The organism is Candidatus Planktophila sp. (assembly GCF_040402275.1).
Taxonomy (GTDB): domain Bacteria; phylum Actinomycetota; class Actinomycetes; order Nanopelagicales; family Nanopelagicaceae; genus Planktophila.
Genome location: NZ_JBBAMW010000004.1, coordinates 1 through 57671 on the forward strand (window position 1 = coordinate 1; position 57671 = coordinate 57671).

Genomic DNA, 57671 nt, shown 5'->3' on the forward strand with positions numbered 1-57671 from the left:
AATCAAAGACAATGTCAAAGCTTCGTCACCCATCACGTAGTCAGGTACTGCGCGACTATCTAGATTAACCCCAGATTAAATTAATGTGGAGAAACAAAAAAGCCCTTACGCGTTTATCGCATAAGGGCTTTTTTGATATACAACTAGTTTTTAGATTCAATCAACTTTTCTGATTCATCCTGAATCTTTGCGGCAATTGGCCTTAGCTTTTCAGCATATTCCTTGCCGTGATGAGCGCAGAACATGAGTTCCCCACCGTTTAGAAGCACTGCACGGACATAAGCCTGGGCACCGCAACGATCGCAACGATCTAGGGCGTTAAGAGGTACTGATTCAAGCAAAAACTGTTCCGACATATCTCTCTCCGTTTCCGTGTTCTTCTCTACGAGTAGGATTCCACATATATTTATTCTCCGCTTGTTGTTTTTAATCTTTTTTGCATAATTAACACTTAATTAACGCTGAGAGTCGACAATTTCCACTATCTGAGATGTGTTCGGCGCGCTTACGCACAAAAAAGGGGTGAGGAAGATAATCTTTCGCCCCATGGCCGAGAAAGATGCAATTGCGACCCCTTCGCAAGATAGCTATACCGCAAAAGATTTAGCGGTTCTTGAAGGTCTAGATGCAGTTCGCAAACGCCCCGGAATGTATATCGGATCAACCGATTCACGCGGGCTCATGCACTGCCTATGGGAAATTATTGATAACTCTGTCGATGAAGCACTTGCTGGTCATTGCAAGAAAATTGAAATTAATCTTGAATCAGATGGTTCCGTTGAAGTCCATGATGATGGTCGCGGTATTCCTGTGGATAAGGAACAAAAGACTGGTTTAACTGGTGTTGAAGTTGTTCTTACAAAATTACACGCTGGTGGAAAATTTGGTGGCGGGTCATACGCCGCCTCAGGTGGACTGCACGGTGTGGGTGCATCTGTTGTGAACGCACTTGCTTCACGCCTTGATGCTGAAGTTGATCGCGATGGCAAGATTTACTGGATGTCATTCCAACGTGGAACTGCAGGTATTTTTGATGGCGATGGCCCCAAGGCACCCTTTGAACCAAAATCAGGTTTGCGAGTTATTGGAAAGATTTCATCTAAGGTAACTGGAACACGTATTAAATGGTGGAGTGATCGCCAGATCTTTTTGAAAGAAGCAGAGCTAGACCTAGAAGAAATCTACGCACGTGCTCGTCAAACATCATATTTAGTGCCTGGATTAACGCTGATTGTTAATGACAATCGCACTAAAACAAAGACAACTGAAACCTTCTTCCACAAGAGCGGCATTACTGAATACTGTAATTATTTGCAGCCAGATGAGGCTGTTGGCGATGTCATTCGTATCTACGGCACCGGTCACTACCAGGAAACAGTTCCTGTGTTAGATGACAAGGGCCATATGGTTTCTACTGAGGTAGAGCGCGATATGGAAGTTGATATCGCGATGAAGTGGGGCAATGGCTTTGAGACGACTCAGCGCTCATTTGTAAACATTATTGCTACACCTAAGGGTGGAACTCACGTACTGGGCTTTGAACGCTCACTTGTTAAGGTGATCAATGAAGCGTTGAGATCGACTAAAACTTTGGCTAACAAAGAGGCGGATGTCATCAAAGATGACATTCTTGAAGGTTTAACCGTCGTGATTACAGTTCGTATGTCTGAGCCACAGTTTGAAGGACAGACAAAGGAAGTTCTAGGAACTGCAGCAGCCACACGAATTGTTTCAGCCGTTGTTGCAGACAGGATGAAGGAGTACTTCAACACCACAAAGCGCATTGATAAGGCAAATGGTCGCCTTGTTCTTGAAAAGATTGCAGCAGCATCTCGCACACGTATTAGTGCTCGTGCTCACAAGGATCTGCAGCGTCGCAAGAACGCACTGGAATCTTCATCTCTTCCTACAAAGCTCTCAGATTGCCGCTCAGAGGATGTAACACGTACAGAGTTATTCATCGTAGAAGGTGACTCAGCACTTGGCACAACCAAGGCTGCGCGTAACAGCGAGTTCCAAGCGATCTTGCCTATTCGAGGCAAAATTCTTAATGTGCAAAAGGCATCGCTATCGCAGATGCTTGAAGATAAAGAGTGTGGATCAATTATTCAGGTAATTGGCGCAGGTTCTGGAAAGTCTTTTGAATTAGATGAAGCACGCTATGGCCGCATTATTTTGATGTCAGATGCTGACGTTGATGGCGCGCACATTCGTTGTTTGTTATTGACCCTGATGTATCGCTACATGCGCCCACTAATTGATTCAGGCCGGGTATTTGCTGCAATTCCACCTCTCCACCGCATTGAAGTAATGGGCGGGGGAGGCAAGAAGGGCGAATACATCTACACATATAGTGATGATGAGATGAAGAAGGTAACAGCAGATCTTAAAAAGACAGGCAAGCGCTGGAAGGAACCAATTCAGCGTTACAAAGGCCTGGGCGAGATGGATGCAGATCAGCTGCGGGAAACAACTATGGATCCAGATGCCCGTACGTTGCGTCGAATTACCGTTTCAGATGGCGCAGCGTCGGAGGCAATGTTTGAACTATTAATGGGTAGTGATGTTGCACCGCGCAAGGAATTTATTGCCAACGCTGAGATAGATCGTGAGCATATCGACGCTTAGTCAATAGAGACTAAGTCGAAGTACTCCTCTTTCCACAAATCCTCATCACCATCTGGTAACAAGATAACGCGCTCTGGTTTTAGCGCTTGCACAGCGCCTTCATCGTGAGAAACCATGATGACTGAACCTTGATACTCAGCAAGTGCGCCCAAAATTTCGGCGCGTGATGCTGGATCTAAGTTGTTCGTTGGCTCATCAAGAAGTAAAACATTGGCAGCAGAAACAACCAGAACAGCTAACGCTAAACGTGTTCGCTCTCCACCTGATAAAACTTTGACAGGTTTGTGAACATCATCGCCAACAAAAAGGAATGAACCCAATGTGTTACGGGCTTCTGGTTCACCAATATCAGGAGTTGCAGACATCATGTTCTCTAAGATCGTGCGTTCAAAATCAAGTGATTCATGCTCCTGGGCGTAGTAGCCGATCTTTAAACCGTGACCGTGTTCAACTTTTCCAGTATCTGATTCCAGTTCACCAGCCAAAATACGAAGCAGCGTTGTTTTGCCCGCACCGTTAAGTCCAAGAATTACAACACGAGAACCCTTATCAATCACACATGAAACATCGGTAAAGATTTCAAGTGAGCCATAGTTCTTTGATAACTCTTCGCCAGATAGTGGAGTCTTGCCACATGGGGCAGGGGTTGGGAAGCGAAGCCTTGCAACCTTGTCTGCGACTCGAACATCATCAAGGCCGCTTCTAAGTTTTTCAGCGCGACGTAACATGCCTTGGGCTGCAGTTGCCTTAGATGCCTTTGCGCGCATCTTCTCGCCCTGCTTCTGCAAAATCTCTGCGCGCTTTTCTGCGTTGGCGCGCTCTTTCTTACGGCGGTGTTCATCCTGCTCACGCTGTAGTAGGTAGGCCTTCCACCCCAAGTTATATACATCGATGCAGTTACGGTTGGCATCTAGGTAGAAAACCTTGTTAACAACTGTTTCAATCAAGTTCACATCGTGGGAGATAATTACTAATCCGCCAGAGTACTTAGAGAGAAATTCGCGCAGCCACACAATCGAGTCAGCATCTAAGTGGTTAGTTGGCTCATCCAGTAGCAAAGTCTCTGCGCCACTAAAGAGAATACGAGCTAGCTCAATACGGCGGCGCTGACCACCAGAAAGAGTTGAAAGTTCATGACCAAAGACAGCCTCTGACACACCAAGGGAGGTTGCAATTGCTTCTGCCTCTGCAGTTGCTGCGTATCCTCCGGCAGCAGAGAACTCTGATTCAACGCGGCCATAGCGCTCCATCGCCTTTTCAAGTGCTTCACCTTGGGCAGTTGCCATTTCCTCTTCAACTGCGCGCATACGCGAAGCAATTTGATCAAGATCTCTAGCAGAGAGAATGCGATCGATTACTGAGCCAGGTGCATCACCGGTTCGTGGATCTTGGGGGAGGTAACCGATTTTTCCTGTGCGATTTACGGCCCCACCTGCTGGCATGTTTTCACCAGCTAATACTTTGGCAAGAGTTGATTTACCAGCACCGTTTCTACCCACAAAACCAATGCGGTCGCCACTATTAATACGCACAGTTACGCCTTTAACTAAAAGGCGCGCTCCTGCACGTAATTCGAGGGCTTGGGTTGAAATCACACCCAAGTCTATCGGCTGGGTTTAAGCAGCACCAATTCGAGTGCGTCGGGCTGTAGCAAATGACTTACCAACAGCAGTTAATTCATCAGAAACCTGAGTTTTGATTGCATCTTCGCTCTTGAGTAACTTTGTGAGCACTGCAATAACAGCCTTTAACTCCTTTTGTTCAGTTTCAAGTTCAATCTTGCTCATCTTTGTTAAACGACGAAGAGGCATATCCAAGATATATGTTGCTTGCTCATCATTTAACTTGAAGTCTTTTATCAACTTATCTTTAGCTTGGGCTGCATCATCGCTACCGCGAATGATTTTGATGACCTTATCGATATCGATAATCGCCTTGAGCAATCCATCAACAAGACCCAGTCTGTTTTCAGCTTTTGCCTTGCGGAACTCAGAGCGGCGACGAACAACTTCGATGCGGTGATCAATAAAGACTCGGAGAAGCTCTTTGAGGCCAAGTGTTTGTGGCTTGCCTTTGACCAATGCAACTGCGTTGATAGCAAATGCATCCTCCATTGGGGTGAGTGCATACAACTTCTCTAGAACCTTTTCAGGCTCAAAACCATTTTTTATCTCAATAACAACGTTGGTGCCAGTCTGACCATCAGAAAGATCAATGATGTCGCTGATTCCTTGAATCTTTTTAGCTTTAACAAGAGCTGCGATGCGCTCAACAACCTTTTCAGGCCCGATTGTGTAGGGCAACTCCTTGATGACAATACCCATCTTGCGAGATGAGACCTTTTCAATTTCAACAGATGCGCGGACCTTGAAAGATCCTTTACCTGTTGAGTACGCCTCACGCACACCATCTAGTCCAACAATTTCACCACCAGTTGGAAAATCTGGGCCAGGAATAAACTTCATTAACTGCTTAATAGTTGCAGTTGGATTTTCAATCAAAAACTTAGTTGCAGCAATTACTTCGCCAAGGTTGTGTGGTGCCATGTTTGTTGCCATACCAACGGCAATACCTGAACCACCATTAACAAGCAGGTTTGGATATGCAGCAGGCAAAACAACTGGCTCTGATAGCTGACCGTCATAATTTGGACCAAAATCAACTGTGTCTTCATCTGCTTCTGCAACCATTGACATTGCAGCAGGTGCCAAGCGTGCTTCGGTATAACGCATGGCGGCAGGGCCAGCATCTAATGAACCAAAGTTTCCGTGACCATCAATGAGCGGTAATCCCATAGAAAAACTTTGTGCCATGCGAACAAGTGCGTCATAGATTGCACCATCACCGTGAGGGTGCAACTTACCCATTACTTCGCCAACAACACGTGCGCTCTTTACATGTCCGCGCTCTGGACGAAGACCCATATCTGCCATCTGATGCAAGATGCGACGGTGAACAGGCTTTAAACCATCTCGTGCATCAGGCAGTGCGCGTGAATAAATTACAGAGTATGCATATTCAAGAAAGGAATCAGAAACTTCCTTGGAAACATCGATGTCAACGATCTTTCCTGGATATTCACCGGGCTTTGGGCCAGCGGGTTTCTTACCTTTAGCCGCAGATTTCGCGGGAGTTTTTGCAGTTGCCATTGGGGCATTCTGCCAAGAGTAAGCGTTAATTTAGGGGAGGGCGCGCCCCAACTGATGAAACACACTTTGCAGCAAGGGCTGCACCTGCCGTGAGGGCTTGAGTTAAATCACTAGTTTCTAGCCACTTTGGAATAAAGCCAGCGGCAAATGAATCTCCAGCACCCGTTGTGTCGACAACATTGGTTGTTACCGCCGGAACCTTTGCAGAATCATTTCCATTGACCGCCATCGCACCCTTTGAACCGAGTTTGATAACTACAAGTGGTGTGTACTTTTGAAGATTTCTTTCTGCTTCTACAAGATCCTTTGTGTTTCCAAGGTATAAAGCCTCTTCTGAATTAAGCAAGATGCCATCCACCATCGCTACCCATGAGAGAGCCTCTTCCAATGAAACTATCTTCATCGCACCAGTTGTTGTTGGATCAAAAAAGATTGGCTTTCCTGCAGCTTTAATTATCGTGATCATGTCAATAACCGCTTCTCGGCTACGGAAATCAAGGAGGGCGTACCCTGAAATATAAACACCATCAATGTCATCTAGTGGTGGCAAATCACTCACTTCAAGATCAGCATTGGCTCCATTGTCCGGAAACATTGTGCGCTCACCATTGGCATCAACCAAGATGACAACAACACCTGTTGGGCGACCACTATGCATCAAATTCAGGTGTTCCACACCGTATTTATCAAGATCTGAAATCAGTGCAAAACCCACTGGATCATTGCCTGTTCTGGCAACTAGGTGAGATTGTGAATTTGTGCGGGTAATCCAGGTTGCAACATTTGCTGCTTGTCCGCCAGGGTGGCTAGAGATCTTGCTGGCGGTGTCATTGCCGTAGTTGATGGGCTCTTTGAGTTGTGAAATAACATCGAGAGCTAAATCGCCAATGCACAGAATCTTTTTCATCGAAGCGCCATCGCAATCTGGGCAGCTAACAAACAGTTTGACTTAATAATTTCAGTATTAATAGCAAGTGATTCACCCTTTGAGGCGGTATGAAAATGCTCCAGCAAGAAAGGCGTGACTAGCTTTCCATCAATTCCTTCACTCTTTGCTCGTGCTAATCCACTTGCCAAAATTTCATCATGGCGAGCCTTAGCCATCTCTTTGAGGACAGGGTTTGCAACAACTAATGCTTTGAAGTGAGTTGAAACAGCTGTGCGAGCTCGGATGATTGCTGCGATTTCTTCAGGTGAATCAACACGGTGTTCAAGTGTGTATCCAGAATCTGTCAGGTAAAAGCCAGGAAATGCGTTGGTCTTATAGCCCACAACTCCAATTGCAAGAGTTTCAAGGCGCTCTAGCGTTGCATGAACATCTAAAATTGATTTAACTCCAGCACAGACAATGGTCATATCAAGTTGAGATAGCGCTGTTAGATCTGCAGATTCATCAAATGATTCATTGGCACCGCGGTGCACGCCACCAAGGCCACCTGTTGCAAAAATGTTAATTCCAGAAATGGCTGCGATATGAGATGTTGCTGCAACTGTTGTTGCTGCAGATTTTCCTTGAGCCACAATGATTGCTAAGTCGCGAATAGATGCTTTTGAAATGTCATCACGATTTGCGATCGCCTCTAGCTCTGGGCGTTCAAGGCCAACTAAGACCTTGCCATCTAGCAATGCGATCGTTGCCGGAACCGCTCCTGCTTCTCTGACGATTCGTTCGCATTCAAGAGCAACTTCAAGGTTTGAAGGACGTGGCAAACCATGGCTAATAATTGTTGATTCCAGTGCAACGACAGGCTTTTTGGCCTTGAGTGCATCAGCAACTTCAGCTGAGAACTTAATAGCCTTTTCCATAGCCAAACTCTAGTGCACAGTCGTGGGAAGATATCCCCGTGCATTTGTCCCAGGTAACGCCATCGATCTTTTCTTCCCTTGGCCTTGAAAGTGCAGTTGATCACTTAGCTGTGGGGCAATCGCCAATGGGCCGCGAACTTCTTTTTCTCATTGATGGTTTTGGCTTTGACACACTTGCTACGTATGCCGATGTAATGCCAACGATGTCACGTATGTTTAACCACGGACGCATACAAACAGCCTTTCCTTCAACGACTGCAACATCCCTTGCAACGCTAACAACCGGAGAATTACCTGGCGCTCACGGAATGTTGGGATACACCGTGCAAGTTCCGCGCAGTGGTGGACGATTGCTCAATGCACTCAAGTGGGATGAGCGCGTTGATCCTGAAAATTGGCAACCGATAGAGACCTTGTTTCAGCGAGCAACGGCTGCTGGGATCAATGTGACACATGTTGCAGCAAAGCGATATGAAAACTCTGGATTTACACGAGCTGTTTTCCGTGGAGCACAGTACAAAGGTGCAAACCTTGTTGCTGATTTAATCAGCGAAACAAAGTTAGCTTTGCATAAGTCGCCATCATTTGTTTACTTATATGTCAATGATTTAGATACCGCTGGCCACTCCGATGGCGTGAGTAGCGAGAAGTGGATAGCAGCGCTGACGATGATCGATCAGATGGTGTCGCAGTTGATGAAAGAGGTTCCTAAGGGCACACGCATCTGGGTTACATCTGATCACGGCATGATTAATGTTGAAGAAAAGATTGTTATTGGGGTTGATAATCCATTGATGCAAGGTGTCAGCGTTGTTGCAGGTGAACCTCGTGCTCGACACATTTATTTAGATTCTGATTCACCTACAGCACGCGCAGAGACAGCCTCACTGTGGCAGGAGTACTTACAGGACAAAGCACTTGTGCTAACCCGCGAACAAGCTATTTCTAACAACTTATTTGGGGCAGAGGTAAGTGCAGATGCCTTTGATCGCATGGGTGAGGTAATTGCAATTGCACGTGGGGGGTTAGTTCTACTTGATGCTGATCGCGTGGATAAAGAAGGCGCAATGGTGGGCCACCATGGAGCAGACAGCGATATTGAATCGCAGGTTGGATTACTAACAACTACTTTGAGTTAAGAGTTACTTATCCTCTGGCTTAATGCCGAACATGATTTCATCCCAGCTTGGGACCTTTGCGCGTGCAGTAATTCCATCACGAGATGCCTCATCATCTGGCTCTTCGCGGATAACTGCTAAGCGTGGAACTTCGCGAATTTCTTCGACGATGTCTTCAATTTCTTCTTCGGTTACCTCTTTGCGGAACTCGCTATAGACATCAATGATGCGACGCTCGGAGGGGTGAGAAGCCTCAGTTGGCACTAACCCTGGTGTTGGAAGCTGACGGGGAGCAGGCTCATCACCCATCATCCAACGTGCATTCTCATCCATGGATACGACGGTGCGAAGGGTCGCATCAAAGTTCCATTGTGCAATACCAACGCCTGTGTTGTTGGGATAGTGAAGTTCGATTGTCCATGTGCCATCTTCTAAGCGCCATGAGTCCCAAGAAAGTTCTGATGAATCAATATTGCGTGGTGCAAGACGAGAGATGACAACACCAAGAAGTGTTACTGCTTCGCGCCCACCTTCTTTGCGAATTGCGATCTGTTGGGCTTGATCAATGATGTAGATGCGCTCTGAAAGAATTGGACCTGCGAAACGTTCAATCTTTTCAATTGAAATATTATTATCACGAGCAATTTGTTCTGCAGTTTGTCCGGCACGCAGCAATCGCTGAACCTCTTTGATGGAAACTATTGGTTCATTTGTTGTTGGAACTGACATGAGTCGTTGCTGATTAACTGTTGCACGCAATGTATCGCTCACGCGGACGGTGAACTCATTACCGTCATTGTCATGTAATGAAAGATGCAGACCATCATCGGTCTTTCCATTTAGTCGTAACTCAGTCACGAGCACGAGGGTAGTCGATGAGGGCCTTATAAGTGCTGAAGTAAGGCAGCGTGGCTGCACATGCCGCGATCATGAATCCCAGGGGTACCCAAAACGCAATCTCTGCACCAAAGCGATCGATGATTTGACCCGACAGTGCGCTAGAGATCGCACCGCCCAACGGCATTCCAGCAACGACCCAGGTCAATGTTTCAGTAATTTGATCTGCAGGAACTGCGCCCTCTGCAACTCCGTATGCGTTAATAACCAGGGGTGCTACTGCAAATCCATTAAAGAATAAAGCAACGGATAGCCACACCAAGGAGTGTGTAAATAACATTGGAACTGAAAGTAAGGTCAAGGCAAATAAGAAGATTAGGAATCTAGAAGCACTTGAAAGCTTCCACTTAATCGTTCCATTGATAATGGCGGCAATGCCACTTCCAAACGCCCACACTGCCAAAAGAATTCCCGACATGCTCTCTTGCCCTCTTTGATCGGCAAATGCAACGGTGACAATTGCAATCGAACCAAAGAATCCACCAAGAAGAGTTGTAACAAGAACAACGGCCTGAACCCGCTTATTTCTAATAACTGCTGGGTGAGGATCAATAATGCGCTTAGGCGTGGCAGGAGGCTCTGTGGATTTTTGCATCACAAATAGTGGGACACCGATGAGAACAAAGATGATGCCGGAGATAATTCCGGCAGCAGGTGCAATTGTTGTCGCACACGCGGTAACAATGATCGGCCCAAGAATAAAGACAACTTCATCCATGATGGCTTCAAAGGAGTAAGCGGTATTTACTAGGTGGCGATCTTGTTCATCGTCGGCGGTACTTGTTTTATCTGGGCTAAGGATGTGTAGCCAGCGCCGGCGAACTAATCCACCAGTATTAACTGACATTGATTCGGCAATAATGATTGTTACAAACCAGGTCCAAATTGGAGCGTCGTTTAAAACTAAAACCGTAAATAGGGAAAGACCTAAAACCTTTATGGGAATAACACGCACCAGCATTGCACTTTGGCCAATACGATCTGCTACGCGCGACCAATGAGGTGTTGCAATAGCCATAAAAACTGATGCTGTTGCACTGAGCGCCCCAGCTAATGCATAGGAATCGCTAACTGCTACAACGATGAAAATAAGTGCAAGTGAATCCATTGAGATGGGCATACGAGCGATTACCCCAGGAATTGAAAATCTCATCGCCCCAGGCGTGCTGATTAAAGTTTTATATCCTGAGAACATAGGCAGGAGTCTATCTCGCGGTTAGACTGCAGCTATGACTGATACTCAGCAATTACTTGATCTAGCCCTAAAGATTGCGCGTCAAGCCGGTGATTTGCTAATGGATCGTCCTGCATCGTGGGATCTGACAATGAAATCAACTGCAATAGATATTGCAACACAAATGGATCTGGCATCAGAGAAGTTAATTGTTGAAAGTATTTTGGCAGCTCGTCCTGATGATGGGATTATTGGAGAAGAAGGTGCATCACGTGAAAGTAAAAGTGGTGTTACTTGGGTGATTGATCCAGTCGATGGCACCGTTAATTACTTCTATGGATTACCAGGTTGGGCTATTAGCATTGCGGCAAAGGATGAAAGCGGAACCTTGGTTGGCGTCGTGCACTCACCAACAGTTAATGCCACCTGGCACGCCTCAAAGGGTGGGGGAGCCTTCCTTAATAATGTGACAATTGCATGTAATGACCCCATTGAACTAAACCGCGCGCTACTGTCTTCAGGTTTTGCATATGATGTTAATAATCGCATTGAACAGTTAAAGATTGTTAATGCTTTGTTGCCACAGATTCGAGATCTTCGCCGTATTGGATCTGCAGCAGCAGATATTTGTCATGTGGCCACGGGAATGGTTGATGGGTATTTTGAAACAGGGTTGTATGAATGGGATCTAGCTGCCGCAGAGCTCATCGCTCGAGAAGCAGGAGCAACGGTGACCACCCGCCCATGGCATGGTTTGAATCTGACTGTGGCAGCTGGGCCTCACCTATTTGCCGCCCTTAACGCTCAGATCCCCGAGTGATCTAAGCCGTTTTCACCGATTTACGCTCAAGCCATCCTCTGTGGCACAATACGCAGTCTGCACCGCCAAAGCGTGTGCTTAATAGAAATGACAAAAGGATCCGAATATGAACATTCTTGACGCCGTAGATGCAGTATCCCTGCGCAAAGACATCCCACAGTTTCGTGCCGGTGATGAGCTCAAGGTCCATGTTCGTGTTATCGAAGGTAACAAGAGCCGTCTTCAGGTTTTCCAAGGAATCGTTATCCGTCGTCAAGGCGATGGCGTTCGCGAAACTTTCACAATTCGTAAGGTTTCTTACGGTGTTGGTGTTGAGCGTACTTTCCCAGTTCACACTCCAGTTATTGAAAAGATTGAGCTAGTAAAGAAGGGCGAAGTACGTCGCGCCAAGCTGTACTACCTACGCGATCTTCGCGGTAAGGCTGCAAAGATTCGCGAAAAGCGCGATGGCGTTGAAGGTTACGGCGATGGAATTCTTTCTACACCAGAACCAGTAGTAGTTGTCGCGCCAGTTGTCGAAGCACCAGTTGTCGAAGCAGTTGTCGAAGTACCAGTTGTTGAAGCAGTTGTTGAAACTCCAGCTGAAGCAGTTGTAGAGACACCAGTTGTTGAAGCTGTTGCTGAAGAAGCAACTGAAGCCCCAAAAGCTGAATAATCTCTTCAATGCGCAAAAAGGGATCGCTCCTTAGGGAGCTCCCAATCCTTGTTGTTGTAGCACTGGTTGTTTCGCTATTCATAAAAACCTTTGCTGTTCAGTTTTTCTATATTCCTTCTGGTTCAATGGAAAACACACTTCAGATCAAAGATCGAGTTGCGGTGAATAAAGTTCCATTTATTTCCAAAAACATTAGCCGTGGTGATGTCGTTGTATTCCGCGATCCTGATAATTGGCTCCCTGAAATCGTCGATTACGACACCAACAAGTATGTAGCTAAAGCAAAGAGCGCATTAGTGGCAGTTGGAGTACTTCCAAACCCTACAAAGCAGTACTTGGTTAAGCGTGTTGTAGGTGTAGCAGGTGATCACATCGTGTGTTGTACAAAGGGTGGCAACTTAACTATTAACGATGTCGAAGTCACTGAGCCATATATTTATGCGGGCAATAAGCCATCTGAAATGAAATTTGATGTGACCGTTCCTGAAGGAAAGATCTGGGTCATGGGCGATCACCGCGGTGCAAGTGCGGACTCTCGCTATCACCAAGAAGATATCAATAAAGGGTTTGTTCCTCTTTCAAGGGTGACAGGACGCGTAGTTGCAGTCATCTGGCCATTTAAAAACATTACATATCTGCCAAAAGTGGATGTATTAAAGAAGTAACCTGGTGAAGGTTATAGAGCAGATATTAGCAAACGCTGGAATTTCACCGATTGCAGGTGTTGATGAAGCTGGTCGCGGAGCATGTGCTGGTCCATTAGTTATTGCATCCGTTGTCTTGCATGATCCATTCGCTCCTGAGTTAGCTATGGTGCGTGATTCAAAAGAAATTCCTGAAAACAAGCGAGATGCTGTTTTTGAATTGATTCAAAGTATTGCAGCATCTGTGAGTGTTGTAATCGTTCCGGCAGCAGAAGTTGATTCACGTGGTGTGCATGCAGCAAATCTTGATGGAATGCGAAGATCGGTCCAAGGATTGGGCGTGGAACCTGCATATGTATTAACAGATGGCTATGCGATCGAAGGCTTAGGAGTTCCAAATTTGGCTGTGTGGAAGGGCGATCAAGTTGTAGTTTCGATTAGCGCCGCATCTGTGATTGCAAAGGTAACTCGTGACCAAATCATGCGCGAGCTAGATAAAGAGTTTCCACTCTATGGATTTGCTGGGCACAAGGGATACATCACCGCCGCTCACACTAAAGCCCTGAATGAACATGGGCCATGCGCCGAGCACCGCACCTCTTTTGCCAATGTTGCAGCACTCATCCACAAGTAAGTTGTAACAAGGAGTTTGCTGCCAGGGGATCTGCATTAATTGGACCCATGAGCATTCACAGTAAAGTAATAATTGATGAGTATGAAGCGCGCTTAACTCTTTTTTCAGCAATTGAACCAGGACATACGGGCTGGAGCCAAGAGATTCAGCGCGTTGGCGCGGTTATGGTTCTGCAGGGATTACTTTGCGGACAATACAACTCTCAATCCTGTTCGAAACTGCTTCAAAAAATTGAGCAGACAAACTTTGAAACGCTCCAAACTGCATTACAGGTGAGTGATTCTGAGTTCATCTATCCAGGACATGCACTGTGGCCACACCAGGTAGATCAACTAGCAAATCCACCCATCGGATTAATTGTTAAAGGTGATCTTTCACAGCTGAGCCAGAAATCAATTGCGATAGTTGGCACACGAGAGCCCAGTGGCTACGGACAAGAAATGGCAGCTGATTTTGCAACAGCTTTTGTCAATCAGGGCTGGAATGTTGTCAGCGGGGGAGCTCTAGGAATTGATACCTGCGCACACGTTGCAGCACTTCAAGCATCAGGCAAAACAATTGCTGTTATTGCATCAGGAGTTTTAGTTGATTATCCATCCTCGAATTCACGGTTATTCCAAGCAATTAGTAAAAATGGAGCGATTGTCAGTGAAGTCATGCCCTATGTTCATGCTGCGCAAAATCGATTCTTAACTCGTAATCGATTAATTGCTGCTCTATCTTGTGCCACTCTTGTTGTTGAAGCCGCGCATAGAAGTGGCTCTCTGCGCACTGCGCGCGATGCCGCCGATCTCATGCGACCAGTGATGGCTATCCCAGGACAGCTGAACTCATTAACTAGCCAGGGTTGCCATCGCTTAATCGCAGAACGTGCTGCAGAGATAGTGACTTCGGTCCACGATGCCGTGGAGTTTGTCGGAGTTAATCAATGAGAGAATAAGCCCATGAGTGATTTCCGTTCGGGCTTTGTGGCCATTGTTGGCCGCCCAAACGTTGGTAAATCAACTCTGATTAATGCTTTAGTAGGTAGCAAGATTGCAATTACCTCACACCACCCCAACACCACTCGCACAGCAATCCGTGGAATCGTTCACGGTGATAGTTTTCAAGCAGTCCTTGTTGATACCCCAGGAGTACACAAACCAAAGACATTGTTGGGCCAACGGCTTAATCAGGTAGTTGATCAAAGTATGGATTCAGTCGATATTGTCATTATGTGCATTCCAGCTGATGAAACATCAGGTGCTGGCGACACATTTATTGCCCAAGAAATAGCAAAACACCGAGGTGCTAAAAAGTTTGCAGTAATTACCAAAACAGATCTCATTGCAAAGGAAAAGCTTGCAATTAGATTATTAGGCATCATGAAGATTGCTGAAGGATTTGTCTGGGATGAAATCATTCCTGTTTCTGCTGCAATCCATGATCAAGTTGATTTACTCAATGAATTAATTGGTAAGAACCTGCCTTCTGGTCCTGAGTACTACCCAGCTGGCACAACAAGTGACCAAGCGATTGATCAGATCATCTGTGAATATATTCGTGAAGCAGCCCTCCAAGATGTGCGGGAAGAGTTGCCCCACAGCATCGTTGTTACTATCGATGAGTTTGGTGAGCGCGAAGAAAAGGGCTCACGCCCCTTTTATGATGTTCATGCAACTATCCACGTAGAGCGAGACACACAACGAGCAATTTTGTTAGGACATCAAGGCGCACGATTGAAGGAAATTGGTATTCGTGCGCGCGCAGATATCGAGCGTGTGTTAGGTGCCAAGATATTTCTTGGACTACACATTAAGGTTTCAAAGGAGTGGCAGAAAGATCCCAAGCTGCTTGCAAAGTTAGGCTTTGGCGAAAAGTCCTAAGCTGTTTTTTTACTTGCCAAGTAAGAACCAACAAGCACCAAAGGCAATCCCACAATAATTCCAACTGTTAGTGGTTCACGCAGAATAATCACACCTAATAGAACTGCGATTGCGGTATTTAAGTAGGTAACAAGCGAGCCGCGTGCAGGCCCGATTTCAGCCATCACCTTAAAGAATAAGATAAAGGCGATGGCGGTGCTAAACACGCCAAGTGCGATTAGAGAGAGCGCCGAATTCATAGAAATACTCGATGGCCATTGGGCGATAGCAACAGGTGCCCAGAAGACAGTCGTAATCGCCATGGCTAAGCCATTAATTGCTATTCCATCAACTAGTGGCAAATTGCTAGTGACCATGATGACGGCGTAGGCGTAACCCATTGATGCCACAATCACCATGGCAATTGATAGAGGATCGCTGTTGCCTGACAAACTTTCAATTCCAACAACCAGGATTAAACCGATAAACCCAACAACAATTCCAAAGACTCTCTTGAACTGCCAGACTGAATGATCACCACGAAGAGAGGTGATGATGGTGGCAAAGATCGGAACAGTTGAAACAAGCAATCCCGCTAGCCCTGAATTAATCTTTTGTTCTGCTGTAGTAATTAGGATCCAAGGACCGATCATCTCCATTAGCGCGTAGAAGGCAACGTATTTGAACCCTAGGACCGCCCCACCAAATTTCTTGCGGTAGATAGCGATAGGAATCAAGATTGATGCACCGATTAATGTGCGACCTGCAACGACAGCTGCAGGAGGGAAATCTTCAACGGCAACCTTCATCAATAGATATGGGATTCCCCAGAGCAGGCCAACTAAGGCAAAGTGAAACAAGGATTTACGTGTCATTACGGCTTAATCACCAGTTCTGCGTATTATTTTTTAATTCGCGGTATCTCATCATGACTTCGGGTGTTGCTTCACTGTTGTGATGTGAAACTTCACCTAAATCCCAAGATGGCATACTACCAAGAAGTGCCCACGCTGCTTGCTTGGCAGCACCATCAGCAACATATTCATTGGCAGGTGGGACCAAAACTTCGCGACCAAATAAAGCACTGGCAATAACTGGAACTGCTGGATTTTTTGCAGCGCCACCAATGAGCAGAATTCGATTCACTCCAACACCCAATGCGACAAGTGCATCAACAGCATCTGCCAGGCCAGCCAACATGCCTTCCACCATTGCACGGGCAAAATCTTCAGGATTTGAATTATTAAGGTTCATGCCAGCAAAGACGCCGGTTGCCGTGGGACGGTTTGGTGTTCGCTCGCCTTCAAAGTACGGCAAGAGTGTTAATCCATTGGCACCAGGCTTTGCTGAAAGAGCAAGTTGTGCAACTTCATCATGGGTTTTGCCAAGGATGCGACATGCCGCATCTAATATTCGCGCAGCATTTAATGTGCAGACAAGTGGAAGATAGCGCCCCGTTGCATCTGCAAATCCAGCAACGGCGCCACTTGCATCATGGGTTGGTGTGTCAGAGACAGCAAATGCAGTTCCACTTGTCCCGAGTGAAACAACCACATCCCCGGGTTGTGCCTGCAGACCAAGGGCAGCGCCAGCATTGTCACCAGCACCTGCTGCGATCGGAGTTCCAGATGTTGTTGTGCCACCAAATTTATCAGGGCCAATGATTTGAGGAAGTGAAAGTTCTTGATCATGCTTGAGTGCTAAACGAATAATGTCTTCGCGGTAGTGAGAGGTGCTGGGATCGAAGTAGCCAGTACCTGATGCATCACTTCGATCTGTAAACAAAGTGTCAAAGTTTTTGCCACCTTGTAACTGCCAAGACAACCAATCGTGGGGGAGTGCAATGGATGCAACCTTGGCTGCATTATCTGGTTCATGATCTGCCATCCAACGAAGCTTTGAGGCGGTAAATGATGCAAGTAACTTTGATCCAACCTTGCGCGCCATTTCGGCGTCGCCACCTACTTCAGTATTTAAATCGTTGGCTTCTTTTGCAGAGCGTGTGTCATTCCACAACAGTGCTGGGCGAATAACTTCGCCATTAATATCTAGTGCGACCATTCCGTGCTGTTGACCTGCAATTGAAATCGCTTGAACATCATCTAAATTGCCAGCTTCAGCGATCGCGGTATGTAATGCACTCAGCCAATGCTTGGGATCGACCTCAGTACCGTCTGGGTGGGATGCGCGCCCCTGGCGCACAAGTTCGCCTGTATTGGCGTCACGAATAACGACCTTCACAGATTGAGTCGAAGAGTCCACGCCGGCGATGAGTTGTCGATTAGCCATGGGGGAAGGCTAGACTGTTCCAGTCAGCGTTGACCACAGGTGGCGGAAAATTTAAGCCACCTAATCAAACAATAAAATTGTTGGAGTAAATCATGCGTATTGGTGTCCTCACTGGCGGCGGCGATTGCCCTGGTCTTAATGCAGTTATTCGCGCGGTAGTTCGCAAGGGTGTTAAAGAGTACGGCCACGAGTTTGTTGGATTCCGTGATGGATGGAAGGGACCTTTAGAGGGTCTGACCATGCCTTTAAATATTGAAACAACCCGCGGCATCTTGCCTCGAGGAGGAACGATTCTTGGTTCATCACGTACTAACCCATTTAAGATCGAGGGCGGCGTAGAAAAGATTAAGGAAAACCTCGAAAAAGCTGGCATTGATGCGTTGATCGCAATCGGCGGCGAAGACACTTTGGGTGTTGCAACAAAGCTTCACGCTCTTGGCGTCAAGGTGATTGGTGTTCCAAAGACCATCGATAATGATCTGAACAACACTGATTATACATTTGGTTTTGATACCGCAGTCAATATCGCAGTTGAAGCGATCGATCGTCTTCACACAACCGCTGAATCACATCACCGTGCATTAATCGTTGAAGTAATGGGACGTCACGCAGGTTGGATTGCTTTGCATTCAGGTCTTGCAGGCGGTGCGGCATGTATTTTGATTCCAGAGCAGAAGTTCTCTGTAGAGAAAGTGTGTGAATGGGTTGAATCTCGTTTCAAGTCTCACTACGCACCCATCATCGTTATTGCAGAAGGTGCAATTCCTCAAGATGGTGACATGATGGTGAAGGATCAAACTCTTGATTCATTCGGCCATGTAAAGCTTGCAGGAATTGGTGACTGGCTAGCAGGTCAGATTGAAGCGAGAACTGGCAAGGAAGCACGCACATCTGTCTTGGGACACATCCAACGTGGTGGATCTCCAACAGCATTTGACCGAGTTCTTGCTACTCGCTTTGGACTCCATGCAATCACTGCCGCTCACGAAGGTGACTGGGGCACAATGGTTGCCCTGCACGGCACAAACATTGCTCGTGTGCCTTTGGCCTCTGCAACTGAGAAGCTAAAGACTGTTCCTCTAGAGCTATACAAGGAGGTAGAGATCTTCTTTGGCTAATTGCCTCGCGCGATTACTTTCGAACTCTCTACACTTTCCCAATGAGCACACACTTAGACTCTCTGTTTACACCTGGACTTGTTGCTGCCCAGCAACCAACCTGGCCAGGTGGACCAGAGGGCGAGCCAGTTAAAGCTGCGGTAGCACAACTTAAAGCGTTGCCACCACTTGTCTTTGCTGGTGAATGCGATGATTTGAAAGCTCGGATTGCGCTCGCTACAGAAGGAAAAGCATTTTGGTTACAAGGCGGAGATTGCGCAGAAACTTTTGTAGCAGCAACAGCTGATTCAATCCGAAACCGCATTAAAACTATTTTGCAGATGGCTGCAGTGCTGCAGTACTACTCAAGCTTGCCGGTTATCAAGGTGGGTCGCATGGCTGGCCAGTTTGCTAAGCCACGCTCCAATGATTTTGAAACCCGTGGTGAGGTCACACTTCCTGCATACCGCGGAGATGCTGTCAACGATATTGAATTTAATGAAGCTTCTCGCACACCAGATCCACAACGTTTAGTTCGCGTCTATAACACCTCTGCTGCAACTCTTAACTTGGTGCGTGCCTTTACCCAAGGTGGTTTTGCAGATCTTCGCCAAGTACATGAATGGAACAAAGGATTTATCCGTGATTCCAAAGTCGGCGAGCGATACGAACAAATGGCCAATGAAATTGGTCGAGCTCTAGCATTTATGAAGTCTGCCGGTGTTGATCCTGCAAGTTTTAAATCAGTAGATTTCTTTGCAAGCCACGAAGCGCTCATCATGGAGTATGAAAAGGCGTTAACTCGTATTGATTCACGCACAGGAGATGCCTACGATGTTTCAGGACACTTCATCTGGATCGGTGAGCGCACACGTCAACTAGATGGCGCTCACGTTGATTTTGCATCAAAGGTCCGTAATCCAATTGGTATCAAGCTTGGACCAAAGTCCACAGTTGAAGATGCACTTGCATTAATCGACAAGCTAGATCCAAACCGCGAACCAGGACGCATCACTTTTATTACACGTATGGGTGCCAAGAACATCCGCCAAATCTTGCCAGCTCTAGTTGATGGTGTAACAAAGTCTGGAGCAAAGGTTTTGTGGGTGTGCGACCCAATGCACGGCAATACTTATGAAGCACCAACGGGCTATAAGACTCGTAGTTTTGATGATGTAATGGATGAAGTTAAGGGATTCTTTGAAGTTCACAAGGCGCTAGGCACACATCCAGGCGGAGTTCACATCGAACTTACCGGCGACGATGTTACCGAGTGTGTTGGTGGAGGAGAAGAGATTTCCCACGAGGATTTGGCATCACGCTATGAGACAGCGTGCGATCCTCGCCTTAACCATGCACAGTCTCTAGAACTCGCATTTTTAGTTGCTGAAATGTTGCGCGATCGCTAATTTTGGACAGTGCCGCTTTTAATCACTTCACACAAGACCCCTGTTGGCACCCTTAATCTCTTGGCAGATGATCAGATTCTGATCGGTGCCAACCTCTCTACTGTTTCGGCACTAAATGCCGGCGGTGAAGTAAAGATTGTTAAGTCAATTCCAGTTATCTCAGATCTGATTAACGATTACTTTGATGGTGATTTAGCTGCGCTCAACGGTATTCAAGTCAGACAACCGGGGGCAGCATTTTCTCAAGCTGCATGGAAAGCAATGCGAAAGATTGCTCCAGGAAAAACATTTTCTTATTCAGATTTAGCAGAAAAAGCAGGCTCACCTGCAGCGGTTCGTGCAGCGGGAAGTGCGTGTGCAAACAATGCAATCATGCTCGTTGTTCCTTGCCACCGTGTTGTTAAAACTGGGGGAGCGTTAGGAAATTATGCCTATGGTGTTGATAAGAAGCAGTGGCTCTTAAGCCACGAGGGCTTTCTTTAAGATTTCTATTGCCTCAGTGCACTGTGCATCATCAAAATCTAAATGAGTTACTAAACGCGCATACTTAGGACCCAAGGCGCTAATCCATAGACCAGCATCACGGCAACGCTGCGCAAGTTCTGCCGCGGTAATGGGAAGTGCCGCAAGATCAAGACCAACGATATTTGTGTGAACTGTTGTTGGATCAATCAATGAAGAATCAATTGCAGCGATTGCTTTTGCAAGCTCTTGTGCACGGCGATGATCTTCAGATAAGCGATCGATATTGTTATCAAGTGCGTAGTGAGCACCTGCTGCTAGTAAACCGATCTGACGCATTCCGGCACCGTAACGCTTGCGCCACACACGAGCCTTTGCGACGCGATCCTTTGTAGAAAGCATCACTGAGCCAACTGGTGCGCCTAATCCTTTTGACAGACAGACGCTGATGGTGTCGAAGTACTTTCCATACTCTGTAAGTGAAACTCCTGATGCAATGTGAGCGTTCCAGATGCGAGCACCATCTAGGTGAAGTGCTACTCCAATCTCATCTGCGCCTTTGCGAAGTGCTGCGATTTCAGTAATTGGTTGAACTGTTCCGCCACCAAAGTTATGTGTGTTTTCCACAGCGATCGCAGTTGTTGAAACAAGGTAGGGACCACTGTTTGGGCGAGCAATCTCAAGGGCATCAGCTGCCTTTAACAGGCCGTTCGTTGCAGGAAATGTGCGTGTAGTAATTCCACTAAAGACAGCGGCAGCACCTAGTTCAGCGCGAACAATATGGCTATTTGTCTCTGCAATTAACTCTTCCCCGGGTGCAACCAACATACGGATAGCTAATTGATTGGCAAGGGATCCAGTGGGCGTGAAGACACCGGCTTCTTTGCCAAAGAGCGCGGCTACTCGCTCTTCAAGTGAATTAACTGTTGGGTCATCGCTATAGACATCATCACCAACAGGAGCACTTGCAATCGCCTCACGCATTGCTGCAGATGGGCGGGTAACCGTGTCGCTTCGAAGATCAATTGCCATGGTCCAACCTTACTTCTGTTCTTTCAGAACTATTAAATACATGGCTACTACTACCAAGATTCCGCCAATGGCAGTCTGAAGTGTCAACCGTTCTCCGCCTAGCAAGATTGCAAATAGGGCAGCAAACACAACTTCCATGGTCAAGATGACTGCCACCTTGGTAGCACTCATGTGTGCCTGTGACCACGTTTGGACGATGAAAGCTACAGCTGTGGCAAAGACTGCTGTAAAGATAACAACGCTCCACACTCCTCTATCGGGAGGAAGTGAGTAGCCCTCGATTGCAGAGGCTAACCCGGCAAGAATTGCACACATCGTTAGTTGAATAACTGTCATTGCGTAAACGTCACGGCCCGAGGACCATTTGCTTAAAGCAATAATGTGCGCTGCAAAGAGAACGGCACTTGCTAAGACAAACATTTCACCAATACCAACAGAGAAGCCACGTATTGATAGAAGACCTAAACCAAATGTTGCAACTGCAATGCAAAACCACGTGAACTTAGTAATCTTTTCTTTTAATACAAATGATGCAATCAATGGAGTCAAAACCACGTATAAGCCGGTGATAAAACCGGTGATAGCAGCCCCTGTTCTTTCCAATCCAAGAGTTTGGGCGATGTAGCCAAGACCTAGGAAAATTCCTGCTAATCCACCTCGTTGCAGTAAATCCTTGTTAAAAAGTTTGATTGTTTGAGGACGAATCAAAATCATCACAATCACAGCTAAGGTGAAACGAGTGAAAAGGAAGTTATTTACACTTTGGCGTTGGATAGCATCCTTCATCACAACAAATGAGAGTCCCCAAGCAGCCGATACCGTGAGTAGCGCCCAGGGGGCAAGTTTTAACTGCAGTTGATGGCGAGCAGACATTAGCCGCGCAATTTCTTAAGTAGTGCAACTTCCTTGCCGTGCTCTAGCTCCATGCCTGGTGTTTCAAGAATGAGGGGAGCGTTAGCTACTGCTGGGTGGTCAAGTAATTCTTTGAAAGGATCAATACCGATGTGGCCTTCACCAATATTTTGGTGGCGATCCTTAAGTGCTCCGCACACATCCATTGAATCATTGGCATGGACTAACTGGAATCGCTCGATGCCAGCGATTTCAACCAGCAAATCTATAGTTGCTGTCATTCCGCCTTTAACTGAAATATCGTGGCCTGCAGCAAAGACATGGCAGGTGTCTAGGCAGATTGCCACCTTTGGGTGATATTCAAGAGCCTTCAAATACATCGCAAGATCATCTAACTTCTTAACCAGTGATTGACCTTGTCCGGCAGTTGGTTCAAGTAAAAGGTATGGAGCATCATCACCGAGTGCGTTAAGAATTGGCATCATGCCTTCATGAATCTGCTTCCATGCTTTTTCAACATGGTTCACATCAACTGCAGAGCCTGTGTGGATTACAACGCCGAGTGCGCCGATATCTGCCCCGCGCTGTAGTGAGTACTTAGTTGATGCCAGAGAGTTTAAGTACGTTGCCTCTGTTGGTGAACCTAAGTTAATTAAGAAAGGCGCGTGAACATAGGTTTCGATATCTAGTTCAGCGGCCTTGATCTTAAAAGCTTCATCTAATTCTGGTTTTGCCTCTGGCATCGCCCATGTGCGTGGACTTGATGCAAATACTTGGATTGCCTCTGCACCAATTTCTTGGGCATATGCAATTGATCGCTTTACCATTCCGCCAGTAGTAGGGGTGTGGGCACCGATACGAGGTTTCTTAACTGGCGTAGGCATTGGCTTACCCTACGGTAATCGTCACCAAACTTCCACGTAACACCTTGGTGTTAACTGCTGGAGAAACTTTTTTAACAACCTTCCTCTTCGCATTTCCGATCGTTACAACCTTCACCTTCAATCCAAGGGATTCAAGCACCGCTTTACCTGCGCTAGCTTCCATGGTGATGATTGTCTTTGGAATAAATGTATATCGAGGACCCTTAGAAATAAGGATAGAAACCTTGCCACCCTTGTTTGCTGTTGCTCCACCTGCAGGACTTTGTGAAATAACAGCAAGCTCTGGAGTTGTTTCGCTAAATGCATACCCAGGCTCTACGTTAAATCCAGCTTCAGTTAACTCATTGAGTGCTTGTTCACCGCTCTTACCAATATACGAAGCAAGTGCAATTTGTTCAATTCCCTTTGAAACAATTAAATCCACCTTTGAATCACGCTTTACCGATGAGCCCGATGCAGGCGTTGATGAAATAACAAATCCCTTTGGAATATCAGAGTTGAAAACCTCTGTTGTTGTTCCCACAGTCAACGGTGATTTACTAATTGCAACTTGAGCAGCCTCTGGGGTTAATCCGGTTGTTGATGGGATTGTGTAACGCTCAGGTCCTTTAGAAACAATTAATTTAACGCTGCCGCCAGCATCTACTTTTCCGCCACCAGGTGGCTCGGATTCGATGATCTTTCCCTTAGCAATTTCTTCGTCATATCTATTTTCTAAAATTACTGCGGTTAATCCCAGGGGAGTAAAGGATGAAACCGCTTCGTCGTAGCTTCCACCAACTGTTGAAGGAACAACTACTCGTGATCCTGGACCAACTAATGTGTACCAACCACCAACGCCTAGTGCGATAGCCAAAACAAGAGCGACCTTACGATTTCTGCGAACCCGCTTGCTTGCACGCTTCTTCTTTTCCTCTTGCTTCTTTATCTCACGGGTATTTTCTTTAACCTCAACGGTTGCTTCCTTAACCGGTTCCTCTTTGACCTTCTTGCGAGCTTTTTCCCGAATTGGCTCAACTGGCAGATCTAAACCAAGATCTAGTTGATTCTTCTTAGGATCTAATTCGATTTGAATCTGCTGCAATCGTTCTAGGAACTCACCGGCTGTGCGAGGGCGATCATCAGGATTCTTAGCTGTGGCACTTGCGATCAAATCATCTAATACTTGAGGGATCTCTTTGCGTTTACTACGCAGGTGAGGAATCTCTTCATTGACATGCATGTAGGCAATTTGAATGGGTGAATCACCATTAAATGGTTTTTTACCTGTAAACATCTCATAGGCCACGATTCCTGTGGCATACACATCACTACGTGAATCTGCGATACCGCGTTGGACTTGCTCGGGGGATAGGTAGGAAACACTGCCCAAGATCACGCTGGATTCAGCCGTCATAGTTGTTCCTATTAATTCACCACGAGCTAATCCAAAATCTGCGATTTTGATACGACCATCTTTAGAAATCAATATGTTTTCCGGCTTGATATCTCTGTGCACGATGCCTAAATCATGTGCTGCGGCGAGTGCTGACAAGATTGGTGTTAAGTAATTAATTGCATCTTTGACTTCAAATCGTCCACGTTCATTCAAGTACTCACGAAGTGTGTGTCCTTCAATAAATTCCATAACCAGAAACACGGCTGGAATACCGCTTTGATTCCAGCCTTGATCTTGAACTGCAACAATATTTGGGTGTGTCAGCGCTGCTGCAGCTTTTGCTTCTCGAATGAAGCGTGAGACAAATGCTTCATCTTGTGCCAAGTGAGCGTGCATGATCTTTACGGCAACCTTGCGATCTAGTCTGGTATCTAGCGCCTCATAGATCGTGGCCATTCCACCATTAGCAACCTGACGCAGCAGTTGGTAGCGCCCATCAATGAGCTCACCGGACAGATCTGACATATGCAGATTTTATTGAGTGCACCAGTTACAGGTGCTGAGGGCGCGCCCAAAACAGTTACGAAGTGAGTTTAAACTCGCAATTTTCGCGGGTTTCATCGCGAGCGAAGTGTTTATCTTGATCAACTTGCCATTGCCGCATTTGAGCCTCGAAATGTGCACCATCTCGATCTAATACACGCTGCAAACCGATTTCAGGTTCGATATCTAGCCAATAGGTTGTTGCTCCAGTTTCGCGCACGATTTGTTGGGCAGCACCAACTCCCTCGATGATCAAATAGTCGGTAGGGGTAATTCTCTCTTCACTATCAAAGGCCATGGTGTGCCAGTTAAAAATCTTGATCACAAAATCTCTACCGGCAATATGGGCAGTAGAAATTCGATCCAATATTTCAGATAGGGGGTTGCTAAGAGCGTTATCCCAACCGTTATAGAGGTCATCCATATGAATAACCTTGACCGTTGAATGGAGTGATAACTCTGCTTCTAACTTTGCTGCAAAGGTAGTTTTGCCAGCACCGGCTGGGCCATCAATGGCTAAGAGAGTCACGCCAACGTTTCAATCCGACTACCGCAACGACGGTAAACATCGCATACAGAACAGCGGTAAACCAGTAACCAAGCATTGCGTACTGAACCGTTCCAGCCAGATCAACGATGAGCCACACAACCCAGGCCTCCCACTTTTGGTAGACCATCATGATTTGTGCAACAAGGCTGCCAATTAATAGAAATGCATCTGACCAGGTAGCTGCCGCCCCGATGTTGGATAAAAGTGGCGAGAGAGCTGCAACGCTGATGAATGTTCCGATTGCGATATAGCGACGATTGCGCGCTGTCACAGATCCAGGAACCGCACCTGTTGGCGCCCAGTCCTTCCAGCCATAAACAGCGGCGGTAATAAATACCAACTGCAATGCTGCACTTGCAAAGAGATCTACCTGATAAAAGAAAACTCCATAGAGCGCACTACTAAGTGCCCACCAAGGCCAAGTAATTCTTTTTCCTGTTGTTCCTAGCCAGACGCCGATGAACGAGGTAATTGCTGCAACAAATTCCAAAATTGAGACGTCATAGCCCCAAGCAGTAAATAAAGTGGTTGACATGATTTTCCTTTCCACATCCGCATTACCGGATGGGTCAATCGGTCGGTCTGAATTTCAGACCCTCTCAGCCTTTACGGCTCCCGTGGTGGATACTCTAGCGTGAAACTAGTACGCGCTTCATGAATGCAGCACCCGCCACGCGGATACGTCGTGCCGTCGATGTCTTTGCTCGCTGATTGAAAATGTCATAACCAATCTTTTCAACTTCATCGACAATGCCGCAGTACAAAGTACTTGCAGCTTGGATGCATGGGCGGCTAGTTGCTTCCAGCATGGCGATTCCTGGGGCAGCTTCTGCCTGTAGTTGGCGCACGCGGGCAATCTGAAATTTAAGTGCTTCAATAATTTCTGGGGTTAATACACGCTCTTCTAGCATTTCGCGGGTGACACCAAACTGGGCTAGCTCTTTAATAGGCAGATACACACGACCACGATCTAAATCTTCATCCACATCTCGAATGAAGTTAGCTAACTGAAAGGCAATACCTAACTTCTTCGCAGCTTCATAGGCATCGTTGTGTAAAGGACCAAGGATAGGGACCATTTCAAGGCCAATTACTGCAGCTGATCCATAGACGTATTCGAGTAAATCTTCATATGTTTCATACTCCTGGACCGTTAAATCCATTGTCATCGAATGTAAGAAAGCTTCAAAGTGTTCGTGTGGGATATCAAAGCGTTTAACTGTGTCGATCAGTGCGCGCCCCACATGATCATCACTAGTGCCCTTTTTCAGATCTGCTAAAACTCCATCACCCCAGGTGCTTAAAGCTTGCGCCTTTTCTTCAATACTTAATTCAGAAGCCAGGTCATCAACAATCTCATCTGCATACCGAGCAAAGCCATAGAGAGCATGAACAAAGGGGCGCTTGGCCTTTGGCAGTAAAAGTGTTGCTAGAAAGTAGGTCTTTCCATGCAATGCATTTAACCGCTTGCACTCAGCATAGGATGCGCGAAGATCAGGATCGCTAATCCCAGCAGCAGTTAATTCATCCACTTACTTAACCGGACCCACGATTCGCTCTGCAGCAAGTCTTCCTGAAATCAAAACCATTGGAACGCCAACACCAGGTTGTGTTCCAGATCCAGCAAAGACAACATTTTCAATTCCTGCTGCCATGTTACGTGGTCTAAAGGGACCGGTTTGGAAGAAGGTGTGCGCACTAGCAAATGGTGCGCCAGCTTCCATACCTTGTGCCTGCCAATCAAGTGGAGTTGTTAAAACTTCAGTCTCAATCGAATCACCAAAGCCGGTGTATCCACGCTTTTCCATTGTCTCAACCATGTGATCTCGATATGGCTTTGCTTGCTTAGTCCAATCAATATCTGCCGTTAAGTTTGGGGTTGGAAATAAGATGTAGTAAGAGTGCTTGCCAGCTGGTGCCAGGGATGCATCATCTTTTGATGGAAGTGTTACCAAAATACTTGGATCACTCATCAGCTGCTTCTTCTTAATGAGCTCATCAAATACACCATCCCACGATTCTCCGAAGTGAATGTTGTGATGGGCGGCAAAGTCGTACTGCTTAGAGGAGCCAGCCAACATGGTTACACACGATGGTGAGTAATTAAGACGCTTCACATTCAAAGGAGTTTTGCCCAAGAGGTCGCGCCAAGCAACAGGCAAATCAGGGTTCAAAATTACCGCGTCGCACTCAATACGCTGGCCATCTTCTGTGATGACCGCCTTTGCGCGACCATTTTGGACATCTACCTTTGAAACAGTTGTGCTGTATTTGAATTCAACACCGTGCTTTTGTGCAGCAGCTGCCATTGCGCGCGGTACTGCGTGCATTCCACCCTTGGGGAAAAACACACCGTTAACAGAGTCCATGTATGCAATAACGGCATAGATAGCTAGCGCCTGTTGTGGACTCACACCGGCATACATTGCCTGGAATGAGTACACACGCTGCAAGCGAGGATCCTTCATGAATTGATTCACCTTTGGTGAAAGTTTGCGGAAACCACCAAGTGCAATTAAACGTGCAAGGTTTGGTGTTAACAGATTAAAAGGTGAATCAATGTTGCGATCAATAAAGTCATTCATTTCATACTTGTATAGCTTTGTAACAAACTCCACATAGCGGGCATAACCGGCCGCTTCTTCTGGGCTGATCTTGTCTGCAATTTCAGCTTCCATCTGGGCAGTGTTTGCGTGCACATCTAGTTGGGATCCATCTGCATAAAAAGCACGATACAAAGGAGATACGGGCATGAGTTCAACCCAGTCCTTCATGTCTTCACCCACGCAGCTAAATGCATCTTGAATCAAAGATGGCATTGTTAAAACAGAAGGACCGGTATCAAATGAGTATCCATCTTTTTGCAGCAAGCCACTTCGACCACCCGGTACTGATTCGCGTTCAATGACAGTTACCTTGCGACCAGCACCAGCTAAGCGAAGGGCGGCGCTTAGTCCTGCATATCCTGCTCCAACGATGACAACATGATCTGTTGGGCCTTTAACACGTGCTGGCATTACGAACTCCTCTTAGTTGCGATATTTGCAAGCTCAACGAGCATTGCATTTCCATCTTCTGTAAATACCGCAGATTGCGCCGCGGTTAATGCTTGATCTGTTAAGCGTTCAATCGTTGCTTCAAGCTCTGCTCTGGCACCGGTGGATTCGATGATTTCTCGCAGTAGTTCAACACCTTGTGCATCTAGGTCAGGCTTTCCAAAGTGCTTACGAGCAATTTCCCTTTGGGATTCAGATTGTCGATCATTGGTCATAGCAATTAAAACAGTTCGCTTACCTTCCCGCAGATCATCACCGGCAGGCTTGCCCGTAACAGATGGATCACCAAAAACTCCTAGTAAATCATCGCGAAGTTGGAATGCCTCACCCAATGGAAGTCCGTATGCAGACAGGGCGGCAAAGATTTCTGGCGAGGGGGCTGATGTCATGGCTGCGCCAAGATGTAATGGACGCTCGATTGTGTATTTGCCTGACTTGTAGCGAGCAATCTTCATAGAGCGATCAACACTTGTGGTTTTTTGTGTTTGCTCATGAATATCTAAGAATTGTCCTGCCATCAACTCAACGCGCATTTCGTTGTAGTAAGGAAAGACGCGAGCAAATTGTTCTGTTGTGAGTCCAGCGCTATTGAACATTTGATCTGACCAGACAAGAGCAAGATCTCCAAGTAACACAGCAGCGGATAATCCATACTGCGGTGCAAAGCCATCTAGTTCTTCTTGGGCATGGATTGTTTCAAAGTGGCGATGAATTGAAGGCTTTCCGCGACGAGTATCTGATCCATCCATCAAGTCATCATGAATGAGTGCGCATGCTTGCAATAGTTCAAGTGCTGCCATTGCGCGGACAACAGGTTTTTCTAGAGAACCACCGGCTGCTACAAAGCCAGCATAAGCGAACATTGGACGTAAACGCTTTCCACTATCTAATAAAAAAGCGGTTAACGCGTCTGAGACAGGGGTTAGCTCTGTCGATATCGTATTCAGATAGGCGCTTTCAAAGTTGAGGAAGATGGCTAACTCTTCTTCAACGGCGCTACGAACGCTTGTTAACGTTGCTTTTGTCTCTGAACTCACTCGGTAACGGTACCCTCACCCAGTGGTACTTCGCACTTCCTATTCATTCGAGTTCTTCCCTCCAAAGGATGTTGAGGGTGAAGAACGGTTGTGGGCTGCCATTGATGGCCTTAAATCAATAACCCCTGACTTTGTTTCCGTGACCTATGGGGCAGGTGGATCCACCCGAGATCGCTCCATTCGAATCGCTCAAGAAATTACCAAGCGCACCGGCATTTCAACTGTTGCTCACTTAACCTGCGTTGGATCTACTCGTGATGAATTGATCGCAATTTTGCACAGCTATAAAGAAGCAGGCATCACAAGTATTTTGGCACTTCGCGGAGATCCAACTGGTGGACCTAGTGCGCCGTGGACACCTACACCTGATGGCTTCAATCATGCAGATGAGTTAGTTCAATTAGCAGATGAGTTTGGTGGATTCACAATTGGTGTTGCGGCTTTTCCAGATGGGCATCCAGCCTCTAAAGGTGATTTTGAAAAAGACATCGATGTGCTCATACACAAAGAAGAGCTTGGCGCTACATTTGCTACGACACAGTTTTTCTTTGAAGCAGATCGCTACACACAATTAGTTGAGCGTCTTGCAGAACGTGGCTCACAGTTAGTCATCATTCCCGGCATCTTGCCTGTGACAAACGTCAAGTTGCTCCACCGTATGGCAGAACTTGGCGGAACTCCTATCCCTTCACATATCGCAGATGCTTTCGCAGAGGTTGAAAATGATCCAACTGCAGTTCGCGCGTTAGGCGTGGAGATAGCAACATCACTGTGCCAACAGCTATTGGCAGCAGGGGCTCCAGGATTACACTTTTACACAATGAATAGCTCTACTGCTACTCAAGAAATTTATAGGAACCTCAATGCATAGTAAAGATGAATTCAAGGCAAAGTGGAGTTCTTTGCATAGTGATGCCGAAACAACGGGCATCGTTGGTGCTTGGCTCAATATTTCTTACCGCTTTGGTTTGATCTGCACGTTGCTTCGTATTTCTCCTAACGCACTTACTATGTTGGGGTTATTAGGAGCCGTTGCTACTGCTGTCACGGCACAAACAGCGTGGGCAATCCTTTTCTTAGTATTTTCTTTGTTCTGCGATGGTATTGATGGAAGTGTTGCCATTTTCCAGCACCGTGAAAGCAAGTTTGGTGCAACCCTTGATTCAGTGGTCGATCGCATCAGCGAAGCGCTGTGGTTCTATGCCCTCTATGCAATAGGTGTTCCAGCCTGGATTCCTATTACTTTGTGGTCTGTCGCAGCTTTCCAAGAGTACGCCCGAGCAAAGTTAGTCTCACTGGGTGTTAGCGATATCGGTGTTGTCACACCAGCAGAGCGTCCAGTGCGTGCAAGTTTCTTGTTTATTGTTTTGATTCTTAATCAACTAGATATGCCTGGTGCAACACAACTTTCGATTGCCTTCTTGGTTGTACAAATTTATAGTTTTGTTAGTGTCGTGCGTTTTTCTCATAGCCGATTGCTTCCGTAACTAAATCTCCACTAATACCAACAAGAGGCAATCCGCCCCCTGGGTGGGCCGATCCACCAACTAGATACAAACCTTTAATGGGAGAGCGATTCTTAGCGCGCATGAATGCTGCTCGAGCTCCGTTACTAGATGTTCCATAAATAGCACCACCTGGTGCGCGAACGGCTGCTTCTAAATCTGCAGGAGTTCTAATGGTCAATGACTCCAGTCGATCACGTACCGAAATCCCACGTGCTTCAATTTGATCGATGATGCTGTTGGCATACTTGGTAGCAAATTCTTCGTTATTCCAATCAAACTGTCCATGGGTAGGAGCGTTAACAAGTACAAACCAGCCCTCAAGATTTTCATCTTTACTCATTAATTCATCTTGCGGAGCACAAATATAGATCGTTGGCTTTTCTACAGGCTTGCCATCCTTAAAGATTGCATCAAATTCGGAGTCATAGTTTTCAGGAAAAAGTATGGTGTGGTGATTTAAAACTTGTTCTGGGTCTTTGCGCATGCCCAGCAGTAATGAGAAGCCAGCAACGGATACATCAGCGTTCGCAATATTCTTGCGGGCTTTTTTTAATGCACGCTTATGTCCGGTAATGAGCTTGTTATAAACCAGAGAGGCATCAGCATTTGCTATGACTACATCTGCTGCAACGATTGTTCCATCTGCTAAAACAACACCGGAGGCTTTGTTTCCAGTTGTTTGAATGCTGGCAACGGGGGAGTTTAGGTGAAAGGTGACCCCAACATCTACTGCTCGCTGGTGCACTGTGGTTGTTAGATTTCCAAGCCCACCCTTTACATGCCAGGCACCAAAGCTCTCTTCGACAAATGCGATAGTTGAAAGTACCGCAGGTGCTTTGCGGGGATCAGAACCGCTGTATGTGGCATAACGATCCATAATGAAACGAAGGCGCTGATCTTTCAGGATTTCATCTGCGTGCTGGCGCAACGTCTTCCACGGAGCAATGATCTTCATGTCGCGCACAAAGGTCACGCGCTTCATCAAAGAAACAGGTGACTTCAGCTCGGATTCAACAAAGGGAACTCGGCTTACATCCCACATACGTTCTGCGCGCTTCATGATTCGATCCCACTGCTCTGCACTATCGGCACCAAAGCTGGCTGTGATCGAATCCAAGGTTTCTTTACGGGAAAGATTGGCAAACTTAACGTTGCTGCCATCGGCAAAACGATAATCAAAGGATGGATTTACCGATTCAATAGGACAAACAAGTCCCATTGGTTTTCCGGTGCGCTGAAAGAAATCTTTATAGACGGCAGGCAAAGTCAACAATGATGGTCCGGTATCAAATGCAACTTTGCCAATCCATTCGGTGCGACATTTTCCACCAACTTGATCCGATGCTTCATAGACCACAACCTCATGTCCACCGCGTGATAAACGAGCAGCAGCGGTCATGCCGCCCATGCCGGCGCCAATCACCACGATCTTCATACTGTGCGACCTTTCCATTGGATACTTCCGCGCCTTAAGTATGAGTAAACAATCAGGTAAACCAGCGCAAGAACGGATATTGGATGCAACACACTGTCTAGTACGTTGCCGTGACTCTTAATTGCACTCAGTACGCGAGTACCAACAATTGCAGCAAACCCAAGCCACCCATAAGGATTGCCAAGAAAACCAAGAATTAATGGAGCAATGCTGGTTGCAATGAGAAAAACAACAACAAAGATTGCTCCAACAATTGATCCGAATGCCAAGTTAAGAGATTTTCCATATCCGCTCTTGATTTCACTCCATGAGCCATACATGTGAGTTTCGGCAATATCTGAACCATTGATAACTGTTCCTGAGGATCCCTTTTTAACTAGTTCGCGTGCCAAGAACACATCATCGATGACTGCGTGCTTCACAGATTCGTATCCACCGATTGATGCCAGAGCAGCACGTCGAACGACAAAGAACTGGCCATTAGCAACAGCCATGGACTTTTGACCTGAGCTTTCGGCATAACGAAGAGGAACGGTTGTGAGCCATGACCATTGCAATAGGGGCTGGATTAATCGCTCAGCAAAACTCTGTGCAATCTGTCGTGGATAGGGGGAAACAAAATCTAATTGGGCATCTTGTAAGGCTGTTACCGCTTTATTGATTGCATTGTTGCTTAGACGAACATCGGCATCGATGGATACGAGAATCTCTTCACTCGAAGCATCAAAGAGTTGCTGTAGCGCCCATGTCTTACCAATCCACTTTTCATTAAGCGCAGCACCTTGAATGACTGTAAATCGTGAGTCATTGCTAGTGAAGCGATTCAGCAACTCGAAGGTGGCATCTTCTGAGTTGTCATCTAATAGATAGAAGTGGAATGAACCCTCTTGGGCAGCCAGAGTTGCAATTAGACCTTCCACATTTTCGGCTTCATTACGCATAGGAACGATCACACCAACAGTTTCTACAAATTCTGAAGTGCGCTTAGGTGTGCGAATCTGAACAAAATTGACCGCTGCAATGGTGAGCAGGATGAGGGGCAACAGGAATAAGAGCGAGAAAAGAATCATCAAAGAGTTACGGTCTTCCGACCCAACGGTTAAAGAAGTAAGGGGCAAGCAATACTCCCAAGATCAACCCTGAAAACCCTGCAATGCCTGGACGACCAAAGAAGAAAAGATTTCCGACAACTCCTGAAAACCAGGTCCAGAACAACAAGACGTCGGCAGCAATGAGTGATCCACCAACCTTGCGTCGATCTCGCGGTGTTAAAAAGTGCAGGATTGTCATTAAGAGCATTCCTGAGAGCAGCCAGCCAAAAGTATTGGAAATAGGTATCTCTGGTTGAAAAGGAACGTGTCTACCTGTAACTATCCAGGTCCATCGCCCTTCAGAAACCATGAGTGGATCTAGGAATAAATCCCACGCCATCATTAAGAGTGCGCCATATAAAAAGACCCATGACTTACCAATACGTCGAGCTGCCACCAAACATGGATGAGCAATCATCACCCAAGCAAAGGGAACAACTAGCGGCACAGATAAAATCTTTGGTCCTAAGGTATTTGAATAGCTGTATTCACCAAACGGCCAACTTGTAGTCACGCCTAGTTGTTCGATGAAGAAACCAAATGAGACAGTAATTCCCAACATGGTCCACCCATATCGCGCACCATAATCGGCGATGCCATGGAGAAACATGGCAAAGGCAGCTGTGTATACAGAGGCAATAGTTATGACACCAAGAAATCCACCATCTACAAGTGGATACAGAATCTGCATCAATACAGTCGCACCAAGTGAAACTCCCATGACCTTGATCAGTAGGGGAGATGCGCCACCACGTGCTCTGCGTCTTGGGGTGTAATGGCGGATGGACATAGGCCTAAGTCTGCCCTATTCCTGTTTTATCTAGTAGTTATGCAATTGATCCGCGCATATCTTTGACTGCAAAGCGTGCAAATAGCTCTTCTGAGTACCAGTTATAGGTTGCGGTATCGGCGATCGCCTTTTGATGGGCAGCACCCTTGTATGCAAACTCGCGAATCGCAGCAGCAGATTCCCATAATGAAAAGGTGCCTTGTAATCCAATGGGGGCCTCACCAATGCCAATTGCCGAAATCAATCCTGGTGCTGACTTAAGTGACATTGTTACGGGAGGAACTGAGCTCCAAAATCTAAAGTTTTGATGCCATTTAATCCGTGCACGGGTAATTGCTGCAACCGGGCCAGTCCAATCTTTGGCTGTTGCGACAAAGGGTTCTTTGCCAGCCCATTTACCGTGGGAAGAAATCGGCTCAAGAACTGCGCGAAACTCATGAACGCTGTTTTTGCGCCAACGCTTCACAACCAATGATTGATCAAATGCCTCTATGTCATTAACTTGTGCCACTAATCCCCAACGTAGTGAATTGGCGTCTGCCGGAGTAAATGTTTCACCCTTGCCAGTCCCTAAGGATTTATAGAAACCTATATTTGCAGAACGATGCAATATAAATCGATCTAGGGCCATAGCAAGTAGTGCAAAGGGGATAGCTCTGGATTTAATGGTCCAAAAGTAAGCAACGATCATGAAACTGTACTCTCAATGAGATCCCACTTATTGCCGTATTTATCTTTGAAGACTACTACTTGACCATAAGCCTCTTGGCGAGGCTGCTCAACAAATTCAATACCGCAAGCTTTGTAGTTTTCATAAGTTTCTGAAAAGTTCGTTGTGTACATAAAGAATCCAACTCGACCACCAGTCGAGTTACCGATCGCAGCTCTTTGTTGATCTGTTGCGGCTCTTGCAAGCAGGATCTTGGCACCATCTTTGCTGGGAGCAACAACAACCCAGCGCTTCTCCGGTGTCATTTCTTTATCCTCGATCAAGGTAAACCCAAGATCATGTACGTAATGCGCAATTGCTGCGTCATATTCATCGACAACAATTGCAATCATTCCAAGGGTGTTCATATTCAGTCGCCAACAACCATTGGCTTCGCCCCAGTACATTCAATTAATTCTGTATAACTAGTTGGATATACCGCATGCGGGTGACCAGCAGCTGCCCAAACAACTCCATAATCATTGAGCGCTTGGTCGATAAGCATAGTTGCGGGCGATACCCAGCCAATGGGAGCAACTCCACCAATAGAAAATCCAGACTTTTCTTTTACGTAATCGGCATCAACGCGGCCAAGCTTTTCAATGCCTAAATTCTTGGCAACTAAATCAGTATCAACACGGTGACGTCCACTTGTAATAATCAAAAGTGGTGACTCATCTGGAAGTTTAAAGATGAGTGACGATGCGATCTGTCCAACTTCAATCCCAAGTGCTGTTGCAGCTTCTTGCGCAGTTCGGGCACTATCTGAAAGTACGTGGACTTCACCTTCAAGTCCATGCTCATGCAAAGCGGCAAGTACCCGCTTAACAGCTGCTTTTTCCTTTACGCCTTCCATGTGCCTAGATTATCTAATAATTGAAGTACCCTCCTCTCCATATGACAACTGATTTGTACGCGATGGGTATGCGAGCAAGAAATGCCGTCTGGGCTTGTTTTTTCTTTTTGGGCTTCTTGGGCCTTGCATGGATTCCACGTATTCCGGAGATCAAGACCACACTCGGTTTAAGTGATGGCCAGTTCGGTCTTGTGCTCCTGGCAAGCACTGTGGGATCAATTCCTGGCGCACAACTCGCAGGACGCCTGGTGCACACCTATTCATCGAAGTTAGTTGTTCGAATTTCTGGTTTCTTACTACCAGTAGGCGTCTTTGTAATCGGTCTAGCTGACAATGTTCAGATATTGCTTCTTGGATTATTTATCACTGGTTTTAATGTCGCATTTATGGATATTGCTATTAATGGCCAAGCTGTTGAAATTGAGAAACACACTCAAGGTCGCTGGATGTCTAGTTTTCATGGATTGTGGAGTATTGGGGCATTTGCTGCAACTCTAGTCGGGGGATTGATTGCAAACTTTGTTTCTCCGCGCGATAACCTAATTGCTATCGCAATCTTTGGATTATTCGTCTATCAATTTATTGCACATTACTTATTACCAGCCGAACATGATGGACACTTGGGCGAACCCGGCGAAGATGATGCGGGCAGGGTGTCACTTTTTGGAAAAGAGTCCCTAATTTTGTGGGCACTTGGTATTGGATTGATGTGTTCATTGATTCCAGAAGGTGGCGCTTATGAGTGGAGCGGAATCCTTTTGCAGGACCATATGGGAATTGGTAAGGGCTTAAATGCTGCGGCTGCAACAACTTTTTCCTTAGCAATGATCGTGAGTCGCTTGTTAGGTGATCGCGCCTTTGAAAAGTGGGGCCATGTGAACACCGTTAAATATGGTGGTTATTTTGGTGGCGGGTTGTGGGGAATAGGACTATTTGTTGGAATGTCGATCTCTGATTCACATCCAACGGCAGGATTAATCATTGTCTGCTTAGGTTTTGGCGCTGCAGGTTTTGGAATGGGTCCATTTTTCCCTGCATTTAACCTGGCAGCAGCTTCTATTCCAGGGATTGCACCATCTGTTGGATTAGCTCGTGTGGGGCTCATTGCTATTGCTGCTTACTTTGGTGGACCAACACTTATTGGATTACTGGCAGAAGTTACATCCTTGCCGGTGGCATTTGCCTTCCCGGTCCTTCTCTATATGGTGGTTGGCTTGCAATCAAAATACATCACAGTGCGAGCCCTTAAGCAATAACCCACGTTTCTACAAGGGTAAAGATTGCAACCGCGTACAGCAGGAATGCAAAAGACTTACGTAATAGCGCTGGATTCATCTGACCGCTTTTAATGGAAGCTAGCCGTGCTATCACTACTGCTGAAATCGCCATCGCAATTGGCACGGTCCAAGTTACGTCAGGCCAACTTTGATAGTGAGCAAAGAATGCAGTGATTGAATTGATCGCGATGATTGCAAGTGATGTTCCTGCAGCTTTTCCTTGAGGGACTTTGAAGAAGAGAACAAGAACCGGGATGGCAAGAAAGCCGCCACCGATTCCAAATAAACCGGTCATTGAACCGATCACAAGTGAGATCACTACAAGCCAGAAGAAAGGAACCTTCTTTTCTGTGCCAGCTATTGGCTTGATCAACATCATGGTGCCTGCAGTTACTAAGACGATTGAAAAGCCTGTAGTAATTACTGAATCACTTAAGCGATGGGCAATGATTGAAAAACCAATATTGGTGACAAGTCCGAGCGCCCAGATGATGGAGGCTTCTCTAAATAAAACTTCCTTGCTTTTTATCTTTGGAAGCAGGCCCGAGATGGCTGCGCTTAAGACAACGGCGATTGCCGCAGTTGTTGCAGCTTGGGGAGTGAAGTTAAAGATGTATAAAAGGATGGGGACTGAGAGCATCGCCCCGCCGGCACCGATGAATCCAAGGACCGCGCCAATAAAGGCACCAGCCAGCAACCCACCAATGATCTCCATGGGGTAAGTGTGGGGCACCTAGGCCGCTTGGCTGCCTAGGCTCAACACGCTCATGGGCTTGCTATTTGTCGGTGGCAAGGGCTATTTTTCGAACATCTGTTCGAATACCCACAGCCTTGAAAGGTAGCCTCAAAAATGTCAGCCATGCAGGTTAACCCCGCCCTCGATGTCACTATCGATGGGGCAACAACTCCGATCGAGTTCACCTACAAAGGAAAACGGTTTCGTATCCACGCGGTGCTATCGCGTTGGTGTGAAGCAGGTGGCTGGTGGAATCGAATCAGCGATGGAAAGTATCGCCCCGATGATCAAGCACGTGCTGTGTGGAGAGTAGAGGCGGCGCCCATTGGTGCGCTAACAACCTTTGAACTAGAACGTGATGAAGTAACAGGTCAGTGGATTATTCGTAACGTATGAGTTTTATTCACCTCAATGTTGCCAGTGGCTATTCATTGAAATACGGAACAACACAACCTAGCGATTTAGTAGAGCGAGCGGCTCAGTTTGAGATGCCGGCGCTAGCGCTAACAGATCGTGATGGGTTAGCTGGTGCTATCCGTTTTACGCAAAGCTGCGTTGATTACGGGATTGCACCGATCATTGGTGTTAATTGCGCAATTGACCTGGGCAACGCAAAAGGTCGAATCACGCTGTTGGCACACAGTGATGGGGGATGGCGCTCGCTGTGCAGGCTAATGACATCGCTGACAATGACAAGTGATACACGTGTACCCGTTCTAACTTTAGATTTCTTGAAACAGTTCAGCCAATACAGCACCAATGTTTATGCGATGCATGGACCTGAATCACCTATGAGTAGTGCGATACAAAACCATCGCTTTGATCAAGGGTTATCTATCTTTAATCAAACCCGCGATCTCTTTGCTGGTAATGCAATTGAATGTGTCTCACATTTAGTGGCAGGACGTGGCCCGCGCTCTACTGAGCACGCAGCTAGGTCCTTAATCTTTGCTAGAGATAATGATTTAGAGGCTGTTATTACCAACGCTGTTCGCATGAAGGATCGCACTGATGGGCCAGTTGCCGATGTTTTGGATTGTGTGCGACAGCTAGTTCCGCTACATGATCGCCATATCGAGCGTCGTAACGCTGAAGGCTTTTTAAAATCTAGCGATGAGATGATTTCACTTGCGGCCGAAATTGCGCGAGCTGCAGGGGAGCGAACACCACGTGCATTGCTAAAGACAACTCGTGAATGGGCAGAGCGCTCTTTATTATCGCCGCAGCGAGATATTGGATTAGGGGCCGCCCACCTGCCAGAACCTCATGTTGTAGGGGTAAATACCGCCCAAGAGATGCGCACTTTGCTGCGCACTCGAAGTGAGGCTGGCATTAACTGGCGATACAACAGCAGTGATCAAATCAGTAAAGCACGTGCCCGTTTAGATGATGAACTCGCAACAGTTGCAACACTTGGATACGAGTCATACTTTTTAACAGTTGCAGATATTGCAGACATGGCAAGGGATGCAGGCATTCGAGTTGCAGCACGTGGCAGCGGCGCAGGATCACTGATCTGTCACCTACTTGGCATTTCAGGGGTCGAACCAATGCAACATGGTTTGTTAATGGAGCGGTTTTGTTCACCGCTACGTCGAGCCCTGCCTGATATTGATATTGATGTTGAATCTGCTCGTCGCCTGGAAATCTATGACATGGTCTTTAAGCGATATGGCGATAGCAATTGGGCTTCACCTACCAATCAATCACGATGCGCAGTTGTTTCAATGGTCGATACATACCGTGCCAGACATGCGATTCGTGATGCTGGGGCAGCACTTGGCCTGCCAGGTATGGAGATAGACATGTTGGCAAAATCTATGCCACATGTGCGTGCTCGCAATATCGCAGCAACCTTGCAATCACTGCCCGAGCTTCGCCGTCTTAATACTTCGGCACCTTTAATGGCAGCAACAATTGAGATGGCACAACGCCTAGATGGTTTACCTAGACACCTTGCAATGCATCCATGTGCCATTGTTTTATCTGATGGTGGTTTTCTAGATCGCGCGCCGTTAATGAGTAGCGCCGGGGGATACCCGATGGTTGCATTTGATAAGGATGATGTTGAGGCCGTTGGGTTGTTAAAGCTAGATGTGTTGGGAGTTCGGATGCAATCGGCGATTGCTTATTCCATGAAAGAGATCGAACGGGTCCATGAAGAAAAGATTGATATTGATGCTGTGCCATTAGATGACACAGCGACCTATGAATTAATTCAATCCACCCGCACCCTAGGAATCTTTCAGGTGGAAAGTCCCGGACAGCGCGAGCTAGTCGGAAAGCTTGCTCCCAAAAACTTTACCGATTTAATTATTGATATCTCGCTATTTCGCCCAGGGCCTATGAAAAGCGACATGATCACGCCATTTCTTAAAGCACGTCATGGGTGGAGCTCGGCACAGATAATTCACCCTGATTTGTACGAAATTTTGACCCATACCGAAGGTGTTGTTGTCTTCCACGAACAAGTCATTCAAATCATTGCAACGATGACCGGGGTTTCATTGGCGACGGCTGATGAAAAACGCAGATCGTTGGGGGACCGGGCAGGCCAACAAGAGGTCTGTGATTGGTTCTTTCCTGCTGCAACTGCCAAAGGGTATGAACCACCAATCATCCAAGAGATTTGGGATGTACTGCGCGCCTTTGCATCCTTTGGTTTTTGTAAAGCACATGCTGCCGCCTTTGCTATGCCCACTTATCAATCTGCCTGGCTTAAAACACATTACCCAGCAGCATTTTTTTCCGGGGTATTAACCCATGACCCTGGCATGTATCCCAAGCGTTTAATTGTCGATGAGGTCAGACAAATGGGAATTGCAATTGCACCCCTTGATGTCAACGTATCTGATTCTGTCTATCGGGTTGAAGATCACGGAAATGCTATTCGTATTGCGCTTTCAACCGTTGCTGGCATTAGTGATGGTGAAGTGCAATCAATTATCGCTGGTCGTCCTTATATTGATTTAAATGATTTTGTGCGCAGATCAGGATCTAGCACCCCGATCACAGAAAGCATGATCTTGACTGGTGCATTTGATTCACTGCATATTGATGTTAATCGTAGGGACTTGCTACTTCATTTTTCTGATCTACAAAAATCACTAAGTGCAGCCGTATCTGGCGCACAGATGAACTTAGGCTTTGACCCTCCGGCACTGATTAGCAGCGGCTTGCCCGCAATGACGCCAGCAGAAAGTGTTAAGTACGAAGTCAATCGACTGGGCATCGATATGTCTCGCCATATGATTGAATTTTACGGAGAGTTCCTTAACGCAATTGGTGCGGTGCGATCTAGTGATTTATTAAAGCAACGATCCCAATCATCGGTCCTTGTTGCTGGTGTCAAGGTTGCAATGCAGACACCACCAATACGCTCTGGCAAACGTGTCATCTTTTTAACGCTAGATGATGGATACGGGCTTAGCGATTCAACATTTTTCACTGATGTTCAAGGCGAATACGCCAATGTTTTGTACTCCACATCGCTGCTACTTGTACGAGGCGTCACCCGTCGCACCGGGGCCAAGGGAATATCGATAAGAGCCACTGGGGCGTGGGATTTACGCGCCGCCTACGAAAGTTGGAGCACCAAACAAAGTACGCTCGCAATATGACAACAGATGACAAGCCAACACAGGCAACGATTCTGCATGTTGATATGGATGCGTTCTACGCATCGGTTGCCGAAAAAGATAACCCCGAACTAAAAGGAAAGGCTGTTGTTATCGGTATGGGCGCCCGTGGAGTCATTTCTGCGGCCAACTATGAAGCACGCAAATTTGGAATTTATTCGGCAATGCCGGTGGGACAAGCACGTCGACTAGCACCACATGCAATATTTCTACCTGTTGATATGGTCCGCTACCAAGAGGTCTCTGGCCACATCATGGAGATCTTTGAAAGCTTCACACCAAATGTTGAGCCAGTCTCTGTTGACGAAGCATTCCTAGATGTGACAGGTGCGAAGAAATTACTGGGTACGGGACGCGAAATCGCAACAGCGATTCGAGCAAGAGTAGAAGCACAAGAGGGCATCACATGTTCAGTTGGTATCGCACCTTCTAAGTTCATTGCAAAGCTTGCATCAACCCATTGCAAACCCAATGGAATGCTAGAGATAACTAGCGATCGTATTCTTGAGTTCCTGCACCCCTTGCCAATTTCTGCGATGTGGGGAGTGGGTCCAAAGACGGCAGAAGTACTTGAACGATTAGGGCTTCGCACTATTGAAGATATTGCCAAATTGCCTCGCACAACTTTAATTCGAGCAGTGGGTGATGCAGCTGGTGCGAACTTGCATGAACTTGCATGGGGACGGGATTACCGAGATGTTGCCCCACAAGATGCGGAGAAAAGCATTAGCGCCGCAGAGACTTTCCCAACTGATTTAGATAACCCGGAAGAGATCCTGCGCGAATACTTGCGGTTGTGCGAGCGCGCAACTTCTCGATTGCGCGATAAAGGTTTGTTTGCCAAGACAATTAGCATCAAGGTGAGGTTTGGTGATTTCTCAACCATCAATCGCTCAAAGACATTGCCATTGCCAATAGATAGCACTCATGATGTGTATGAAGTTGTTAAAGGTTTATATGAAGCACTACGGATTGAAAGAGCTCGCCTGCGATTAGTCGGAGTTTCCCTTGAGAATTTAAGTGAGGGAGCACCTGTTCAAATGGTGCTGGGCGAGCGTGAAAAGGGCTGGCGCGAGGCAGAAGGGGCTATGGATAAAGCCCGTGAGCGTTTTGGAGATGGATCTGTTAGACCTGCACGATTGATCAAGCCCAGTGAGACAGAAAGTGAGTAGCGGGCCAGCAGAATCTGTTCTATTGTGAGCCTGTGGAACTTTCAGATCGCGAAAAGCGCTTACTTGATGAGATGGAGGCTGCCCTCTTAACCGAGGATCCACGCCTAGTTTCAGCACTTTCTGCTGGCCCTGCCTCACCTAACCGCAAGCGCATCATGATCGGCGGCGGCCTAGTTCTATTGGGTCTTGTCACCTTGTTTGGTGGCCTAGTTTCAAAGGTAACCCCGATTGGAATTCTGGGGTTCCTCATTGCACTTAGTGGGGTAATCAGTGCGATTTCCAGCTTTACCCCTAGCGTTGGCAAGAAGGCACAAAAGAAGTCACGCTCACGCTCATCAATCAGCGATCGCATGGAGAAGCGCTGGGACAACCGAGGCCAAGAGCAGTAATCCAACAGTAAGTCACGCTCAAGCCCCTCCTTGTGAGGGGCTTTTTTCATGCTCCCAGGGTGGGGAGAGGTGGGGCGCAAATGGGTTAAAAGTGGGAAAAGGTGGTTGAAAAAGGGGAAAAGTGGAGTAAAGTGGGGATTTAAGCGGGCACGAAAGTCCGCAGCGAACCTGGGGAAGGGGGCGCTGAAAATGTTTCTAGGCACCCACGAGCCACGTCTTGATGACAAAGGTCGCTTAATACTTCCCGCAAAATTCCGCGAAGAGTTAGCTGCAGGTTTAGTTATTACTAAAGGACAAGAACGTTGTCTTTATGTTTTTCCATCGAATGAATTTTCAGTAATTACAGAGACGCTAAAACAAGCGCCAGTCACTGCAAAATCAGCACGTGATTACAGCCGTGTGATGTTTGCTGGCGCACACGATGAAATTCCTGATCGTCAAGGTCGCGTAACAATTCCACAATCACTTCGCACATATGCAGGATTAGAAAAAGAGTGCGTTGTTATTGGTGCAAATACTCGTGTTGAAATCTGGGATGCAACTGCATGGAATGAATATTTAACAGATCGTGAAAAGAGCTTTGCTGATGTTTCAGAGGAGGTCTTTCCAGGTTTGTTCTAACTCTCGCTTGTGGCCACTGCCGACCCTTCGAACGCAGCGACACCCCTTCCCCGGTGCCGTTGCTAAACCAAGATCCGTCGGCCGGCAGTGACCAGAGGTGAGAGTTAAAAAGTTAGTTCAGTCAATGCACGAAAGGGGGAAAAGATGACCAGCACAACAGAGCATGTATCTGTAATGCGCGATCGCTGTGTAGATCTTTTGTCCCCTGCAATTGCTGCCTCTAGTAGCCCTGTTGTTGTTGATGCGACGTTGGGCCTTGGTGGTCACACAGAAGCGCTGCTACAAAAGTTCCCACATCTGACAGTTATTGGTATTGATCGCGACCTTGATGCAATTGCAAAGGCAACAATCCGCCTTGCCCCATATGCAGATCGCTTCAAAACTGCTCATTCAACCTTTGACAGCATTAAAGAGATCGTTACAAGTTTTGGGTACAAGCACATTGATGGGGCTTTGTTTGATCTCGGTGTTTCTTCAATGCAATTAGATCAATCAGAGCGCGGTTTTTCTTATTCACACGATGCCCCCCTTGACATGCGTATGGATCGCACGCAATCACTAACTGCGGGGGAGATCATCAATACATACGAGCCAGGCCAACTGGTTCGAATCCTTCGCACCTATGGTGAAGAAAAGTTTGCAACTCGCATCGTTGAATCAATTATTAAGCAACGTGCAATCGCCCCAATGAATTCAACAACTCAGCTGGCAGAGATGGTTAAAGCCGCTATCCCTGCAGCAACTCGTCGCACTGGTGGAAATCCTGCAAAGCGCACGTTCCAGGCCCTTCGCATCGAAACAAATGATGAGCTAGGCACGATTACGCGCGCACTACCTGCAACCCTCGAACTATTAAAGGTGGGTGCTCGCTTAGTTGTTATGTCATTCCAGTCCCTTGAAGATCGCATCGTTAAGCAACTCTTTGTTGCCTCAACAACATCTGGCACTCCGCGCAATCTTCCTTTCGAGCTTCCAGAGTATGCGGCCAAGTTTTCAATGATCACCCGCGGCAGTGAGACACCAACAGATGCTGAGCTAGAAGAGAACTCGCGTTCTCAATCTGTGCGACTTCGTGCGATCGAAAGGGTGGCTGCGTAATGGCAATGACCGCCTTTACTCCTGCGATTACTCGCTCAAAAGAAATTTTCGCCGAAAAGTCATCACAAGTTGTTCTAAAGCTTGTGCCAGATATATCAAGCGGAAAGCAAGCAGATCGAAAGTTCTTCGCAACATTTGTAACTGTCGTCGGTGCTATTGGTCTCATGTTTCTTCTCCTGATCAATACCTTGCTGGCACAAGATGCATTTGAACTTACTGGCTTAAAGCTTGAGGCCAAGCTAGTAAGTGATGAGCGCGAAGCAATTGCACGACAGATGGACAAATTATCTTCCCCAGATGCACTTGCAAGAGCTGCTACCGAACTTGGTATGAAACCTTCAGAGAATCCAACCTTCTTGTCTCTCGACAAGCCTGTTATAGAGGTACCAGTAAAAAATGGGTAACTTTTCATTAACACATAACAGAATCAGAGCCCTTATTTTTATGATGGCTGTGATTATGTTTTTGTTTGGGCTCCGTCTCGTTCAAGTTCAGGCGTTACAGGCAAATAACTATCGTGAGCGCGCTGTTAATGAGATGGAAAAGATTAAGACTCTTCAAGCCCCACGCGGTGATATCACCGATATTAATGGTGTGCCCTTTGCTCGCAGCGTTGCGGCAACAAGCATTGTTGTGGATCAAACCCAGATTTTGAACCCAGCCAAAGTCGCTGCGTTCGTTGCACCAATACTTGATATGAGTGTCTCTGATGTGCAAACGGCGCTGACCGGTAAGCGCAAATGGAACATGGTTGCCGAGAATGCAAAGCCTGCAACTTGGCTAAAACTGGCAAGTGCTATTGATCAATACAACCGACAGTTTCCCGGGATGAGCCCAGAGCGCATTATCGGATTCTTCCCAGAGCGCAGCTACATTCGCGAGTATCCATCTGGTTCATTAATCGCATCATTGATTGGTTTTGTTAATCATGATGGGATCGGTGCAACCGGTCTTGAATCAAGCATGAATTCAACTATCTCTGGCAAACAAGGCAAGTACTCATATGCCAATGGTTATAAAGCTGAAATTCCTGGCTCTCAATCTGAAATTATCCCGGCACAAGCTGGTACATCAATTCGCCTAACAGTTGACCGTGATATTCAATGGGTGGCAGCCAAGGCAATCGCTGATGTAGTCAAATCTACTCGCGCGCTGAGTGGAACTGTAATTGTTATGGATCCCAAAACAGGCCAGATTTTGGCTCATGCAACAGCTCCAACATTTGATCCAAACAACACCTCAAAGGTTTCACTGGTAGCTATGCGCAATCCATCGGTTCAAGATGTGTATGAGCCTGGTTCTACTGGCAAGGTTATGACACTTGCTGCAGCACTCGAAGAAAAGAAAGTTACTCCAGAGACTGTTCTAACAATCCCTTACGCGCTAAAGCGCTCAGTAAAAGTTTTTCATGATCATGAACCACATCCAGATCAGCGTTTAACGACAGCTGGAGTTTTGGCCCTATCAAGTAACACGGGCTCAATCAAAATTGGCGAGATGCTTTCAAATGATACTTTATATAACTACCTCACAAAGTTTGGCATTGGCACAAAAACTGGTTCTGGCCTACCAGGAGAATCTCGAGGAATTCTTCCTAAGGTTGCCGATTGGTCTGGAACAACAGCGCCAACAGTGGCTTTCGGACAGGGATATTCACTCACGGCCATGCAGGCAACAAGTGTCTTTGCAACCATCGCAAATGATGGAGTTCGAGTTTCACCAACGGTAATTGCTGGAAAAAGTGACGCAAGCGGTAATTACACACCATCTGAAACCCGCGAGAGTGTTCGTGTAATTGGCAGTGATACTGCAGCAAAAATGCGTTTGATGATGGAGAGCGTGGTTTCTTCAAATGGAACAGCGCCTTCTGCAGCAATCCCTGGCTACCGAGTAGCTGGAAAAACAGGAACCGCCCAACGCATCGATGACACCTGTGGTTGCTACCGCGGATACACAGCATCTTTCATTGGCTTTGCACCGGCTGATAACCCCGCCTATGTAATTTCAGTAACTATCCAAGATCCAAAGGGATTGCACTGGGGTGGCTACCTGGGCGGACCAGTATTTAAAAAGGTTATGTCTTTTGTATTGCAATCAAAGGGAATTGCCCCAACAGGCACCACTGTTGTTCCATACCCATTAACTGAAAAGCAATTAATTGCCGCAAAGAAGGTTACAAGTGTCAAGACCAATTGAAGAGTTTAAGAAGACCGTTGAGTCGATAGCTGCAATAGCTAATGCGACCCTAGCCGGAGATGCAGCAACTGTTATTACTGGATTAACACTTTCTAGCAATGATGTTCAAGAGGGTGATCTGTTTATTGCTTTGCCTGGTGAAAAAGCACATGGTGCAGATTTTGCAAAAGATGCCATTCAACGTGGAGCAGTAGCCGTTTTAACTGATGCAGAAGGTGCTTCAAAGATTAAAGGCGTGCCGGTAATTGTTAGTGCCCATCCTCGTCGCGCAGCAGGTGTTATTAGTGCCTGGTTCTATAGCGAGCCAATGAGAGATTTGTATAGCGTTGGCGTAACTGGGACAAACGGTAAAACAACTGTCACAACCTTGTTGCACCAGATCATGTCTGCAGCAGGTCGTGAGAGTGGGTTAATCGGCACAGTTGAAACCCGTATTGGCAGTGAAACCCTTGCAAGCAAGCGCACGACCCCTGAAAGCAGCGATTTGCAGGCCCTTTCAGCTGTTATGCGAGAGCGCCATATGCGCAACCTAGTGATGGAAGTTTCAAGCCATGCCATCGCACTTGAACGAATTCGTGGCAGTCACTTTGCAGTCGTTGCCTTTACCAATCTTTCTCAGGACCACTTAGATTTCCACAAAACTATGGATGACTACTTTGCGGCAAAAGCAAAGTTGTTTACCTTTGAGTTCGCAGATTTAGCCGTTATCAATATCGATGATGCTCATGGTGTGCAACTGGCTGCAAAAACAGAGCTTCCGGTGATGAGTGTTTCCCGCCATGACCAGAGTGCCACTTGGCATTTCGTTTCAATTGCACCAGATTATGCTGGTGCCCATGTTGCTATACGCGGCAGCGGTGGAATTTTGATTGAAGGAAAAATCCAGCTACATGGTGGCTATAACTATGACAATCTTTTGATGGCAGTTGCAATTGCCAATGAAAGTGGCATTGATCCAATTGATATTGCAGCCATATTGCCGCACTTAACAGGGGCTGCAGGTCGCCTTGAGTCTGTGCGTCTTGGACAGAATTTCAGAGCACTTGTTGATTACGCACACTCACCAGATGCTGTTGCTCGAGTACTACAGGCTGCCCATGAAATTACAGATAGACGAGTTATTGCAGTTCTTGGTTGCGGTGGCGATCGCGATACTTTTAAGCGAGCGTTAATGGGTAAGGCGCTACATGATGGGGCAGATGTTGCGATCTTTACCAGCGATAATCCTCGTTCAGAAAAGCCAGAAGAGATTTTAGTTCAGATGACTTTAGGTCTAGAGATCCACGAGCCAAGTGCAGTCATTCAAGACAGAGCACAAGCAATTAAGGCAGCTGTTGATCAAGCCAATGAGGGTGATGTGGTCCTTATCCTTGGAAAAGGCCATGAAAAAGGACAGGAAATGGCTGGAGTTAATCACCCCTTTGATGATCGCGTAGAGCTTGCTCGAGCAATCGAGGATAAAAAATGATTACTTTAACCGCAGCAGAGATCGCTTTATTGGTAGGCGGGGAATTACATTGCGATAAAGATTTGTTGGTATCGAAAGCACCTGTATTTGACTCACGTTTAGCAACTCCTGGTTGCATCTTCTTAGCTCTCAAGGGTGAAAAAGTTGATGGACATGATTTTGCAGCTGATGCATATCGAGCAGGAGCAATGTTTTCATTAACGACCCATCGCATCGATGGTCCATGCGTTGTTGTTGATGATGTCTTAGAGGCCCTATCTGCCTTGGCCTCATTTGTTCGAAAGCGTTTAACAGGATTGACAGTTGTTGGTATCACTGGATCACAAGGCAAAACAAGTACCAAAGATTTACTAACTCATATGCTTAGCGTTGCCGGCCCCACTGTGGCACCGGCTGGCTCTTTTAATAATGACTTAGGATTGCCAATTACCCTGCTCCAATGTGATGAGCGCACGAAGTTCTGCATTCTTGAAATGGGAGCACGCCATAAGGGAGATATCGCTCGACTCTGTGAAATTGCACAACCCAATATTGGAATTGTTCTAGTCGTTGGTACAGCACACCTAGGCGAGTTTGGATCAGTCCAAGCTATTGCAGAGACAAAATCAGAGTTGATCCAGTCTTTGAGCTCAGATGGAATTGCAATACTTGGAAGTTATGATCAATACACACCTGCAATGGCATCACTACATAGTGGCCGCACAATTGTTTTCGGCAATTCTCAAGAAGTGCGAGCCGCAGATGTAGAAATCCGTGAAGGTTGTCCTCACTTTGATCTAGTAACTCCTGCAGGACGAGACGCAGTTGGCATGCGGTTAGTGGGGGAGCACCAGATTTCAAATGCACTAGCTGTGGCAGCTGTTGGTACAGCGTTAGAACTGCCTATCGAATTAATCGCAAGTTCTTTATCAACAGCAGAAAATGCCAGCAAGTGGCGCATGGAGCTCCATGATGTGTTTGGCTTATTAATCATTAATGATTCTTATAACGCCAACCCTGATTCGATGGCGGCGGCGATGCGCTCTTTGGTGCTCTTTGCCCAAGAACGCGGGGGAGAATCCTGGGCATTTGTGGGAAAAATGCATGAACTCGGCGAGTCAAGTGCTGCTCAGCATCAAGCAATTGGCACCCTAGCCCAAGAGATAGGTATCGATCATTTGGTGGCTATTGCCGCACCTGAATATGGCAACCATAAAGGTCAGATGCTTATTCATCACTACGCAAGTATTGATGAATGCATTTCTTTGACAGATTATTTCTCCGCAGGTGATGTGGTTCTTGTTAAGGCATCACGATCTGAAGGATTTGAAGTACTTGCCCAAAAGTTAGAAAGCTTGTGGCTAAACAAGAGCGGAGTTGAAAGTTGAGACAGATCCTTATTGCTGGTGCCTTCGCGCTAGTATTTGCACTCTTTGGAACCCGCGTTTTAATTCGAGTTCTTGCCGGCAAAGGATATGGACAGATAATTCGTGATGACGGACCAAGTAGTCACCACATCAAGCATGGCACCCCAACTATGGGTGGAATCATTTTTATTCTTGCAGCAATTCTTGGATATTTAGTTGCTCACTTAGTCACGGGTAATGCTGTGACTGTCTCTGCTCTGCTCGTCCTCGGGCTGGTAGTTTGTTTAGGATTTATTGGCTTCTTAGATGATTGGCTGAAAGTCTCACGACAAAACTCTCGTGGTCTGCCAGGACGATTTAAGTTAATTGGCCAAGCTATTTTTGCTGCAATCTTTGGTTACTTAGGTTTACAGTTTCTTGATTCAGATTCCCTAGCTCCAATTTCGCAATACTTATCAGGTGTGCGTGAAACCTCAATTTACTTAGGTTCAGGGTTAGCCATCGTCTGGATTGTCATAATGGTGATGTCTGCTAGCAATGGCGTTAACTTAACCGATGGACTAGATGGATTAGCAACTGGTGCATCCATTATGACCTTCTTAGCATTTGTACTAATTGGTGTTTGGGAGTTTGGACAAAGTTGTGCGCTCAATGCTGCAGCTGGTTGTTATGCAGTCCGAGATCCTTTGGACTTAGCTGTATTGGCTGCCGCATTTGCCGGCGGTTGCACCGGATTTCTTTGGTGGAACACAGCACCTGCCAGGATCTTTATGGGCGACACCGGTTCTTTGGCATTAGGTGGTGCCATCGCAGGATTAGCAGCAACTTTGCGCGTGGAACTACTCCTGATTCCACTAGGTGGTCTCTTTGTCATCATCACCATGTCTGTGCTGATTCAGACTTTCTACTTCAAGATCAGTGGCGGAAAGCGTGTGTTCAAGATGGCACCACTTCACCATCACTTTGAATTAGTGGGCTGGGAACAAATAACCATTGTTATTCGTTTCTGGATTATCGCTGGCTTATCAGTTGCCGCTGGCCTCGGTCTGTTTTATGCACAGTGGGTAGCTAAGTAATAAATGTCAATTCACTTTGCCGACCAACGTTTCCTTATATTGGGAGCCGGTGTAACGGGGTCGGCGGTTGCTAAGGCATTGAAAAGCCGTGGTGGTTTAGTAACAATCACAGATGACAATTCACATGATGCGGTAAAGCCAGAAGATGTTGATCTAGCGAATTTTGATGCTGTCGTGATCTCTCCAGGTTGGCGGCAGGATCACCCACTAGTTAAAAAAGTTTTAGCAAGTAGCCTTTTGATTCTTAATGAAATTGATCTTGCCTGGCAGATTCGCACAGAGGATTCACCAGGACAAAAATGGCTGGCCCTGACCGGCACGAATGGAAAGACAACAACAGTTGAGATGGTTGCCAAGATTTTACAAACCGCTGGCTTAAAAGCTGTGGCATGTGGCAATGTGGGGGACACCGTCATTGAGGCAGTTGATCGCAAAGATTCTTATGACTATCTAGTACTAGAGCTTTCAAGTTTCCAACTACATTGGGCCAAGCAAGCACAATTTGTTTCAGCGGCAATTCTAAACATTGCAGATGATCACCTAGATTGGCATGGCACCTTTGATGCCTATGCCGATGCTAAGTTTTCGATTCTAGATCGAGCAGAGATAGCTGTTTTAAATGCCGATGATGAGCAGGTTGTATTGCGAGCCAATCGATTTAAGGGCCGTAAGGTCTTTTTCTCACTTGATACGCCAGCACCGGGTGAAATAGGCGTTGTTGAAGAGTTATTAGTTGATAGAGCATTTGTTTCAGATCCTATGGAAGCGGCAATGATGTGTGAGCTAAAAGACATCACGCCAACTGTGCCCCACAATGTTTCTAACGCATTATCTGCAGCAGCACTTGCTCGAACTGTGGGAGTTTCACATGAGCACATCCAAAAGGCGTTGCAAGAGTTCACACCAGGACGACACCGCATAGAGACAGTTTTTGAGCGTGATTTAGTTTCTTGGGTAGATGATTCCAAGGCAACTAATCCACACGCTGCATCAGCATCTTTGATGTCTCATCTATCTGTTGTGTGGATTGCTGGGGGATTAGCAAAGGGCGCGGACATGAATTCACTCGTAGAGCGCTGTAAGGGTCGGATTAAAGCGGTAATTCTTATTGGCGCAGATCGTCAATTGATTGCAGATGCTCTACAAGAACACGCACCTAAGATTCCTCGCATTCTTGTTGATGCTCCTGCCGACTACACACGTGGTGGGGATTCAAACTCTTTGATGGAGGCTGTGGTTGCACAAGCTGCCACGTTGGTAGCACCCGGGGATACGGTGTTGATGGCACCGGCGTGCGCGTCGATGGATCAATTCATTTCATATGCCGATCGCGGAGATCGCTTTGCTGCTGCAGTGCGCAAGGTTGTGGCACATGGCTAATCAACAGAGAGAAACCTTTTTTACAAAGCCGGTCAATCTTTACTACATGTTGCTTGGCAGCACCCTGGGTTTGAGCATTCTTGGCTTAATTATGGTTTTTTCAGCATCTTCCATCTATTCCATTGATGCAAAAGGCTCCTCTTACGCAATTGTGTTGCGTCAGTTTATCTTCCTAGTTTTATCGATACCGATGGCCTGGGTTTTCTCAAGATTTTCACTGGCCCAGTGGAAGTTAGTAGCCCGCTTTGGATTTATTGTCTCAATTGGCCTACTTGTACTTGTTCAATTAATCGGCAAGAGCGTTAACGGTAATCACAATTGGATTAGCTTGGGATTTGTGGATGTTCAGCCCAGCGAAATTGCAAAGTTTCTTATGATTTTGTGGGCCGGATTCATGCTGGCAAAACAAGAGCGCTCCGGGGTTGATCACACTGTAGTTCTTAAACAAATAGCTCCTGCTTTTGCACTCTGCATTATTTTGGTAATGCTAGGAAGTGACTTAGGAACAGCATCAATTTTTGCTTGTATTTTGGCTGGATTATTGTGGGTTTCAGGGTTGCGATTAGGAATTTTTGGTATTGCACTTAGTGTTGGTCTAGTTGGTTTAACTGCTGCGATCTTGACCTCGCCCTATCGCGTTCAGCGCTTTATGGTTTTCCTTAATCCTTTTGCTGAAGATCAATACAAGCTCTATGGATGGCAACCTGCACACAGCTTGCTAGGCCTTGCTAGTGGTGGCTTTTTTGGTGTTGGACTAGGCGCAAGCCGACAAAAGTGGGGCAATCTGGCAGAGGCGCACACAGACTTTATCTTTGCTGTTATCGGTGAAGAGCTTGGATTGTTCGGCACAATCGCAACACTGCTTCTTCTGAGTATTTTGCTCTTTTCTATTTTCAAGTTAGCTCTTCGTGCTCATGATCCTATGGTTCGATATGTCGCATCTGGGTTTGGTTGCTGGCTAGCAATTCAAACTGTTTTAAACATTGGCTCTGCCATCAGCGTTCTGCCTGTTGTGGGCGTGACTTTGCCATTTGTTTCATATGGTGGCTCCGCACTTATCGCCACGTATATGGGGATCGGCTTTGTGCTGGGGGCTGCTCGGAGAGACCCAGTAATCTATAGAGAATTAAAGGAAACAGGTATTCCATGGCTACGGTAGTTCTGGCAGGTGGCGGCACAGCTGGCCATGTTGAACCCGCCTTAGCTGTTGCACGTCAATGGAAAATCTCTCATCCAGATGATCGCCTTATTTTTCTGGGAACATCCTCTGGTCTTGAAACTACCTTGGTGCCTGCAGCAAATTTTGAACTGCATCTGATCCCGCGAGTTCGGATCTCACGCAGACCATCTGCCTCCTGGCTAAACATTCCATTTGATTTGCTTTCATCTGTTTCGGCATCAAAGAAAGTAATCAAGATGGCCGATGTTGTTATTGGCTTCGGGGGATATGTGAGTGCGCCGGCATATATTGCCGCCCAGATTTCAGGTGTTCCCATTGTTATTCATGAAGCAAATGCAAAGCCTGGTTGGGCAAATCGACTGGGGGCTGCATTTTCAGAACACCTAGCTGTTGCACACCCTGTTGATTCTGGAAAGTTCGAGCACGCACTTTTAGCTGGACTGCCCTTACGATCTGATGTTGCCAAAGCATTTAATGATTCACAATCTAATTGGGCCGCAGCCCGGCTGGCTGCAAAGCTTCGACTTGGTTTTTCAGCAGATGCGCCATTGGTATTTGTTATGGGTGGATCTCAAGGATCGGTTGCGATCAACAAAGTTATTGAATCCTCGGTAGAAATGTTTAACAAACAAGGCTTATCTGTTTTGCACTCAGTCGGAAAACTCAATGCGTTGCCACAGGCCAGCGGTGGGTATAAACCCGTTGTATATGTGGATGCAATGGCAGATGCGTATTTGGCTGCTGATGTGATCATCGGGCGCAGCGGGGCTGTGACATGTAGCGAATTTAGAGCCCTTGGCCGTTACGCTCTTTTCGTGCCTCTACCAATAGGAAATGGCGAGCAGTTTGTTAATGCCGCATCCCTAGTTGCAGATAGTCGCGCGCAAGTTATTAGCCAAAAAGAATTTACTGCAGATTTCTTGAAAGCACAGATTGCTGGTCTGCTCGCAAAGTCTGCTTCAGCTCCTATTGCAGGTAATGGCGCAGACCTACATGCTGCCGAAAAGATAGTGGCACTTACTGAGTTTGCGATGAAGCCATGAGCCAATCTCTCTCTTCATTAATTGGTAAGCGCATTCACTTCATTGGTATTGGTGGAGCCGGAATGAGTGGATTAGCACGCATAGCTTTATCGCACGGCATCACAGTCAGCGGATCTGATGCAAAGGATTCATCCGTTGTCATTGTACTTTCAGCATTGGGTGCAACTGTTGCGACTTCACATGATGCAGCACATGTTGATGGCGCAGATCTTGTTGTGTATTCAACAGCGGTATCGGCTAGCAACCCTGAGCGAGCAAGGGCGGTAGAGCTTAAGATTCCAATTTTGACCCGCGCCGCAGCACTTGCAGTTCTGATGTCTGAATCAAAGAGCGTTGCCGTTGCAGGCACACATGGAAAGACCACAACTTCTTCCATGTTGGCAGTTGCACTCCAAGCATGTGCTGCAGATCCATCCTTTGCAATCGGCGGAACAATTACCGCCTCTGGATCGAATGCACATCGCGGAACTGGTGAGATCTTTGTGGCAGAGGCCGATGAGTCAGATGGTTCATTTATTGAATATCACCCATTTGCCGCCATCGTTACAAATGTGGAGCATGATCATGTGGACTTTTTCCCCACCCCAGAATCTGTTGCCCAGGCGTTTAGAGATTTTGCAGCAACGATTAAGCCCGAAGGTTTCCTTACGTATTGCGCAGATGATGCCGGTGCTGTGGCGTTAGCTGGCACGACAAAGAATGTGCAATTGATTTCATATGGAGTTGCAGAAGGCGCCGATCTACACATTGACCAGATTGAGTTGATGACAATGGGTTCATCTGCGCGGGCTGTGTGGAATGGAAAGAGTGTTGGCCACATTGAGTTGCAAGTGCCTGGCCATCACAACTTATTAAATGCAGCAGGTGTGTTAGCAACAGGATTAAAGCTTGGTTTTGGCGCAGCTGAATTACTCACTGGCTTGAGCACTTTCCGGGGGACTGGGCGCCGCTTTGAACTCATTGGAACTGTGCATGGAGTTCGAGTCATTGATGATTATGGGCATCATCCAACAGAGATTCAGGTGACACTGGAAGCGGCCAAACGATATGCGGCAGATGGTCGCTTGATCGTAATTTTCCAACCACATAGATACTCCCGAACAAAAGCATTTGCCGCTGCTTTTGCAACTGTGCTTGATGTTGCAGACCGGGCGATAGTTCTAGAGGTATATGCAGCCAGTGAAAAGCCAATAGAAGGTGTGACATCAAAGTTAATTACTAGCCAAATGAAGAAGGGTGAGTACATCCCTAACTTTGTTGAAGTCACAGATTCAGTGATTGAGATGGCCCAGCCTGGCGATGTGATCATGACGCTGGGTGCAGGTGATGTTAGCTGTCTTGCACTAATCATTGTTGATGGCCTGAATCGACGTTTTGCATAGCCATGAATCGTCGTCTCATCCTTCTAGTTTCAGCAGTACTACTTGTAGGTGCCACATATGTTCTTGGTTGGTCCACACTATTTACAGTCAGCTCTATCGAAATTAAGGGATCAAGTACGCAAGTAAGTTCTGGGATTGTTAAGGGACAAAAGCTAGCTCGCGTTGAGCCTCGCGCAGTGGCTGCAAAATTTGAAACTCTTGATTGGGTAGCTAGCGCAAAGGTTTCTAGAAACTGGATTAATGGCAAGGTCACTATTGATTTAACAGAGAGAACACCGGTTGCGATATATAACAACAAAGTCATAGATTCGACAGGTAAGAGCTTTATGCTACGTGGGCCAGCTTCATCAGATTTGGTCCAGATACAAGCCGGTGATTTAACCGCGGCCACAAAAGCTGTCACCTTTTTCACGACTCTTCCAGCAGACCTCAAGGAAGCATTGAGCGTTGTAAAGGTCCGCAGTACTGGATCACTTGTCCTAATTGTTAATAATGCTGGCAAGAATCTTGAGGTCCGTTGGGGCACTGATGGCGAGAATGAATTGAAATTAAAGGTTTATAAAGCACTTATCGCGTTGCCAGAAAATGCAGCAATTAAAAGAGTTGATGTTTCGGCACCACATGCACCAATCGTTAAATAATTATTGAGATTACGACACGGTAAACAGTTCATGTCGGTGTTTGATAATCACCCGTATGCGCTTTAGGTTCGCCTTATAGAAAAGCATTGAATAGTAAGCCTCAAGTTGAGGTTTATGGTTCATAAGGAGGAAACACAGTGGCTTCACCACAAAATTATTTAGCGGTCATCAAAGTTGTCGGCATTGGTGGCGGTGGAGTTAACGCAGTTAATCGCATGATCGATGTTGGATTAAAAGGTGTCGAGTTCATTGCAATTAATACAGATGCACAACATTTATTAATGAGTGATGCTGATGTGAAATTAGATATTGGTCGCAAGACAACTCGCGGACTTGGCGCAGGTATGGATCCAGATAAGGGTCGTGAAGCTGCACTAGATCACGCAGATGACATTGAAGAAATATTGCGCGGTGCTGACATGGTGTTTGTTACTGCAGGTGAAGGTGGCGGAACCGGGACAGGTGCTGCGCCAATCGTTGCAAAAATTGCAAAAGATAGTGGTGCATTAGTAATTGGTGTTGTTACTCGTCCATTCTCATTTGAAGCAAAGTTGCGTGCGGCTCAAGCAGATGTTGGTATCGAAGCACTACGTGCTGAAGTTGATACATTGATTGTTATTCCAAACGATCGTTTGCTAGCAATTTCAGATCGCACAATAACTTTGGCAGATGCATTTAAGA

At 46.6% G+C, this 57671-nt stretch carries 56 protein-coding genes (1 of these 56 running past the window's edge); 31 read left to right on the forward strand and 25 right to left on the reverse strand.

The annotated features are described in order from the left end of the window. Window positions 1-143 precede the first annotated feature (143 nt). Entirely contained in the window at window positions 144-356 is a 213-nt protein-coding gene (locus AC9UEY_RS01630) for a DUF7455 domain-containing protein (protein ID WP_509536841.1), read from the reverse strand. 190 nt (window positions 357-546) lie between these two features. On the opposite strand from AC9UEY_RS01630, the gene AC9UEY_RS01635 reads away from it, so the two are divergent. After that, window positions 547-2628, forward strand: a complete 2082-nt coding sequence (locus AC9UEY_RS01635) for a DNA gyrase/topoisomerase IV subunit B (protein WP_509536844.1) — start codon at window positions 547-549, stop codon at window positions 2626-2628. On the opposite strand, the gene AC9UEY_RS01640 is transcribed toward AC9UEY_RS01635, so the two are convergent. The 4 genes from AC9UEY_RS01640 to AC9UEY_RS01655 are packed head-to-tail and all read right to left on the reverse strand — an operon-like array spanning window position 2625 to window position 7583. After that, window positions 2625-4223 carry an ABC-F family ATP-binding cassette domain-containing protein gene (locus AC9UEY_RS01640; protein ID WP_509536847.1) on the reverse strand — a complete coding sequence of 533 codons (1599 nt, stop codon included), beginning with the start codon at window positions 4221-4223 and terminating at the stop codon, window positions 2625-2627. The genes AC9UEY_RS01635 and AC9UEY_RS01640 overlap by 4 nt on opposite strands. A 21-nt stretch (window positions 4224-4244) precedes the next feature. Continuing rightward, on the reverse strand, window positions 4245-5777 hold the full coding sequence (locus AC9UEY_RS01645) for a DNA gyrase/topoisomerase IV subunit A (RefSeq protein WP_509536850.1): 1533 nt from the start codon (window positions 5775-5777) through the stop codon (window positions 4245-4247). 25 nt (window positions 5778-5802) lie between these two features. After that, the gene (locus AC9UEY_RS01650; RefSeq protein ID WP_509536853.1) at window positions 5803-6684 is read right to left on the reverse strand and encodes a carbohydrate kinase family protein; all 882 of its coding nucleotides are present in this window, start codon (window positions 6682-6684) and stop codon (window positions 5803-5805) included. After that, window positions 6681-7583, reverse strand: coding sequence for a pseudouridine-5'-phosphate glycosidase (locus tag AC9UEY_RS01655; RefSeq protein WP_509536856.1), 903 nt, complete (start codon window positions 7581-7583; stop codon window positions 6681-6683). Before AC9UEY_RS01655 ends, AC9UEY_RS01650 begins: the two co-directional genes overlap by 4 nt. A 38-nt stretch (window positions 7584-7621) precedes the next feature. On the opposite strand from AC9UEY_RS01655, the gene AC9UEY_RS01660 reads away from it, so the two are divergent. Continuing rightward, the gene (locus AC9UEY_RS01660; protein WP_509536859.1) at window positions 7622-8722 is read left to right on the forward strand and encodes an alkaline phosphatase family protein; all 1101 of its coding nucleotides are present in this window, start codon (window positions 7622-7624) and stop codon (window positions 8720-8722) included. 3 nt (window positions 8723-8725) lie between these two features. Here the strand turns inward: AC9UEY_RS01660 and sepH are convergent, their stop codons facing one another. Next, window positions 8726-9559 carry a septation protein SepH gene (gene sepH / locus AC9UEY_RS01665; RefSeq protein ID WP_509536862.1) on the reverse strand — a complete coding sequence of 278 codons (834 nt, stop codon included), beginning with the start codon at window positions 9557-9559 and terminating at the stop codon, window positions 8726-8728. Next, a complete protein-coding gene (locus AC9UEY_RS01670) occupies window positions 9552-10793 on the reverse strand; it encodes an MFS transporter (RefSeq protein ID WP_509536865.1) in 1242 nt (413 codons plus the stop codon). Before AC9UEY_RS01670 ends, sepH begins: the two co-directional genes overlap by 8 nt. 34 nt (window positions 10794-10827) lie before the next feature. Between AC9UEY_RS01670 and AC9UEY_RS01675 the strand changes: the two genes are divergently transcribed. The 6 genes from AC9UEY_RS01675 to era all read left to right on the forward strand — a co-directional run bounded on the left by AC9UEY_RS01675 (window position 10828) and on the right by era (window position 15390). After that, complete coding sequence (locus tag AC9UEY_RS01675) at window positions 10828-11592, forward strand: inositol monophosphatase family protein (RefSeq protein ID WP_509536867.1); 765 nt, start codon at window positions 10828-10830, stop codon at window positions 11590-11592. Between the two features lie 106 nt (window positions 11593-11698). Next, window positions 11699-12247 (forward strand): 50S ribosomal protein L19, encoded by a 549-nt coding sequence (gene rplS / locus AC9UEY_RS01680; RefSeq protein WP_509536870.1) that lies wholly within the window; start codon window positions 11699-11701, stop codon window positions 12245-12247. A gap of 8 nt (window positions 12248-12255) precedes the next feature. Then, the gene (gene lepB / locus AC9UEY_RS01685; protein WP_509536873.1) at window positions 12256-12912 is read left to right on the forward strand and encodes a signal peptidase I; all 657 of its coding nucleotides are present in this window, start codon (window positions 12256-12258) and stop codon (window positions 12910-12912) included. A gap of 4 nt (window positions 12913-12916) precedes the next feature. Beyond that, window positions 12917-13525 (forward strand): ribonuclease HII, encoded by a 609-nt coding sequence (gene rnhB, locus AC9UEY_RS01690; RefSeq protein WP_509536875.1) that lies wholly within the window; start codon window positions 12917-12919, stop codon window positions 13523-13525. 47 nt (window positions 13526-13572) lie between these two features. Then, window positions 13573-14457 carry a DNA-processing protein DprA gene (dprA, locus tag AC9UEY_RS01695; RefSeq protein ID WP_509536878.1) on the forward strand — a complete coding sequence of 295 codons (885 nt, stop codon included), beginning with the start codon at window positions 13573-13575 and terminating at the stop codon, window positions 14455-14457. 12 nt (window positions 14458-14469) lie between these two features. Continuing rightward, window positions 14470-15390 carry a GTPase Era gene (gene era / locus AC9UEY_RS01700; protein ID WP_509536881.1) on the forward strand — a complete coding sequence of 307 codons (921 nt, stop codon included), beginning with the start codon at window positions 14470-14472 and terminating at the stop codon, window positions 15388-15390. Here the strand turns inward: era and AC9UEY_RS01705 are convergent. Both AC9UEY_RS01705 and xylB read right to left on the reverse strand, forming a co-directional pair. After that, window positions 15387-16244, reverse strand: coding sequence for a DMT family transporter (locus AC9UEY_RS01705; protein ID WP_509536884.1), 858 nt, complete (start codon window positions 16242-16244; stop codon window positions 15387-15389). The genes era and AC9UEY_RS01705 overlap by 4 nt on opposite strands. A gap of 10 nt (window positions 16245-16254) precedes the next feature. After that, the gene (xylB, locus tag AC9UEY_RS01710) at window positions 16255-17658 is read right to left on the reverse strand and encodes a xylulokinase (RefSeq protein WP_509536887.1); all 1404 of its coding nucleotides are present in this window, start codon (window positions 17656-17658) and stop codon (window positions 16255-16257) included. 92 nt (window positions 17659-17750) lie between these two features. Here xylB and AC9UEY_RS01715 point away from each other — a divergent pair, with 92 nt between their 5' ends. Genes AC9UEY_RS01715 through AC9UEY_RS01725 form a run of 3 tightly spaced genes read left to right on the forward strand, consistent with a single transcriptional unit; the run spans window position 17751 to window position 20647 of the window. Further along, complete coding sequence (locus AC9UEY_RS01715; RefSeq protein WP_509536889.1) at window positions 17751-18776, forward strand: 6-phosphofructokinase; 1026 nt, start codon at window positions 17751-17753, stop codon at window positions 18774-18776. A 41-nt stretch (window positions 18777-18817) separates the two neighbouring features. Next, window positions 18818-20164 carry a class II 3-deoxy-7-phosphoheptulonate synthase gene (locus AC9UEY_RS01720; RefSeq protein WP_509536892.1) on the forward strand — a complete coding sequence of 449 codons (1347 nt, stop codon included), beginning with the start codon at window positions 18818-18820 and terminating at the stop codon, window positions 20162-20164. Between the two features lie 9 nt (window positions 20165-20173). Beyond that, window positions 20174-20647 (forward strand): methylated-DNA--[protein]-cysteine S-methyltransferase, encoded by a 474-nt coding sequence (locus tag AC9UEY_RS01725; RefSeq protein ID WP_509536895.1) that lies wholly within the window; start codon window positions 20174-20176, stop codon window positions 20645-20647. Here AC9UEY_RS01725 and AC9UEY_RS01730 read toward each other — a convergent pair. The 9 genes from AC9UEY_RS01730 to AC9UEY_RS01770 all read right to left on the reverse strand — a co-directional run bounded on the left by AC9UEY_RS01730 (window position 20624) and on the right by AC9UEY_RS01770 (window position 29958). Beyond that, complete coding sequence (locus AC9UEY_RS01730; protein WP_509536898.1) at window positions 20624-21658, reverse strand: threonine aldolase family protein; 1035 nt, start codon at window positions 21656-21658, stop codon at window positions 20624-20626. The two genes, AC9UEY_RS01725 and AC9UEY_RS01730, sit on opposite strands and share 24 nt — an antisense overlap. A 9-nt stretch (window positions 21659-21667) precedes the next feature. Further along, a complete protein-coding gene (locus tag AC9UEY_RS01735; RefSeq protein WP_509536901.1) occupies window positions 21668-22531 on the reverse strand; it encodes a DMT family transporter in 864 nt (287 codons plus the stop codon). Then, window positions 22531-23394 (reverse strand): deoxyribonuclease IV, encoded by an 864-nt coding sequence (locus AC9UEY_RS01740; protein WP_509536904.1) that lies wholly within the window; start codon window positions 23392-23394, stop codon window positions 22531-22533. Before AC9UEY_RS01740 ends, AC9UEY_RS01735 begins: the two co-directional genes overlap by 1 nt. Before the next feature lie 4 nt (window positions 23395-23398). Then, window positions 23399-25297, reverse strand: a complete 1899-nt coding sequence (pknB, locus tag AC9UEY_RS01745) for a Stk1 family PASTA domain-containing Ser/Thr kinase (protein WP_509536907.1) — start codon at window positions 25295-25297, stop codon at window positions 23399-23401. Between the two features lie 55 nt (window positions 25298-25352). Continuing rightward, window positions 25353-25844, reverse strand: a complete 492-nt coding sequence (locus AC9UEY_RS01750) for a uridine kinase family protein (protein ID WP_509536910.1) — start codon at window positions 25842-25844, stop codon at window positions 25353-25355. Further along, a complete protein-coding gene (pnuC, locus tag AC9UEY_RS01755) occupies window positions 25825-26400 on the reverse strand; it encodes a nicotinamide riboside transporter PnuC (protein WP_509536913.1) in 576 nt (191 codons plus the stop codon). The genes AC9UEY_RS01750 and pnuC overlap by 20 nt, the downstream gene beginning before the upstream one ends. A gap of 94 nt (window positions 26401-26494) precedes the next feature. Further along, window positions 26495-27397: a phytoene/squalene synthase family protein gene (locus tag AC9UEY_RS01760; RefSeq protein WP_509536916.1), complete on the reverse strand. Its 903-nt coding sequence runs from the start codon at window positions 27395-27397 to the stop codon at window positions 26495-26497. After that, entirely contained in the window at window positions 27398-28882 is a 1485-nt protein-coding gene (gene crtI, locus AC9UEY_RS01765; protein ID WP_509536919.1) for a phytoene desaturase family protein, read from the reverse strand. Continuing rightward, complete coding sequence (locus AC9UEY_RS01770; RefSeq protein ID WP_509536922.1) at window positions 28882-29958, reverse strand: polyprenyl synthetase family protein; 1077 nt, start codon at window positions 29956-29958, stop codon at window positions 28882-28884. The genes crtI and AC9UEY_RS01770 overlap by 1 nt, the downstream gene beginning before the upstream one ends. A gap of 22 nt (window positions 29959-29980) precedes the next feature. On the opposite strand from AC9UEY_RS01770, the gene metF reads away from it, so the two are divergent. Both metF and AC9UEY_RS01780 read left to right on the forward strand, forming a co-directional pair. Continuing rightward, the gene (gene metF / locus AC9UEY_RS01775) at window positions 29981-30829 is read left to right on the forward strand and encodes a methylenetetrahydrofolate reductase [NAD(P)H] (RefSeq protein WP_509536925.1); all 849 of its coding nucleotides are present in this window, start codon (window positions 29981-29983) and stop codon (window positions 30827-30829) included. After that, on the forward strand, window positions 30822-31445 hold the full coding sequence (locus tag AC9UEY_RS01780) for a CDP-alcohol phosphatidyltransferase family protein (protein WP_509536928.1): 624 nt from the start codon (window positions 30822-30824) through the stop codon (window positions 31443-31445). The genes metF and AC9UEY_RS01780 overlap by 8 nt, the downstream gene beginning before the upstream one ends. Here the strand turns inward: AC9UEY_RS01780 and AC9UEY_RS01785 are convergent. From AC9UEY_RS01785 to AC9UEY_RS01810, 6 genes are read right to left on the reverse strand one after another with little or no spacing between them, the layout of a single operon-like run. Further along, window positions 31405-32901 carry a phytoene desaturase family protein gene (locus tag AC9UEY_RS01785; RefSeq protein ID WP_509536931.1) on the reverse strand — a complete coding sequence of 499 codons (1497 nt, stop codon included), beginning with the start codon at window positions 32899-32901 and terminating at the stop codon, window positions 31405-31407. The genes AC9UEY_RS01780 and AC9UEY_RS01785 overlap by 41 nt on opposite strands. Beyond that, window positions 32898-34019, reverse strand: coding sequence for a glycosyltransferase family 2 protein (locus AC9UEY_RS01790; protein ID WP_509536934.1), 1122 nt, complete (start codon window positions 34017-34019; stop codon window positions 32898-32900). Before AC9UEY_RS01790 ends, AC9UEY_RS01785 begins: the two co-directional genes overlap by 4 nt. Next, entirely contained in the window at window positions 33979-34782 is an 804-nt protein-coding gene (locus AC9UEY_RS01795) for a carotenoid biosynthesis protein (protein ID WP_509536937.1), read from the reverse strand. The genes AC9UEY_RS01790 and AC9UEY_RS01795 overlap by 41 nt, the downstream gene beginning before the upstream one ends. A 37-nt stretch (window positions 34783-34819) precedes the next feature. Next, window positions 34820-35473, reverse strand: coding sequence for a spheroidene monooxygenase (locus AC9UEY_RS01800; RefSeq protein ID WP_509536939.1), 654 nt, complete (start codon window positions 35471-35473; stop codon window positions 34820-34822). After that, complete coding sequence (locus AC9UEY_RS01805) at window positions 35470-35859, reverse strand: VOC family protein (RefSeq protein ID WP_509536942.1); 390 nt, start codon at window positions 35857-35859, stop codon at window positions 35470-35472. The genes AC9UEY_RS01800 and AC9UEY_RS01805 overlap by 4 nt, the downstream gene beginning before the upstream one ends. 2 nt (window positions 35860-35861) lie before the next feature. Beyond that, complete coding sequence (locus tag AC9UEY_RS01810) at window positions 35862-36347, reverse strand: YbaK/EbsC family protein (protein WP_509536945.1); 486 nt, start codon at window positions 36345-36347, stop codon at window positions 35862-35864. Window positions 36348-36388: 41 nt separating this feature from the next. Here AC9UEY_RS01810 and AC9UEY_RS01815 point away from each other — a divergent pair, with 41 nt between their 5' ends. Continuing rightward, window positions 36389-37603 carry an MFS transporter gene (locus tag AC9UEY_RS01815; protein WP_509536948.1) on the forward strand — a complete coding sequence of 405 codons (1215 nt, stop codon included), beginning with the start codon at window positions 36389-36391 and terminating at the stop codon, window positions 37601-37603. Here AC9UEY_RS01815 and AC9UEY_RS01820 read toward each other — a convergent pair. Continuing rightward, window positions 37593-38339 carry a sulfite exporter TauE/SafE family protein gene (locus tag AC9UEY_RS01820; RefSeq protein WP_509536951.1) on the reverse strand — a complete coding sequence of 249 codons (747 nt, stop codon included), beginning with the start codon at window positions 38337-38339 and terminating at the stop codon, window positions 37593-37595. The genes AC9UEY_RS01815 and AC9UEY_RS01820 overlap by 11 nt on opposite strands. 135 nt (window positions 38340-38474) lie before the next feature. On the opposite strand from AC9UEY_RS01820, the gene AC9UEY_RS01825 reads away from it, so the two are divergent. The 17 genes from AC9UEY_RS01825 to ftsZ all read left to right on the forward strand — a co-directional run. Further along, window positions 38475-38756, forward strand: coding sequence for a DUF6504 family protein (locus AC9UEY_RS01825; protein ID WP_509536954.1), 282 nt, complete (start codon window positions 38475-38477; stop codon window positions 38754-38756). Further along, window positions 38753-41980, forward strand: a complete 3228-nt coding sequence (locus AC9UEY_RS01830; RefSeq protein ID WP_509536957.1) for a DNA polymerase III subunit alpha — start codon at window positions 38753-38755, stop codon at window positions 41978-41980. Before AC9UEY_RS01825 ends, AC9UEY_RS01830 begins: the two co-directional genes overlap by 4 nt. Next, complete coding sequence (dinB, locus tag AC9UEY_RS01835) at window positions 41977-43170, forward strand: DNA polymerase IV (RefSeq protein WP_509536960.1); 1194 nt, start codon at window positions 41977-41979, stop codon at window positions 43168-43170. Before AC9UEY_RS01830 ends, dinB begins: the two co-directional genes overlap by 4 nt. Before the next feature lie 32 nt (window positions 43171-43202). Then, window positions 43203-43559, forward strand: coding sequence for a DUF3040 domain-containing protein (locus AC9UEY_RS01840; RefSeq protein WP_509536963.1), 357 nt, complete (start codon window positions 43203-43205; stop codon window positions 43557-43559). Window positions 43560-43748: 189 nt separating this feature from the next. Then, the gene (mraZ, locus tag AC9UEY_RS01845) at window positions 43749-44180 is read left to right on the forward strand and encodes a division/cell wall cluster transcriptional repressor MraZ (protein WP_509536966.1); all 432 of its coding nucleotides are present in this window, start codon (window positions 43749-43751) and stop codon (window positions 44178-44180) included. Between the two features lie 144 nt (window positions 44181-44324). Further along, complete coding sequence (gene rsmH / locus AC9UEY_RS01850; protein ID WP_509536969.1) at window positions 44325-45278, forward strand: 16S rRNA (cytosine(1402)-N(4))-methyltransferase RsmH; 954 nt, start codon at window positions 44325-44327, stop codon at window positions 45276-45278. Further along, window positions 45278-45682 (forward strand): cell division protein FtsL, encoded by a 405-nt coding sequence (gene ftsL, locus AC9UEY_RS01855; protein ID WP_509536972.1) that lies wholly within the window; start codon window positions 45278-45280, stop codon window positions 45680-45682. Before rsmH ends, ftsL begins: the two co-directional genes overlap by 1 nt. Next, window positions 45675-47474: a peptidoglycan D,D-transpeptidase FtsI family protein gene (locus tag AC9UEY_RS01860; RefSeq protein WP_509536974.1), complete on the forward strand. Its 1800-nt coding sequence runs from the start codon at window positions 45675-45677 to the stop codon at window positions 47472-47474. Before ftsL ends, AC9UEY_RS01860 begins: the two co-directional genes overlap by 8 nt. Further along, window positions 47458-48942 (forward strand): UDP-N-acetylmuramoyl-L-alanyl-D-glutamate--2,6-diaminopimelate ligase, encoded by a 1485-nt coding sequence (locus AC9UEY_RS01865; RefSeq protein ID WP_509536977.1) that lies wholly within the window; start codon window positions 47458-47460, stop codon window positions 48940-48942. The genes AC9UEY_RS01860 and AC9UEY_RS01865 overlap by 17 nt, the downstream gene beginning before the upstream one ends. Further along, window positions 48939-50309, forward strand: a complete 1371-nt coding sequence (locus tag AC9UEY_RS01870; protein ID WP_509536980.1) for a UDP-N-acetylmuramoyl-tripeptide--D-alanyl-D-alanine ligase — start codon at window positions 48939-48941, stop codon at window positions 50307-50309. The genes AC9UEY_RS01865 and AC9UEY_RS01870 overlap by 4 nt, the downstream gene beginning before the upstream one ends. Beyond that, window positions 50306-51364: a phospho-N-acetylmuramoyl-pentapeptide-transferase gene (gene mraY, locus AC9UEY_RS01875; protein WP_509536982.1), complete on the forward strand. Its 1059-nt coding sequence runs from the start codon at window positions 50306-50308 to the stop codon at window positions 51362-51364. The genes AC9UEY_RS01870 and mraY overlap by 4 nt, the downstream gene beginning before the upstream one ends. A gap of 3 nt (window positions 51365-51367) precedes the next feature. After that, window positions 51368-52744 carry a UDP-N-acetylmuramoyl-L-alanine--D-glutamate ligase gene (gene murD, locus AC9UEY_RS01880; RefSeq protein ID WP_509536984.1) on the forward strand — a complete coding sequence of 459 codons (1377 nt, stop codon included), beginning with the start codon at window positions 51368-51370 and terminating at the stop codon, window positions 52742-52744. Further along, on the forward strand, window positions 52737-53903 hold the full coding sequence (gene ftsW, locus AC9UEY_RS01885; protein ID WP_509536987.1) for a putative lipid II flippase FtsW: 1167 nt from the start codon (window positions 52737-52739) through the stop codon (window positions 53901-53903). Before murD ends, ftsW begins: the two co-directional genes overlap by 8 nt. Next, window positions 53891-54967, forward strand: coding sequence for a UDP-N-acetylglucosamine--N-acetylmuramyl-(pentapeptide) pyrophosphoryl-undecaprenol N-acetylglucosamine transferase (locus AC9UEY_RS01890; protein WP_509536990.1), 1077 nt, complete (start codon window positions 53891-53893; stop codon window positions 54965-54967). Before ftsW ends, AC9UEY_RS01890 begins: the two co-directional genes overlap by 13 nt. Continuing rightward, window positions 54964-56349 carry a UDP-N-acetylmuramate--L-alanine ligase gene (gene murC / locus AC9UEY_RS01895; protein ID WP_509536993.1) on the forward strand — a complete coding sequence of 462 codons (1386 nt, stop codon included), beginning with the start codon at window positions 54964-54966 and terminating at the stop codon, window positions 56347-56349. The genes AC9UEY_RS01890 and murC overlap by 4 nt, the downstream gene beginning before the upstream one ends. 2 nt (window positions 56350-56351) lie before the next feature. Next, entirely contained in the window at window positions 56352-56990 is a 639-nt protein-coding gene (locus tag AC9UEY_RS01900; protein WP_509536995.1) for a cell division protein FtsQ/DivIB, read from the forward strand. Between the two features lie 137 nt (window positions 56991-57127). Beyond that, window positions 57128-57671: the 5' end (the start) of a cell division protein FtsZ gene (gene ftsZ, locus AC9UEY_RS01905; RefSeq protein ID WP_509536998.1), read on the forward strand. Its footprint extends 587 nt past the window's final position; 544 of the gene's 1131 nt are visible here — the first part of the coding sequence; the start codon lies at window positions 57128-57130; its stop codon lies off the right edge, out of view.

Excerpts from the sequence above, each read along its gene's own strand:
- AC9UEY_RS01630 (WP_509536841.1), bottom strand. The coding sequence starts at position 356 with ATGTCGGAACAGTTTTTGCTTGAATCAGTACCTCTTAACGCCCTAGAT.
- AC9UEY_RS01635 (WP_509536844.1), top strand. The coding sequence starts at position 547 with ATGGCCGAGAAAGATGCAATTGCGACCCCTTCGCAAGATAGCTATACC.
- AC9UEY_RS01645 (WP_509536850.1), bottom strand. The coding sequence starts at position 5,777 with ATGGCAACTGCAAAAACTCCCGCGAAATCTGCGGCTAAAGGTAAGAAA.
- AC9UEY_RS01650 (WP_509536853.1), bottom strand. The coding sequence starts at position 6,684 with ATGAAAAAGATTCTGTGCATTGGCGATTTAGCTCTCGATGTTATTTCA.
- AC9UEY_RS01655 (WP_509536856.1), bottom strand. The coding sequence starts at position 7,583 with ATGGAAAAGGCTATTAAGTTCTCAGCTGAAGTTGCTGATGCACTCAAG.
- AC9UEY_RS01670 (WP_509536865.1), bottom strand. The coding sequence starts at position 10,793 with ATGTTCTCAGGATATAAAACTTTAATCAGCACGCCTGGGGCGATGAGA.
- AC9UEY_RS01675 (WP_509536867.1), top strand. The coding sequence starts at position 10,828 with ATGACTGATACTCAGCAATTACTTGATCTAGCCCTAAAGATTGCGCGT.
- rplS (WP_509536870.1), top strand. The coding sequence starts at position 11,699 with ATGAACATTCTTGACGCCGTAGATGCAGTATCCCTGCGCAAAGACATC.
- lepB (WP_509536873.1), top strand. The coding sequence starts at position 12,256 with ATGCGCAAAAAGGGATCGCTCCTTAGGGAGCTCCCAATCCTTGTTGTT.
- dprA (WP_509536878.1), top strand. The coding sequence starts at position 13,573 with ATGAGCATTCACAGTAAAGTAATAATTGATGAGTATGAAGCGCGCTTA.
- era (WP_509536881.1), top strand. The coding sequence starts at position 14,470 with ATGAGTGATTTCCGTTCGGGCTTTGTGGCCATTGTTGGCCGCCCAAAC.
- AC9UEY_RS01705 (WP_509536884.1), bottom strand. The coding sequence starts at position 16,244 with ATGACACGTAAATCCTTGTTTCACTTTGCCTTAGTTGGCCTGCTCTGG.
- xylB (WP_509536887.1), bottom strand. The coding sequence starts at position 17,658 with ATGGCTAATCGACAACTCATCGCCGGCGTGGACTCTTCGACTCAATCT.
- AC9UEY_RS01715 (WP_509536889.1), top strand. The coding sequence starts at position 17,751 with ATGCGTATTGGTGTCCTCACTGGCGGCGGCGATTGCCCTGGTCTTAAT.
- AC9UEY_RS01720 (WP_509536892.1), top strand. The coding sequence starts at position 18,818 with ATGAGCACACACTTAGACTCTCTGTTTACACCTGGACTTGTTGCTGCC.
- AC9UEY_RS01730 (WP_509536898.1), bottom strand. The coding sequence starts at position 21,658 with ATGGCAATTGATCTTCGAAGCGACACGGTTACCCGCCCATCTGCAGCA.
- AC9UEY_RS01735 (WP_509536901.1), bottom strand. The coding sequence starts at position 22,531 with ATGTCTGCTCGCCATCAACTGCAGTTAAAACTTGCCCCCTGGGCGCTA.
- AC9UEY_RS01740 (WP_509536904.1), bottom strand. The coding sequence starts at position 23,394 with ATGCCTACGCCAGTTAAGAAACCTCGTATCGGTGCCCACACCCCTACT.
- pknB (WP_509536907.1), bottom strand. The coding sequence starts at position 25,297 with ATGTCAGATCTGTCCGGTGAGCTCATTGATGGGCGCTACCAACTGCTG.
- pnuC (WP_509536913.1), bottom strand. The coding sequence starts at position 26,400 with ATGTCAACCACTTTATTTACTGCTTGGGGCTATGACGTCTCAATTTTG.
- crtI (WP_509536919.1), bottom strand. The coding sequence starts at position 28,882 with ATGCCAGCACGTGTTAAAGGCCCAACAGATCATGTTGTCATCGTTGGA.
- AC9UEY_RS01780 (WP_509536928.1), top strand. The coding sequence starts at position 30,822 with ATGCATAGTAAAGATGAATTCAAGGCAAAGTGGAGTTCTTTGCATAGT.
- AC9UEY_RS01785 (WP_509536931.1), bottom strand. The coding sequence starts at position 32,901 with ATGAAGATCGTGGTGATTGGCGCCGGCATGGGCGGCATGACCGCTGCT.
- AC9UEY_RS01795 (WP_509536937.1), bottom strand. The coding sequence starts at position 34,782 with ATGTCCATCCGCCATTACACCCCAAGACGCAGAGCACGTGGTGGCGCA.
- AC9UEY_RS01800 (WP_509536939.1), bottom strand. The coding sequence starts at position 35,473 with ATGATCGTTGCTTACTTTTGGACCATTAAATCCAGAGCTATCCCCTTT.
- AC9UEY_RS01805 (WP_509536942.1), bottom strand. The coding sequence starts at position 35,859 with ATGAACACCCTTGGAATGATTGCAATTGTTGTCGATGAATATGACGCA.
- AC9UEY_RS01810 (WP_509536945.1), bottom strand. The coding sequence starts at position 36,347 with ATGGAAGGCGTAAAGGAAAAAGCAGCTGTTAAGCGGGTACTTGCCGCT.
- AC9UEY_RS01815 (WP_509536948.1), top strand. The coding sequence starts at position 36,389 with ATGACAACTGATTTGTACGCGATGGGTATGCGAGCAAGAAATGCCGTC.
- AC9UEY_RS01820 (WP_509536951.1), bottom strand. The coding sequence starts at position 38,339 with ATGGAGATCATTGGTGGGTTGCTGGCTGGTGCCTTTATTGGCGCGGTC.
- AC9UEY_RS01825 (WP_509536954.1), top strand. The coding sequence starts at position 38,475 with ATGTCAGCCATGCAGGTTAACCCCGCCCTCGATGTCACTATCGATGGG.
- AC9UEY_RS01830 (WP_509536957.1), top strand. The coding sequence starts at position 38,753 with ATGAGTTTTATTCACCTCAATGTTGCCAGTGGCTATTCATTGAAATAC.
- dinB (WP_509536960.1), top strand. The coding sequence starts at position 41,977 with ATGACAACAGATGACAAGCCAACACAGGCAACGATTCTGCATGTTGAT.
- mraZ (WP_509536966.1), top strand. The coding sequence starts at position 43,749 with ATGTTTCTAGGCACCCACGAGCCACGTCTTGATGACAAAGGTCGCTTA.
- rsmH (WP_509536969.1), top strand. The coding sequence starts at position 44,325 with ATGACCAGCACAACAGAGCATGTATCTGTAATGCGCGATCGCTGTGTA.
- ftsL (WP_509536972.1), top strand. The coding sequence starts at position 45,278 with ATGGCAATGACCGCCTTTACTCCTGCGATTACTCGCTCAAAAGAAATT.
- AC9UEY_RS01860 (WP_509536974.1), top strand. The coding sequence starts at position 45,675 with ATGGGTAACTTTTCATTAACACATAACAGAATCAGAGCCCTTATTTTT.
- AC9UEY_RS01870 (WP_509536980.1), top strand. The coding sequence starts at position 48,939 with ATGATTACTTTAACCGCAGCAGAGATCGCTTTATTGGTAGGCGGGGAA.
- murD (WP_509536984.1), top strand. The coding sequence starts at position 51,368 with ATGTCAATTCACTTTGCCGACCAACGTTTCCTTATATTGGGAGCCGGT.
- ftsW (WP_509536987.1), top strand. The coding sequence starts at position 52,737 with ATGGCTAATCAACAGAGAGAAACCTTTTTTACAAAGCCGGTCAATCTT.
- AC9UEY_RS01890 (WP_509536990.1), top strand. The coding sequence starts at position 53,891 with ATGGCTACGGTAGTTCTGGCAGGTGGCGGCACAGCTGGCCATGTTGAA.
- murC (WP_509536993.1), top strand. The coding sequence starts at position 54,964 with ATGAGCCAATCTCTCTCTTCATTAATTGGTAAGCGCATTCACTTCATT.
- AC9UEY_RS01900 (WP_509536995.1), top strand. The coding sequence starts at position 56,352 with ATGAATCGTCGTCTCATCCTTCTAGTTTCAGCAGTACTACTTGTAGGT.